The sequence below is a fragment of the Agromyces flavus genome, from assembly GCF_900104685.1.
Classification (GTDB): domain Bacteria; phylum Actinomycetota; class Actinomycetes; order Actinomycetales; family Microbacteriaceae; genus Agromyces; species Agromyces flavus.
This window is the reverse complement of record NZ_LT629755.1, coordinates 2,553,729-2,609,706: the sequence shown is the minus strand read 5'-3', so window position 1 is coordinate 2,609,706 and position 55,978 is coordinate 2,553,729. Positions and strand designations below refer to the sequence as shown.

Annotated in this window: 54 protein-coding genes and 1 tRNA gene (2 of these 55 only partly in view); 28 read left to right on the top strand and 27 right to left on the bottom strand. The window is 72.2% G+C overall.

All coding sequences use genetic code 11. The features are described from left to right. The 4 genes from BLT99_RS12365 to BLT99_RS12350 form a co-directional block, all read left to right on the top strand. A protein-coding gene (locus BLT99_RS12365) for a universal stress protein (protein ID WP_166670872.1) crosses the window boundary here: on the top strand, positions 1-671 show its 3' portion. Its footprint begins 151 nt before the window's first position; only the last 671 of its 822 coding nucleotides appear in the window; its start codon lies beyond the left edge, outside the window; its stop codon occupies positions 669-671. Continuing rightward, entirely contained in the window at positions 671-3,031 is a 2,361-nt protein-coding gene (locus BLT99_RS12360) for a phosphoketolase family protein (RefSeq protein WP_092672900.1), read from the top strand. Before BLT99_RS12365 ends, BLT99_RS12360 begins: the two co-directional genes overlap by 1 nt. A 132-nt stretch (positions 3,032-3,163) precedes the next feature. Beyond that, positions 3,164-3,757 (top strand): hypothetical protein, encoded by a 594-nt coding sequence (locus tag BLT99_RS12355; RefSeq protein WP_133988411.1) that lies wholly within the window; start codon positions 3,164-3,166, stop codon positions 3,755-3,757. A gap of 374 nt (positions 3,758-4,131) precedes the next feature. Further along, entirely contained in the window at positions 4,132-5,079 is a 948-nt protein-coding gene (locus BLT99_RS12350) for a phosphodiesterase (RefSeq protein ID WP_092672894.1), read from the top strand. 38 nt (positions 5,080-5,117) lie between these two features. Here BLT99_RS12350 and BLT99_RS12345 read toward each other — a convergent pair whose 3' ends face one another. Then, the gene (locus tag BLT99_RS12345) at positions 5,118-6,761 is read right to left on the bottom strand and encodes a stealth family protein (protein WP_229724446.1); all 1,644 of its coding nucleotides are present in this window, start codon (positions 6,759-6,761) and stop codon (positions 5,118-5,120) included. Positions 6,762-7,052: 291 nt separating this feature from the next. On the opposite strand from BLT99_RS12345, the gene BLT99_RS12340 reads away from it, so the two are divergent. Together BLT99_RS12340 and BLT99_RS12335 are read left to right on the top strand one after the other, a co-directional pair. Next, a complete protein-coding gene (locus BLT99_RS12340; RefSeq protein WP_092672891.1) occupies positions 7,053-8,369 on the top strand; it encodes an aminotransferase class V-fold PLP-dependent enzyme in 1,317 nt (438 codons plus the stop codon). A gap of 100 nt (positions 8,370-8,469) precedes the next feature. Then, a complete protein-coding gene (locus BLT99_RS12335; RefSeq protein WP_092672888.1) occupies positions 8,470-8,964 on the top strand; it encodes an FBP domain-containing protein in 495 nt (164 codons plus the stop codon). Positions 8,965-8,994: 30 nt separating this feature from the next. Here BLT99_RS12335 and BLT99_RS12330 read toward each other — a convergent pair whose 3' ends face one another. The 3 genes from BLT99_RS12330 to BLT99_RS12320 all read right to left on the bottom strand — a co-directional run bounded on the left by BLT99_RS12330 (position 8,995) and on the right by BLT99_RS12320 (position 11,699). After that, entirely contained in the window at positions 8,995-9,777 is a 783-nt protein-coding gene (locus tag BLT99_RS12330) for an SGNH/GDSL hydrolase family protein (protein ID WP_092672885.1), read from the bottom strand. Between the two features lie 87 nt (positions 9,778-9,864). Then, positions 9,865-10,053: a DUF1918 domain-containing protein gene (locus BLT99_RS12325; protein ID WP_092672882.1), complete on the bottom strand. Its 189-nt coding sequence runs from the start codon at positions 10,051-10,053 to the stop codon at positions 9,865-9,867. A gap of 95 nt (positions 10,054-10,148) precedes the next feature. Continuing rightward, positions 10,149-11,699 (bottom strand): PucR family transcriptional regulator, encoded by a 1,551-nt coding sequence (locus BLT99_RS12320; protein ID WP_092672879.1) that lies wholly within the window; start codon positions 11,697-11,699, stop codon positions 10,149-10,151. Positions 11,700-11,840: 141 nt separating this feature from the next. Between BLT99_RS12320 and gabT the strand changes: the two genes are divergently transcribed. From gabT to BLT99_RS12290, 6 genes are all read left to right on the top strand, one after another. After that, positions 11,841-13,202, top strand: coding sequence for a 4-aminobutyrate--2-oxoglutarate transaminase (gene gabT / locus BLT99_RS12315; protein WP_092672876.1), 1,362 nt, complete (start codon positions 11,841-11,843; stop codon positions 13,200-13,202). Further along, a complete protein-coding gene (locus tag BLT99_RS12310; protein ID WP_371874201.1) occupies positions 13,199-14,500 on the top strand; it encodes a Glu/Leu/Phe/Val family dehydrogenase in 1,302 nt (433 codons plus the stop codon). The genes gabT and BLT99_RS12310 overlap by 4 nt, the downstream gene beginning before the upstream one ends. Before the next feature lie 38 nt (positions 14,501-14,538). Then, positions 14,539-16,005 (top strand): NAD-dependent succinate-semialdehyde dehydrogenase, encoded by a 1,467-nt coding sequence (locus tag BLT99_RS12305; RefSeq protein ID WP_092672873.1) that lies wholly within the window; start codon positions 14,539-14,541, stop codon positions 16,003-16,005. A 98-nt stretch (positions 16,006-16,103) separates the two neighbouring features. Then, positions 16,104-17,504, top strand: a complete 1,401-nt coding sequence (locus BLT99_RS12300) for a flavin monoamine oxidase family protein (RefSeq protein WP_092672870.1) — start codon at positions 16,104-16,106, stop codon at positions 17,502-17,504. Then, positions 17,501-18,388 (top strand): universal stress protein, encoded by an 888-nt coding sequence (locus BLT99_RS12295; RefSeq protein WP_092672867.1) that lies wholly within the window; start codon positions 17,501-17,503, stop codon positions 18,386-18,388. Before BLT99_RS12300 ends, BLT99_RS12295 begins: the two co-directional genes overlap by 4 nt. Next, positions 18,385-19,944 (top strand): APC family permease, encoded by a 1,560-nt coding sequence (locus BLT99_RS12290; protein WP_092672864.1) that lies wholly within the window; start codon positions 18,385-18,387, stop codon positions 19,942-19,944. Before BLT99_RS12295 ends, BLT99_RS12290 begins: the two co-directional genes overlap by 4 nt. A 115-nt stretch (positions 19,945-20,059) precedes the next feature. Here BLT99_RS12290 and BLT99_RS12285 read toward each other — a convergent pair whose 3' ends face one another. Continuing rightward, positions 20,060-20,713 carry an SRPBCC family protein gene (locus BLT99_RS12285; RefSeq protein ID WP_092672861.1) on the bottom strand — a complete coding sequence of 218 codons (654 nt, stop codon included), beginning with the start codon at positions 20,711-20,713 and terminating at the stop codon, positions 20,060-20,062. Between the two features lies 1 nt (position 20,714). Further along, positions 20,715-21,074 (bottom strand): ArsR/SmtB family transcription factor, encoded by a 360-nt coding sequence (locus tag BLT99_RS12280; protein WP_092672858.1) that lies wholly within the window; start codon positions 21,072-21,074, stop codon positions 20,715-20,717. Positions 21,075-21,434: 360 nt separating this feature from the next. On the opposite strand from BLT99_RS12280, the gene BLT99_RS12275 reads away from it, so the two are divergent. Genes BLT99_RS12275 through BLT99_RS12260 form a run of 4 tightly spaced genes read left to right on the top strand, consistent with a single transcriptional unit; the run spans position 21,435 to position 24,185 of the window. After that, positions 21,435-22,022 carry a DUF937 domain-containing protein gene (locus tag BLT99_RS12275; protein ID WP_092672855.1) on the top strand — a complete coding sequence of 196 codons (588 nt, stop codon included), beginning with the start codon at positions 21,435-21,437 and terminating at the stop codon, positions 22,020-22,022. Between the two features lie 33 nt (positions 22,023-22,055). Then, complete coding sequence (locus BLT99_RS12270; RefSeq protein WP_092672852.1) at positions 22,056-22,502, top strand: FAS1-like dehydratase domain-containing protein; 447 nt, start codon at positions 22,056-22,058, stop codon at positions 22,500-22,502. After that, positions 22,502-22,945: a MaoC family dehydratase gene (locus BLT99_RS12265; RefSeq protein ID WP_092672849.1), complete on the top strand. Its 444-nt coding sequence runs from the start codon at positions 22,502-22,504 to the stop codon at positions 22,943-22,945. Before BLT99_RS12270 ends, BLT99_RS12265 begins: the two co-directional genes overlap by 1 nt. Position 22,946: 1 nt before the next feature. Continuing rightward, positions 22,947-24,185, top strand: coding sequence for a UDP-N-acetylmuramate dehydrogenase (locus BLT99_RS12260; RefSeq protein ID WP_092672846.1), 1,239 nt, complete (start codon positions 22,947-22,949; stop codon positions 24,183-24,185). Here BLT99_RS12260 and BLT99_RS12255 read toward each other — a convergent pair. The 9 genes from BLT99_RS12255 to BLT99_RS12210 form a co-directional block, all read right to left on the bottom strand. Next, positions 24,182-25,792: a phosphatase PAP2 family protein gene (locus BLT99_RS12255; protein ID WP_092672843.1), complete on the bottom strand. Its 1,611-nt coding sequence runs from the start codon at positions 25,790-25,792 to the stop codon at positions 24,182-24,184. The two genes, BLT99_RS12260 and BLT99_RS12255, sit on opposite strands and share 4 nt — an antisense overlap. 33 nt (positions 25,793-25,825) lie before the next feature. Beyond that, positions 25,826-26,485 carry a response regulator gene (locus BLT99_RS12250; RefSeq protein ID WP_092672840.1) on the bottom strand — a complete coding sequence of 220 codons (660 nt, stop codon included), beginning with the start codon at positions 26,483-26,485 and terminating at the stop codon, positions 25,826-25,828. Next, a complete protein-coding gene (locus BLT99_RS12245; protein WP_092672837.1) occupies positions 26,482-27,720 on the bottom strand; it encodes a sensor histidine kinase in 1,239 nt (412 codons plus the stop codon). The genes BLT99_RS12250 and BLT99_RS12245 overlap by 4 nt, the downstream gene beginning before the upstream one ends. A gap of 36 nt (positions 27,721-27,756) precedes the next feature. Then, the gene (locus tag BLT99_RS12240; protein ID WP_092672834.1) at positions 27,757-28,644 is read right to left on the bottom strand and encodes an ABC transporter permease; all 888 of its coding nucleotides are present in this window, start codon (positions 28,642-28,644) and stop codon (positions 27,757-27,759) included. Further along, a complete protein-coding gene (locus BLT99_RS12235) occupies positions 28,641-29,540 on the bottom strand; it encodes an ABC transporter ATP-binding protein (protein ID WP_172802976.1) in 900 nt (299 codons plus the stop codon). The genes BLT99_RS12240 and BLT99_RS12235 overlap by 4 nt, the downstream gene beginning before the upstream one ends. A gap of 93 nt (positions 29,541-29,633) precedes the next feature. Then, the gene (locus BLT99_RS12230) at positions 29,634-30,968 is read right to left on the bottom strand and encodes an RNA polymerase sigma factor (protein ID WP_092676270.1); all 1,335 of its coding nucleotides are present in this window, start codon (positions 30,966-30,968) and stop codon (positions 29,634-29,636) included. Positions 30,969-30,970: 2 nt separating this feature from the next. Further along, positions 30,971-31,807: a YciI family protein gene (locus BLT99_RS18265; protein WP_308208988.1), complete on the bottom strand. Its 837-nt coding sequence runs from the start codon at positions 31,805-31,807 to the stop codon at positions 30,971-30,973. 299 nt (positions 31,808-32,106) lie between these two features. After that, complete coding sequence (locus BLT99_RS12215; RefSeq protein ID WP_092672831.1) at positions 32,107-33,111, bottom strand: isopenicillin N synthase family dioxygenase; 1,005 nt, start codon at positions 33,109-33,111, stop codon at positions 32,107-32,109. Positions 33,112-33,425: 314 nt separating this feature from the next. After that, positions 33,426-34,166: a LysE/ArgO family amino acid transporter gene (locus tag BLT99_RS12210; protein ID WP_092672828.1), complete on the bottom strand. Its 741-nt coding sequence runs from the start codon at positions 34,164-34,166 to the stop codon at positions 33,426-33,428. Positions 34,167-34,236: 70 nt separating this feature from the next. Here BLT99_RS12210 and BLT99_RS12205 point away from each other — a divergent pair, with 70 nt between their 5' ends. After that, complete coding sequence (locus BLT99_RS12205; protein ID WP_092672824.1) at positions 34,237-35,136, top strand: LysR family transcriptional regulator ArgP; 900 nt, start codon at positions 34,237-34,239, stop codon at positions 35,134-35,136. Here BLT99_RS12205 and BLT99_RS12200 read toward each other — a convergent pair. From BLT99_RS12200 to BLT99_RS12190, 3 genes are all read right to left on the bottom strand, one after another. Further along, entirely contained in the window at positions 35,133-36,644 is a 1,512-nt protein-coding gene (locus BLT99_RS12200) for a deoxyguanosinetriphosphate triphosphohydrolase family protein (RefSeq protein WP_092672821.1), read from the bottom strand. The genes BLT99_RS12205 and BLT99_RS12200 overlap by 4 nt on opposite strands. A 14-nt stretch (positions 36,645-36,658) precedes the next feature. Beyond that, positions 36,659-37,876, bottom strand: a complete 1,218-nt coding sequence (locus tag BLT99_RS12195) for a pyridoxal phosphate-dependent aminotransferase (RefSeq protein WP_371874200.1) — start codon at positions 37,874-37,876, stop codon at positions 36,659-36,661. 204 nt (positions 37,877-38,080) lie between these two features. Continuing rightward, entirely contained in the window at positions 38,081-38,494 is a 414-nt protein-coding gene (locus BLT99_RS12190; protein WP_092672815.1) for a DUF7144 family membrane protein, read from the bottom strand. A gap of 173 nt (positions 38,495-38,667) precedes the next feature. On the opposite strand from BLT99_RS12190, the gene BLT99_RS12185 reads away from it, so the two are divergent. From BLT99_RS12185 to rplA, 6 genes are all read left to right on the top strand, one after another. After that, positions 38,668-41,787 carry a hypothetical protein gene (locus tag BLT99_RS12185; RefSeq protein WP_229724444.1) on the top strand — a complete coding sequence of 1,040 codons (3,120 nt, stop codon included), beginning with the start codon at positions 38,668-38,670 and terminating at the stop codon, positions 41,785-41,787. Between the two features lie 64 nt (positions 41,788-41,851). After that, positions 41,852-41,924: transfer RNA gene (locus BLT99_RS12180), tRNA-Trp, on the top strand. Positions 41,925-41,965: 41 nt separating this feature from the next. Further along, positions 41,966-42,241 (top strand): preprotein translocase subunit SecE, encoded by a 276-nt coding sequence (gene secE / locus BLT99_RS12175; RefSeq protein ID WP_092676262.1) that lies wholly within the window; start codon positions 41,966-41,968, stop codon positions 42,239-42,241. Positions 42,242-42,307: 66 nt separating this feature from the next. After that, positions 42,308-43,231, top strand: coding sequence for a transcription termination/antitermination protein NusG (gene nusG / locus BLT99_RS12170; RefSeq protein ID WP_092672812.1), 924 nt, complete (start codon positions 42,308-42,310; stop codon positions 43,229-43,231). A 170-nt stretch (positions 43,232-43,401) separates the two neighbouring features. Then, complete coding sequence (gene rplK / locus BLT99_RS12165; RefSeq protein ID WP_092672809.1) at positions 43,402-43,830, top strand: 50S ribosomal protein L11; 429 nt, start codon at positions 43,402-43,404, stop codon at positions 43,828-43,830. 97 nt (positions 43,831-43,927) lie between these two features. Next, positions 43,928-44,617 carry a 50S ribosomal protein L1 gene (gene rplA / locus BLT99_RS12160; protein WP_092672806.1) on the top strand — a complete coding sequence of 230 codons (690 nt, stop codon included), beginning with the start codon at positions 43,928-43,930 and terminating at the stop codon, positions 44,615-44,617. A 90-nt stretch (positions 44,618-44,707) separates the two neighbouring features. On the opposite strand, the gene BLT99_RS12155 is transcribed toward rplA, so the two are convergent. The 4 genes from BLT99_RS12155 to BLT99_RS12140 all read right to left on the bottom strand — a co-directional run bounded on the left by BLT99_RS12155 (position 44,708) and on the right by BLT99_RS12140 (position 45,930). After that, positions 44,708-44,941, bottom strand: coding sequence for a hypothetical protein (locus BLT99_RS12155; RefSeq protein ID WP_092672803.1), 234 nt, complete (start codon positions 44,939-44,941; stop codon positions 44,708-44,710). Continuing rightward, the gene (locus tag BLT99_RS12150; protein ID WP_092672800.1) at positions 44,938-45,270 is read right to left on the bottom strand and encodes a DUF2188 domain-containing protein; all 333 of its coding nucleotides are present in this window, start codon (positions 45,268-45,270) and stop codon (positions 44,938-44,940) included. Before BLT99_RS12150 ends, BLT99_RS12155 begins: the two co-directional genes overlap by 4 nt. Positions 45,271-45,387: 117 nt before the next feature. After that, complete coding sequence (locus BLT99_RS12145) at positions 45,388-45,603, bottom strand: hypothetical protein (protein WP_092672797.1); 216 nt, start codon at positions 45,601-45,603, stop codon at positions 45,388-45,390. 57 nt (positions 45,604-45,660) lie between these two features. Beyond that, on the bottom strand, positions 45,661-45,930 hold the full coding sequence (locus tag BLT99_RS12140) for an acylphosphatase (RefSeq protein WP_092672794.1): 270 nt from the start codon (positions 45,928-45,930) through the stop codon (positions 45,661-45,663). 85 nt (positions 45,931-46,015) lie between these two features. Between BLT99_RS12140 and BLT99_RS12135 the strand changes: the two genes are divergently transcribed. The 4 genes from BLT99_RS12135 (at position 46,016) to BLT99_RS12120 (ending at position 50,188) form a co-directional block, all read left to right on the top strand. Continuing rightward, complete coding sequence (locus tag BLT99_RS12135; protein WP_092676259.1) at positions 46,016-46,372, top strand: iron chaperone; 357 nt, start codon at positions 46,016-46,018, stop codon at positions 46,370-46,372. A 23-nt stretch (positions 46,373-46,395) separates the two neighbouring features. Further along, on the top strand, positions 46,396-48,024 hold the full coding sequence (locus BLT99_RS12130; protein WP_092672791.1) for a helix-turn-helix transcriptional regulator: 1,629 nt from the start codon (positions 46,396-46,398) through the stop codon (positions 48,022-48,024). Positions 48,025-48,073: 49 nt separating this feature from the next. Beyond that, entirely contained in the window at positions 48,074-49,699 is a 1,626-nt protein-coding gene (locus BLT99_RS12125; protein WP_092672788.1) for a helix-turn-helix transcriptional regulator, read from the top strand. Positions 49,700-49,816: 117 nt separating this feature from the next. Beyond that, the gene (locus BLT99_RS12120) at positions 49,817-50,188 is read left to right on the top strand and encodes a hypothetical protein (RefSeq protein ID WP_188434355.1); all 372 of its coding nucleotides are present in this window, start codon (positions 49,817-49,819) and stop codon (positions 50,186-50,188) included. Here BLT99_RS12120 and BLT99_RS12115 read toward each other — a convergent pair. The 4 genes from BLT99_RS12115 to BLT99_RS12100 form a co-directional block, all read right to left on the bottom strand. Next, positions 50,185-51,705 (bottom strand): APC family permease, encoded by a 1,521-nt coding sequence (locus BLT99_RS12115; RefSeq protein WP_092672785.1) that lies wholly within the window; start codon positions 51,703-51,705, stop codon positions 50,185-50,187. The two genes, BLT99_RS12120 and BLT99_RS12115, sit on opposite strands and share 4 nt — an antisense overlap. A gap of 177 nt (positions 51,706-51,882) precedes the next feature. Beyond that, positions 51,883-53,247 carry an NAD-dependent succinate-semialdehyde dehydrogenase gene (locus BLT99_RS12110; protein ID WP_092672782.1) on the bottom strand — a complete coding sequence of 455 codons (1,365 nt, stop codon included), beginning with the start codon at positions 53,245-53,247 and terminating at the stop codon, positions 51,883-51,885. A 107-nt stretch (positions 53,248-53,354) separates the two neighbouring features. After that, on the bottom strand, positions 53,355-54,101 hold the full coding sequence (locus tag BLT99_RS12105) for a PDC sensor domain-containing protein (protein ID WP_133988413.1): 747 nt from the start codon (positions 54,099-54,101) through the stop codon (positions 53,355-53,357). Beyond that, complete coding sequence (locus BLT99_RS12100; protein WP_092672776.1) at positions 54,082-54,852, bottom strand: GntR family transcriptional regulator; 771 nt, start codon at positions 54,850-54,852, stop codon at positions 54,082-54,084. Before BLT99_RS12100 ends, BLT99_RS12105 begins: the two co-directional genes overlap by 20 nt. Positions 54,853-55,048: 196 nt before the next feature. Between BLT99_RS12100 and BLT99_RS12095 the strand changes: the two genes are divergently transcribed. Further along, the gene (locus BLT99_RS12095; RefSeq protein ID WP_092672773.1) at positions 55,049-55,696 is read left to right on the top strand and encodes a GNAT family N-acetyltransferase; all 648 of its coding nucleotides are present in this window, start codon (positions 55,049-55,051) and stop codon (positions 55,694-55,696) included. Between the two features lie 68 nt (positions 55,697-55,764). Here the strand turns inward: BLT99_RS12095 and BLT99_RS12090 are convergent, their stop codons facing one another. After that, positions 55,765-55,978: the 3' portion of a hypothetical protein gene (locus BLT99_RS12090; RefSeq protein ID WP_092672770.1), read on the bottom strand. The gene runs 116 nt beyond the window's last position; 214 of the gene's 330 nt are visible here — the last part of the coding sequence; its start codon lies beyond the right edge, outside the window; it ends in the stop codon at positions 55,765-55,767.

The following is a 55,978-nucleotide window of genomic DNA, read 5'->3' as shown; positions in this document are numbered from 1 at the left end:
AGCTCAAGCGCACCACCGAGGAGCGCGCCGGGCGCGAGTTGGAGTTCGCCCGCAAGCTCGCGGCCGGCGTCGACGTCCGCGGAGCCCTCGCGCTCGGCAGCCCCATGCTCGCGCTGGCCGAGGCCGGCCGCGACGCCGACCTGATTGCGGTCGGCACGCACAAGGTCGGCTACTTCCACGGCCATGCGCTGGGTTCGCGCAGCCTGCAGCTGGCGGCGGTCTCCGGAGTGCCGAGCGCCGTGGTGCCGGTGACGTCGTGGCGGGGCCGGAGCGGCGTGGCCGTCGGCGTGGCCGACGGGGTCGACAGCGACGACGCCGTGCGTTTCGCGGCCCAGGAGGCGAGGCGGCTGGGGGAACCGCTCGTCCTGCTCCGGGCGGCCGGGGGCGAACCCGACGCCTCGAGCGCGGGCGACCGCGCCGCCTCGCTCGCGGCGGCCGTGCATCCCGGCATCCAGATCGAGGTGCGCTCGACGGCCGACCCCGCGTCCGGCGCACTCATCGGGGTGTCGCGGCGCGCCGTCCTCACCGTCACCGGCCGCCGCGTGCCGAGCCGCGGGTTCCTGCCGCTCGGCCGCACCAACACCGACCTGCTCATGAACCTGGCCGGCCCCGTCGTCGTGGTGCCGCACACCTCGGTCGAGGCAGTGGTCGTGGGGTGGACCGCCGCGTAATGCCCGAGCTCGTCGCGGTCGATCGGTGGTGGCGCGCGGCGAACTACCTCAGCGCCGGCCAGATCTACCTGCGCGACAACGCGCTGCTGCGCCATCCGCTCGCCCCCGAGCACATCAAGCCTCGCCTGCTGGGCCACTGGGGTACCTCGCCGGCGCTGAACCTCGTGTGGGCGCACCTGAACCGGGTGATCTGCGAGCGCGCGCTGCAGGCGCTCTACATCGCGGGGCCCGGGCACGGCGGGCCGGCCATGCTCGCGAACGCGTGGCTCGAAGGCGGCTACAGCGAGCGCTACCCCCGCGTGTCGCTCGACGAACGCGGCGTCACCGAGTTATTCCGGCAGTTCTCGACACCCGGGGGCGTGCCTTCGCACGCCGCCCCGCAGACCCCTGGGTCGATCCACGAAGGCGGCGAGCTCGGCTACTCGCTCGCCCATGCGTTCGGGGCTGCGCTCGACGCGCCGGGCCGACTCGTCGCGTGCGTCGTCGGCGACGGCGAGGCCGAGACCGGGACGCTCGCAGCGAGCTGGCACCTCAACGCCTTCCTCAACCCCGCGACGGATGGCACGGTGCTGCCGATCCTCAACCTCAACGGCTGGAAGATCGCCAACCCGACCGTGCTCGCGCGCCTGCCCGAGTCGCAGCTGGTCGAGCTGTTCCGCGGATACGGCTACGCGCCGGTGATCGTCGGCGGCGACGTCGGGGTCGATCCGATGACGGTGCACGAGGCGTTCGCGAGCGCGCTCGACGACGCGCTGGACCGCATCGAGGGGATCCGGGCCGAACATGCCGGCGATCCCGATGCCGCGCAACCGGCCTGGCCCATGATCGTGCTGCGGACGCCCAAGGGGTGGACCGGGCCGCGCGAAGTGGACGGCGAGCCGGTCGAGGGCACGTGGCGCTCGCACCAGGTGCCGCTCGCCGGCGTCCGTGACGATCCGGCGCACCTCCGCGCGCTCGAGGAGTGGCTGCGTTCGTACCGGCCCGAGGAGCTGTTCACCGAGGCGGGCGCTCCCATGCCCGAGCTCGACCTGATCCGGCCACGCGGCGAGGCCCGCATGAGCGCGACGCCGGCGGCGAACGGCGGCGAGCTGCTCCGCGACCTGCTACTGCCGGATGCCGCGGCGCACCGCGTCACGCCCGGCACCACCGCCGAGTCGACGCGGCGACTCGGCGGATGGCTCGCAGAGGTGATCCGCGACAACCCCCACGACTTCCGGTTGTTCGGACCCGACGAGACCGCGTCGAACCGCCTCGACGCCGTGTTCGAGGTGACGTCGAAGCAGTGGATGGCGGGACGGCTGCCGGTCGACGCCCACCTCGCCCGCAGCGGGCGCGTGATCGAGGTGCTCAGCGAGAACCTGCTGCAGGGGCTCCTCGAGGGGTACGTGCTCACGGGCCGCCACGGACTGCTCGCGTCCTACGAGGCCTTCATCCACATCGTCGACTCGATGTTCAACCAGCACGCGAAGTGGCTCGAGGTCGCCGACGAGGTGCCGTGGCGGCGGTCGGTCGCCTCCCTGAACTACCTGCTGAGCTCGCACGTGTGGAGGCAGGACCACAACGGCTTCTCGCATCAGGACCCCGGCTTCCTCAACCTCGTGGTGAACAAGGGGCCGGGCGTGGTGCGCGTCTACCTGCCGCCCGACGCGAACACGCTGCTCGTGACCGCCGAGCACTGCCTCGCCTCGCGCGACCACGTCAACGTGATCGTGGCGGGCAAGCAGCCTGAGCCGACCTACCTGTCGTACGAGGCGGCGATCGCGCACGGCGAGCGAGGCCTCGGCGTGTGGGACTGGGCGGGCACCGAGGTCGACGGCAGTGAGCCCGATGCCGTCGTGGCGGCCGCCGGCGACGTGCCCACGCTCGAGGCGCTCGCGGCCGTGCAGCTGCTCCGCGAGGCGGTGCCCGACCTGCGCCTCCGGTTCGTCAACGTCGTCGACCTCATGCGGCTGCGTGCGCTCGACGAACACCCGCACGGGCTCGCTGCCGCCGAGTTCTCGGCGGTGTTCACGGATGCCGCGCCCGTCGTGTTCGCGTTCCACGGATATCCGTCGCTCATCCACCAGCTCGCCTACCGCCAGCCGAACCACGGAGGCTTCCACGTGCACGGCTTCGCCGAGCGCGGCACCACGACGACGCCGTTCGACATGCTGCGGATGAATGGACTGGACCGGTACACGCTGGCGCTCGCGGTGCTCCGTCACGTGCCCGGCGCCGAGCTGCGGCATCCGCACGCCGTCGCCCACCTCGCGGCGACGCGCGAGCGCATGCGGGTGCACGCGCACGAGTTCGGGGACGACAGCCCCGAGGTCACGTCGACGGCGTGGCTCGACCGGCTCATCGCCGCGGCGCGCGACTGACCGCACCGACCGGCTCTGCTCGGCGAGGGGTCCGCTGCCGTCGGATGTCAAGCCCCTGCCGCCGTCCCCCGTTCGGGAGGCGCAATCGGGAAGCGGCAGGTAGGCTACTCCGGCGAACGGACGAGCGAGATGGTGAACGACATGGTAAACGCGGGAGCGGAGGGAACGGTCAAGCGGCGAGGCCGCCGCGCTGCGGACCCCGTCGGGCCCGTCGGACCGCTCGAGACCGCGACCGCGGCCGTCGCCTCGGCCCTCACCGTCAGCCGTGCCGGACTCGTGACCGCCCGACGTCGAGGCGGCGAGGCGCTCGCCGCGTTCCGGGCCGGACCCGTGCTGCCGTGGGTGTCGGCGCACCGCGTGCTCGTCCTCATCGGCGGTGCCCTCGTGGTGTCCGCGCTGGCGATCGGCGGTGCCGTCGCCATGATCGGCCAGGTGCCTCGGCCGGCGGCCGGAGGCGAGGTCGCCGGTGACGGACCCGCTCGCCCCCAGCCCGGTTCGGACTTCACGATGCCCTCGCCGGTTCCGTCGTCGGCCGCCCCCACGCCGACGCCCACGCCGACGCCGACGCCCACGCCTGCGCCGGGTCCGACCACGGAGCCGCAGGCGCCGATCGTCGATCCCGAGCCCACGACCGAGCCGGAGCCGACGACCGAGCCTCCGACCGACACCAACGGACGGCCGGATCCGCCCGGCGCGACCAACCGCCCCGACAAGCCCAAGGGCTGAGGACGCTCGATCCGACCCGGCACCGCCCGGTCTCGGGCGAACGGTTCCGCCCGCCGGGGGACCGGGTGCACGTTCCCGGCCCAGGGGGACTCATCCGGCGGGCGAACGGCAGGCCGGCCGGAGAAGACTCCCGGGGGACGGGAACGGTCTTCGGCTCTCCCGACCGGCCTGCCACGAGGTGACGAACACCTCGTAAGTGAGTCTCGGGGGTCGGTGTTTCTCGCGGGAGGGCCTTGACAGCGACCCTCGAACGTGGGTCACGTCGACACGTTCAGCTTCGTCACACCCCGCATTCACTGCACGTTCGGTTGCGACTGCTGCGCTAGGTTCGTCACACCCGGACGACCCGCAGAGTCGACGAGACGGAGCATTTCGTGAATATCCGGAGGGCCGAGTATCCGCGGCCGTCGCACTTCCTCCTGCACATCAGCGACACGCACCTGCTGGGAGGCGGACGCCGACTCTACGACCGGGTCGCCTCCGATGCGCATCTCCGCGACCTGTTCGCGCAGTTCGAGGCATCCGGTGCCCGCCCCGAGGCGATCGTCTTCACGGGCGACCTGGCCGATCGCGGCGAGCCCGAGGCGTACGAGCTGCTCCGCGAGATCGTCGAGCCCGCCGCTGCCCGGCTCGGCGCGCAGGTGGTCTGGGTCATGGGCAACCACGACGATCGCGATGCGTTCCGGCGCGGGCTGCTCGGCGACGTCGCGGGCGGACACCGGCCCGTGGACCGCGTCTACGACGTCGGCGGTCTCCGCGTGATCACCATCGACACGTCGGTTCCGGGTCACCACCACGGCGAGCTCACGGGCGACCAGCTCGACTGGCTGGCCGAGGAGCTGTCGATCCCCGCGCCCGACGGCACGATCCTCGCGATGCACCATCCGCCCGTGCCGAGCGTGCTCGACCTCGCGGTGTCGGTCGAGCTGCGCGACCAGGCCGGACTCGCCGAGGTCGTCGCGGGCAGCGACATCCGCTCGATCATCGGCGGGCACCTGCACTACTCGTCGACGGCGATGTTCGCGGGCGTGCCCGTGTCGGTCGCCTCGGCGAGCTGCTACACGCAGGACCTCACTGTGCCGGTCGGCGGCACGCGCGGACGCGACGGCGCCCGGGCGTTCAACCTCGTGCACGTCTACCCCGACACGGTGCTGCATTCGGTCGTGCCGCTCGGCGAGCACCCCGCGCTCGACTGGATCGACGCCGACGAGTCCGCGCGACGGCTCTCCGCCGGCGGTGTGGTGATCCCGGATGCCACGGCACCGGCGATCCTGCGGACGGCCGAACCGCCGTTCACCGAGCCGATCCCGGTGCTCGCCTAGCGCCTCGCCTGGAGCAGCGGCGGCTCGGGGCCGCGGCGTCAGGCCGAGAGGTCGCCGGCGGCGCGACGCAGCTCGTCGAGCGAGGGCACGTCGCCCGTCGCCGACACGGCGGGCGCGGCATCCGCCGCGTCCTTCTCCCATGGCGCCGGGAACGGGAAGTACCGGTCGAGGAAGTCGATGACGGCGCTCGTGCGCTCCTCGATCGAGATCTCGGGGAAGCTGCCGTCGTTGAGGCAGAACATGTCCATGTCGCGACGTTTGAGCAGGCGCTTCATGGCGGGCAGGGCACGCCGCAGCGTGGTTTCGACGTACTTGACCCTCGCATCGGTCTGCACGACCGCGCGGCCCGTGAGCAGCGCGTAGTAGTGGTACAGCGAGTTGGTCACCGAGATGTCCGTCGCCGACCGGAACCGGCTCGCCGCGGTCCGGCGGAACTCGTCGGGGAAGGCGGCCTGGAGCTCGGCCATCACGCTCTTGCGCAGCGGCGCCGCGCAGTGCTCGAGGTGGCGGGTCGTGACCTTGCCGAAGCGCTCGCGGAGGAGGGCACGGTTCACGCGGGCCGCGTTCTCGAAGCCCGATCGGCTCGGATCGGTCTCGCCGAGCCCGATGCGGGTCGTCGCCTCGACGAACTTCGTGACCCCGCCGGGCGAGAAGAACAGGTCGGGCGAGACCGGGCGACCGAAGAACATGTCGTCGTTGGAGTACAGGAAGTGCTCGGCGAGCCCCTCGATGCGGTGCAGCTGGCTCTCGACCGCGTGCGAGTTGTAGGTCGGCAGCACCGAGAGGTCGGCGAACATCTCCTCGCTGCGCACGATGGTGACCTTCGGGTGCTTGGCCAGCCACTTCGGCGCGGGCGAGTCGGTGCAGATGAAGATTCGGCGCACCCACGGTGCGAAGAGGTGCACCGATCGCAGCGCGTACTTCAACTCGTCGATCTGGCGGTAGCGCGCCTCGGACTCGTCGCCCTCGCCGACCACGTAGGTCTGCATCCGGCGCGCCCGCTCGCGCAGGAAGTCGGTGTCGGAGCCGTCGACCCATGAGAACACCATGTCGATCTCGAAGTCGATGTCGCTGGCGAGCGGCGCCCACATGTGCTCGATCGTGCGCCAGTCGCGCCCGTGCAGGTGCACGGTGTCCTCGATCGCCTCGGAGCGCGGGAGGGTGCGCCGCATGAGGGCGTTCTCGCACGGCGCCTCGATGATCTCCTCGCCGAACCGCCAGAACTCCAGTTGCACCGCGGACTCCGCGCCGTACCGCAGGCGGCCGACCGGCTCGATGCGCGGTCGGTACAGCCGGATGGCGCGCGGCTTGCGGTGCGATGACAGCATTCCGTCGGCGACGAGCACGTGCGGGACGTCGGCCGCTTTCTCGGGAACGATCGTCGCGGAGTAGAACGGCTCGTCGGCGAAGGCGCGGGTGAGTGCGCGCACGACCCGCTTGCGCTCGGCGCGGTCGACGGCGATCACGGGCCGGCCGCCATCGCGGCGCACGAGCAGGTACTCGATGCCGGCGTCGTCGAGGGCGGATGCCACGGCGAGCAGGTCCTCGACCATCGACTCGTCGGGCGTCGCGTGCCCGTTCGCGAGCGCGTACTGCCCCTTGCGGACGACCAGGTCGTCACGGTCGAACCGGGCGTGCGGGGTGTTCGGGGAGACGAGGACCAGCTCGGGGACGTCGCTCAGCTGCAGCCCGCGACCCGGATCGGGCACGGGCCGGCGGAAGGCGTCTCCGTTCGCGGCCGTGCGGTCGTCGGGGAACTGGTCGGTCTCGTGGGTCGTCACGTCGTGGGGTGCTCCGGGGTAGGGGGAATCGGCGACGGGTGCCGGGTGCTCCAATCGTACGGCCGGTCCGGATGGCGCGAACGGGGTTGCATGTTGCGCCCCGTTTCCCGACGTGACGCACGGTGACGCCCATGGTTGAGGCGGCCGAGGCGGCGTCCGTAGCCTCGTGCGAACCACGTCCGAGGAGGCGCCATGTCCGGTTCTGCGACCGCCGTGTCGGTCGGCGCCCCGACCCGCGACATCGGACCGCTCGCGGTGCTCGACGACGCCGGCCTCGAGGTGCCCGTGCTCGGCGGGCGGCGCGTGCGGCACGTCAACCTCGACGTCGCGGCATCCGCCCCGGCCCTCTCGGCGGTGAGCGCGCACGTCGCGAGCGTGCTGCCGTACTACTCGAGCGTGCATCGCGGCACGGGCTATCCGTCGCAGGCGTCGACCGCGCTGGTCGACGACGCGCGTGCGGTGGTCGCCCGCCACGTCGGGGCGCGCCTCGACGACGTCGTCGTGTTCACGCGCAACACGACCGAGGCGCTGAACCTGCTGGCGGGTGTCGTCCCCGGCGAGACCGTCGTGCTCGACCTGGAGCACCACGCCAATCTCCTGCCGTGGGAGCGCCGCGGGCGTCGCGTCGTCGTGGCCTCGCCGACCATCGCGGCGACGCTCGGCGCGCTCGCCGCGGAGTTGCGTCGCAGGCCGGCTGCCCTGGTCTCGGTGACCGGCGCGTCCAACGTCACCGGCGAGGTGCTGCCCGTCGCCGCGATCGCCGCCCTTGCGCACGAGCACGGCGCGCGCCTGGCGGTGGATGCCGCGCAGCTGCTGCCGCACCGTCGCGTCGACATCGCGGCATCCGGCATCGACTACCTCGCCTTCTCGGGGCACAAGGCCTACGCGCCGTACGGGGCGGGAGCGCTCGTCGGCCGGGCGGACTGGCTCGACGACGGGCCCGCCCACCTGCAGGGCGGCGGCGCCGTCGAGTCGGTGCGCGTGGACGGCGCGACGTGGAAGACCGGCGCCGAGCGGCACGAGGCGGGCACGCCCAACGTGCTCGGCATCGCGGCGCTCGCGCGGGCCCTCGTCGAGCTGGAGCGCCTGGGGGAGCGGGCCCGCCGCGACCACGAGGACGCCCTCACGTCGCAGCTGCATTCGGGTCTGGCCCGAATCGCCGGCGTGCGCGTCATCCGCGGCTTCGACGACGCCGACGACCGCCTCGGCATCGCCACCATCGAGCTCGAGCGCGGGTCGGTCGGTCTCGTGGCCGCGGCACTGGCGGCCGAGCACGGCGTGTCGGTGCGAGCCGGACGGTTCTGCGCCCACCCCTTCTTCGACCGTGTCGCGAGTCGGGCGAACGGGCTGCGCGCCTCGCTCGGCGCCGGGTCCTCCGCCGACGACGTCGAGCGCTTCGTCGACGCGCTCAAGCGGCTGGTCGCGAACGGCCCGTCGCACGAGTACGACCGCACGCCCGCGGGCTGGTGTCCGCGCGTCGACGACCGCCCGCGTCCGAGCTTCGCCTGAGCGCGGAGGAGGGACGACGGACGGCGGCCGCCGACCGCGGCCCGTGCGGTGGCGCTCGCGGTCGACCCGCCTACACTGGTTCGGGTCGAAAGGGGGTCGGATGCGTCCCATCAGCGAAGACGAGCTCCGGTCGTCGTTCGTGAATGCGACCGATCGCGAGCTCGAGGAGCTCGAGCTGCCGCTGGAGTACCTGCTCGTCGAGTGGGATCGGGTCGACGCGCTCGCGTGGCGCGACCGCAAGGCGAGTCGCCGGGGCTACCTCGTCACGCTCATCGACGACGAGCCGGTCGGCGTGGTGCTGCGCGCGGCCGACCCTCCCGCCTCGCGGTTCCGCGCCGGCATGTGCAACCTCTGCCACACGCAGCAGCCCGCGAACCAGGTCACCATGTTCTCTGCGCGCCGCGCGGGCGAGGCCGGTCGCAACGGCAACACCATCGGCACCTATCTCTGCAGCGACCTGTCGTGCCAGGAGAACGTGCGCCTGCACGCACCGCTCGCGCCCGCCGAGGTGCGCAGCGGCTCGCACGCGTGGTCGCGCATCGACGGCCTCGCCCGACGCACGCGTGCGTTCGTCGAGGGCGTGCTCGCCGACTGACGCGATCCGCCCCAGTGCGCGGCTGCGCCGCTACTCGCCGACCGGCGCGTCGAGCGCGACGGGCTCGAGCGCGGGGCGCTTCGCCGTGCGTCCGTCCCCCGACGAGCGGCCGGTGAGGCGGCGACCCACCCACGGCAGCACGTACTCGCGGTAGTAGGTGGCGGTGTTGCGGCTGCGCGGACCCGCGGGAGCGGCCGCGACCTCGGCGACGCCCCATTCGTCGGGCACCGGCACGCCGAGCGCGGTGAGCACGTTCGACGCGACCTTGGCGTGGCCGAGCGAGTTGAGGTGCAGCTTGTCGGGCGACCAGTAGCGGATGTCGCGGAGCGTCCGGTCGCCGAAGTTGTCGACGAACGTCACGCCGTCGAGCTGCGCGAGGTCGCGGAGCTGGTGCGTCAGCCGCCCACCGCGCGCGTCGAACACCCTGCCGAGCGGGAGGTGGTCGGTCGGGTTCGCGCCGCTCAGCATGAGCACGTGGATGCCCTCGTCGCGGATGCGGTGGATCGCCTGGCGGAAACGCTCGGCCACGACCTCTTCGGGCATGCGGGGGCGGAGCATGTCGTTGCCGCCGCCGTTGAAGCTGATGACCTCGGGCCCGAGGGCGATCGCCGCCTCGAGCTGCTCGTCGATGATGGGGCCGAGCTTGCGGCCCCGGATCGCGAGGTTCGCGTAGCGCACCGGGTCGGGTGCGGCCGCCCGCGCCAGCCCGAGCGCCACGAAGTCGGCCCACCCGCGGGTACTGCCGTCGGGCAGTTCGTCGCCCACGCCCTCGGTGAAGCTGTCGCCGATCGCCGCGTACGAGTGGAAGAGCATGCGTTCCACGCTATCGTGCGCGCCTGAGCGGCATCCCGCCTTGACCGACATGCGCTCGTCGTGCCGCGGCGGACCTCTCGGTGAGCCTCAGTGCGCCGCGTGCTCCAGTTCGCAGTCGCTGCCCGGGTACAGCAGCGCCTCGTGCCCGTCGTCGAAGCGCACGAGGTACGGCGGGCTGCCGTCCGCACCGCGCACCTCGAGGACCTCGCCGTGCCGTTCCGCATTGCCCACGGCCTTGCCGTGGATGACCAGCCGATCGCCGACCGTCGCCTGCATCGGGTACCCCCTCGTCGCGAGAACCGTCCCTCGTCCCACCGTACGCCCGCGATCGGCGCGCTGGGAAGGGAGGAGATCGCGCGAAGGGGAGGCCCCTACTCCGTGGCGAGCAGGGCCGCCCACAGGTCGGCGCGCGCGTGGAAGCCCGAGAGGTCGCGGCCGAGCAGCTTCTCGGCGAGCGCGATGCGGCTGCGCACGGTGTGCCGGTGCACGCCGAGCTCCTGCGCGGTCGCGTCGAATTGGCCGCCGTGCTCGAGCCAGGTGCGCGTGGTCTCCAGCAGGCCGGTACCGTTGGCGCGGTCGTAGTCGATGAGCGGCTCGAGCGTCGCACGGGCGACGGCACGGGCGTCGGTGCGGGCGAGGAACGCGAGCACGCCCTGCCGGCTGATGTCGTCGAACCAGGTGACGCCGGTCCCGGTCTCGCGCGACCGTTCGAGGGCCCGCGTCGCCTGCTCGTGCAGGCGCGCCAGGTCGGCGACGGATGCCGCGTCCGAGACGCCCACCGGCACGTCGAACTCGGTCGCGAGCTCGCCGGCGACGCCCTGGTCGGCGTCCTCGGCGATGACGACGACCTGCTCGCCGGCGCGCCCGAAGAACAGCCGGCCCTGCTTCTCGTCGGCGCGGAGCTCGAGGAACTCGGCCATCCGGTCGTCGTGCTCGGCCGGCAGGTCGGAGATCGCGACGCGCACCGGGTCCTGCGGCAACGGGCCCCACATCTCGGCGGAGACGCCGGCGGCCAGTTCGAGGTCGCCCGCGAGCATGGAGCGCAGCAGTCCGGATCGCAGGTGCCCGCGCGCCCGGTCGAGGTCGCGGTTCTGCTCGAGCGCGAGGCCCGCGAGCGCGATCACCGCCGTGACGACCTCGCGTCCCGCCGCGTCGAGCTCGGCGGAGTCGCCGATGACCAGCACGCCGCGCAGCGCGCCGCCCGCCCCGAGCGTCTGCAGCGTCATCCGCTGCGACCGCCCGACCGACGTGCCGGCCTCGAGCGTGCGGCTCGCGCGCTGGCCGCGTCGCAGCATGGACCGCGCCTCGCCGACCACCTCGCCGAGGGCCGGTTGCCCGAGGCCGCCCACCGGGGCCTCGCGGTCGAGCGCGCCCGCCGCGTCGACGAGCCCGACCCACGTGTCGAGCCGTCGGCTCAGCTCGGTGAGCGTCGCACCGAGCCCGTCGGGCCGGAGCGCCGCGAGCGAGATCGCACGCTGCGCCTGCAATGCCCACGCCTGCCGCGCGTTCGCGTCGGCCGCGTTGAGGTCGGCGATCGTGCGCGCGACGCGGATGAAGGGCACGCGATACGGCACCTCGAGCAGAGGGAGTCCGTGCCGCGCGCACGCCTCGACGAGGAGCTCGGGCGTGGCCCGGACGACCTCGGTGCCGAAGCCGAGCGCGGCGATGCCGGCCTCGCGGAGCCGGGCGACGTACGCGTCGAACGCCGCGGGATCGTCGCGGCCGGCATCGGTGCCGAACTGGGTGCCCGTAGTGAGGAGCACCTGCCCGCGCTCGAGGAACGGCGCCGGATCGTCGAGGTCGGAGCTGTGCACCCACGGCACCGCGGTGTCGAGCGCTCCGTCGGGCAGCGACGCCGCGTCCGTCCGCAGGGTGAGTGCGAGGTCGTCCCGGTCGAGCAGGGTCCGCACGGTGGGCTTCACGGGATCTCCAGATGTACGCGGCGTCGAGCAGAGGTGCCACGAGTGTACATCGGGGAGGGGGTGGCATTCGCTCGACCGTGCCTACCATCGCCTCGGAGGTCACGCCTCCCCGCCACCGCCGTCATTGCATCGGAGCAACCCATGACCCTCGTCGAATCCCCGGCCACCGCCGCCGTCGGCGGCCCCGCCCTCCCGCAGGAGCGCCGCCTCGTCACCAGCATCCCCGGCCCGCGCTCACAGGAGCTCATGGCTCGGAAGGCGCAGGCCGTCGCCAAGGGCGTCGGCACCACCATCCCCGTCGCGGTCGTCGCGGCCGGGGGCGGCGTCATCATCGACGCCGACGGCAACTCGATCATCGACCTGGGGTCGGGCATCGCCGTCACCGGCGTCGGCAACGCGAACCCGCGCGTCGTCGACGCGGTCACCGCGCAGGTGAACGCCTTCACGCACACGTGCTTCACGGTCGCGCCCTACGAGTCGTACGTCGCCGTCGCCGAGAAGCTCAACGAGCTCACCCCCGGCGACCACGAGAAGCGCTCGGCGCTGTTCAACTCGGGCGCCGAGGCCGTCGAGAACGCGATCAAGATCGCGCGCCACCACACCAGGAAGCAGGCGGTCGTCGCGTTCGACCACGCCTACCACGGTCGCACCAACCTCACCATGGGGCTCACGGCGAAGAACATCCCGTACAAGCACGGCTTCGGTCCGTTCGCGCCCGAGGTGTACCGCGCGCCGCTCAGCTACCCCTTCCGCGACGGCGGCCTGTCGGGCGCCGAGGCGGCGGCCCGCGCCATCCTGCAGATCGAGAAGCAGATCGGCGCCGAGAACCTCGCCGCCATCATCATCGAGCCCATCCAGGGCGAGGGCGGCTTCATCGTCCCGGCTCCGGGCTTCCTGCCCGCGCTCGTGAAGTGGGCGAACGAGAACGACGTGGTCTTCATCGCCGACGAGGTCCAGACCGGCTTCGGCCGCACGGGCGCCTGGTTCGCGAGCGAGCACGAGGGCATCGTGCCCGACGTCATCGTCACCGCCAAGGGGATCGCAGGCGGCCTGCCGCTCTCGGCCGTCACCGGACGGGCCGAGATCATGGACTCCGCCATGGCCGGCGGCCTCGGCGGCACGTACGCCGGCAGCCCGATCGCGTGCGTCGCGGCCCTCGCCGCGATCGAGTCGTATGAAGAGGACGGGCTCATCGAGCGCGCGCGCGAGATCGGCTCGGTGCTCATCGGCCGTCTCAACGCGCTCCGCACCGCCGACGCGCGCATCGGCGACGTCCGCGGCCGCGGCGCCATGGTCGCGATCGAACTCGTCGACCCCGAGACCGGCGCGCCCGACGCGACGCTCACCGGCAAGCTCGCCGCGTACGCCGCCGACCACGGCGTGCTGGTGCTCACGTGCGGCACGTACGGCAACGTCATCCGGTTCCTCCCGCCGCTGACCATCGGCGACGACCTGCTCGTCGAGGCGCTCGACGTCCTCGCCGAGGGGCTGAAGCAGGCATGAACCCCGTGACGGCGCCGACGATGTCGCCGACGGATGCCGCGGCATCCGTCACGCTCGAACCGACCCCGCTCGCCGACGCGCGCGCCCAGCTCGCCGAGGCGGTCGACCTGCTGGGCCTGGGCGACGGACTCCACCAGATGCTCGCGACCCCGCGCCGCGAGATGGCCGTGGCCGTGCCGCTCCGACTCGACTCCGGCGAGAGCCGGCTCTACCTCGGCTACCGCGTGCAGCACAACTTCTCGCGCGGTCCCGCCAAGGGCGGCCTCCGCTACGCGCCCAACGTGAACCTCGACGAGGTCCGCGCGCTCGCGATGTGGATGACGTGGAAGTGCGCCCTGCTCGACGTGCCGTACGGCGGCGCGAAGGGCGGGCTCGCGATCGATCCGCGCGAGCACTCGGTCGCCGAGCTCGAGCGCGTGACCCGTCGGTACACGAGCGAGATCCTGCCGATCATCGGCCCGGAGCGCGACATCCCGGCGCCCGACATCGGGACCGACGAGCGCACCATGGCGTGGATCATGGACACCTATTCGGTGAACTCCGGCTACACGGTGCCCGGCATCGTGACCGGCAAGCCGATCTCGCTCGGCGGCTCGCTCGGCCGCGCGTCGGCGACCAGCCGCGGCGTCACGCACATCGCGCTCGCGGCGCTGCGCCACGCGGGCCTCGAGCCGGCCCGCTCGTCCGCGGCCGTGCAGGGCTTCGGCAAGGTCGGTGCGGATGCCGCACGGTTCCTCGCCGAGGCGGGAGTTAAGGTCAAGGCCGTCAGCGACCAGTACGGCGCCATCCGCAACGACCGCGGGCTCGACATCGAGGTGCTCTCCGACCACGTGCGGGCGACCGGCTCGGTCGTCGGCTTCGCCGGTGCCGACGAGCTCGACCGCGACGAACTGCTCACGCAGGACGTCGACCTGCTCGTGCCGGCCGCCGTCGAAGGCGTGCTCAACCAGGCCAACGCCGGGGCCGTGAAGGCCAGCGTCGTGGTCGAGGGCGCCAACGGCCCGACGACGCCCGCGGCCGACGCGATCCTGCGCGAGCGCGGCGTGCTCGTGGTGCCCGACATCCTCGCCAACGCGGGCGGCGTCATCGTCTCGTACTTCGAATGGGTCCAGGCCAACCAGGCGTACTGGTGGCGGGCCGACGAGGTCGAGAGCAGACTGGAGGAGCGGATGCTGAACGCGTGGCGTCACGTGCTCGGCTACGCCGAGGCCCGCGACCTCTCGCTCCGCACCGCCGCCACGGCGCTCGCCGTCGAACGCGTCGCCGAGGCGCACCGCCTCCGCGGCCTCTACCCCTGATCGCGCGAGACCCGCGCACGACACGGAACGGACATCCCATGACCACTGCAACGCAGGAATCCGCCCTCCTCGACCGCGTCGCCGACGGCCTGTTCATCGGCGGCGAGTGGGTCGCCGCCGAGGGCGGCACGACCTTCGAGGTGCGCGACCCGTCCACGGGCGAGGTGCTCAAGGAGATCGCCGACGCGTCGGCGGCCGACGGCATCCGCGCCCTCGACGCGGCCGTGGCCGCGCAGGACGCGTGGGCCAAGACCGCTCCGCGCGAGCGCGGCGAGATCCTCCGGCGCGCGTTCGATCTCCTCATGGAGCGTCGCGAGGACTTCGCGCTGCTCATGACGCTCGAGATGGGCAAGCCGCTCGCCGAGGCGCGCGGCGAGGTGAACTACGGCGGCGAGTTCCTCCGCTGGTTCAGCGAGGAGGCCGTGCGCATCACCGGCCGCTACGGCTGGAACCCCGAGGGCACCGGCCGCATCGTCGTCGCGCAGCGCCCGGTCGGCCCGTCGTACTTCATCACGCCGTGGAACTTCCCGCTCGCGATGGCCACCCGCAAGATCGCGCCGGCGCTCGCCGCGGGCTGCACGGTGGTCGTCAAGCCCGCCGCGCTCACGCCGCTCACGACCGTCGCGTTCGTGCAGCTGCTCGAAGAGGTCGGCCTGCCGAAGGGCGTCGTGAACGTGGTCACCACCACGAGCTCGTCGAAGGTCTCGGGTCCGATCATCGCCGATCCGCGCCTCCGCAAGCTGTCGTTCACCGGTTCGACCGAGGTCGGCCGCAAGCTCATCGAGCAGTCCGCCCAGGGCATCCTGCGCACCTCGATGGAGCTCGGCGGCAACGCGCCGTTCGTCGTCTTCGAGGACGCCGATCTCGACAAGGCCGTGGAGGGCGCGCTCGTCGCGAAGTTCCGCAACATCGGCCAGGCGTGCACGGCCGCGAACCGGTTCATCGTGCACGAGTCGGTCGCCGGCGAGTTCGCCCGCCGCGTGACCGAGCGCGTCTCGGGTATGCGCGTCGGGCGCGGAACCGAGGACGGCGTCGCGATCGGCCCGCTCATCGACGACGACGCCGTCGCCTCGACCGACGAGCTCGTGCAGGACGCGGTCTCGAAGGGCGCCACGGTGCTCGCCGGCGGCTCGCCGATCGACGGCACCGGCTCGTTCTACGCGCCGACCGTGCTCGGCGACGTGTCGGCCGACGCGCGCCTGCTGCGCGAGGAGATCTTCGGACCGGTGCTCGGGATCACGACGTTCGGCGACGAGGACGAGGCGGTGCGGCTGGCGAACGCCACCGAGTACGGCCTCATCTCCTACGTGTTCACGCAGGACCTCGCGCGCGGCCACCGCATGATCGACCGCCTCGACACCGGCATGATGGGCCTCAACACCGGCCTCGTGTCGAACGCGGCCGCCCCCTTCGGCGGCGTCAAGCAGTCGGGCATCGGCCGCGAGGGCGGCTTCGAGGGCATCCACGAGTTCCTCGACACGAAGTACACCCTGATCCCGGCGTAGGCCGGGTCGAGCGGATGTCGCGGCACCGCGTCCCCGCGTCGCTTGCCGCGACATCCGCTCGCCATCACACGCATCACCACACGAAAGCCTGATTCACCATGCAACGGATCGACACCGATGTCGTCATCGTCGGCGCCGGCGCCGCGGGCCTGACCGCGGCCACCGAACTCGTCAAGGCCGGGCGCGACGTCGTCGTGCTCGAGGCGCGCGACCGCGTCGGCGGCCGCCTCTGGACCGGCGACGTGGACGGCGCGATGCTCGAGATCGGCGGCCAGTGGGTCTCTCCCGACCAGGACGCGCTCATCGAGACCCTCGACGAGCTCGGCCTCGAGACCTACCCTCGCTACCGCGACGGCGTGAACGTCTACATCGGACCGGGCGGAGAGCTGAAGAAGTTCGAGGGCGACATCTTCCCGGTGCCGCCGGCGACCGAGCAGGAGATCGTCACGCTCATCGAGAAGCTCGACGCGCTCGTCGCCGAGATCGACCCCGAGGAGCCGTGGGCGCACCCGCAGGCGAAGGACCTCGACGAGATCTCATTCGCACGCTGGCTCGAGACGCAGACCGACGACGACGAGGCGCGCGAGAACGTCGGCATGTTCATCGCCGGCGCGATGCTCACCAAGCCCGCGCACGCCTTCTCGGCGCTGCAGGCGCTGCTCATGGCGGCCTCGGCGGGTTCGTTCTCGAACCTCGTCGACGCCGACTTCATCCTCGACCGCCGCGTGGTCGGCGGCCTGCAGCTCGTGCCGCTCGGACTCGCCGAGCGCCTCGGCGACCGGGTCCGCCTCGGCCAGCCGGTGCGCACGCTCCGCTGGTCGATCGAGCCGACGGATGGCGCCGACGGCGCTTCCGCGGTCGTCGCGGTCACCGACGAGCTCGAGGTCCACGCGCGGCAGGCGATCCTCGCCATCCCGCCGGTGCTCGTCAACCGCATCTCGTACGAGCCGCCGCTCCCGCGCCGCCAGCACCAGCTGCACCAGCACCTCTCGATGGGCTTCGTGATCAAGGTGCACGCCGTCTACGACACGCCGTTCTGGCGCGAGCAGGGCCTGTCGGGCACCGCGTTCAGCCCGTGGGAGCTCGTGCACGAGGCGTACGACAACTCGAACCACGGCGACCCGCGCGGCACGCTCGTGGGCTTCGTCGCCGACGAGGCCGCCGACGGCGTGTTCCAGCTCTCGGCCGAGGAGCGCAAGGCCGCGATCCTCGAGTCGATGTCGCACTACTACGGCGAGCAGGCCAAGCACCCGGTCGTGTACTACGAGAGCGACTGGGGCTCCGAGGAGTGGACCCGCGGCGCGTACGCGGCGAGCTTCGACATGGGCGGCCTCGCGCGCTACGGCGCCGACCTGCGCACGCCGGTCGGTCCCATCCGATTCGCGTGCTCCGACATGGCCGGCAAGGGCTACCAGCACGTCGACGGCGCCATCCGGATGGGTCGACTCGTCGCCGCGCAGATCCTCGAGGCCGAGCCGGTCGAGGCGACCGCGCGATGAGCGACCTCCGGATCGTCGTCGGCTACACGGCCAACGAGTCCGGCGCCGACGCCCTCGCCCTCGCGAACCGCGTGGCGAGCGCCGCCGAGGGCGTCCTCGAGGTCGTCATGGTGCTGCCCTCCGAGGCGCACAACGCGCGCGTGCCCGTCGACCAGGGCTACCTCCGCTACCTGCGCGAGCAGTCGCGCGAGTGGCTCACCGAGGCGTCCACGCACCTGGGGGCGGATGTCGCGTCGAAGCTGCACATCCGCTACGCGGAGTCGTTCGCCGAGGGCCTGATCGACGCCGCGCACGAGTTCGACGCGAACCTCATCGTCGTCGGTGCGGCCGGCGGCGGACGCCGCGCGCACGCGCGCGTCGGCTCGGTCGCGAACGAGCTGCTGCACTCGTCCGACGTTCCCGTCGCGCTCGCTCCGCCGGGTGCCCGCGAGATCACGGCCGGCCTGGGCGTCACCCGCATCACCGCGTGCATCGGCACGCGGCCGGGTGCCGACGAGCAGCTCGAGGCGGCGACCGCGCTCGCCCGCGCGACGCGCGCACCTCTGCGCCTGCTCTCGCTCGTGCCCATCGATCTGCCCGCCGGCCTCGACACCCACCTCGCCGAGCTCACGAGCTCCACCCACGCCGAACAGGTGCTGCACGACGCGCACCGCGCGCTGCCCGACGGCATCGAGGCGACCGTCGAGATCGCCCGCGGGTCCACCATCGAGGACGCCGTGCACGCCCTCGACTGGCACGACGGCGAGCTCGTGCTCGTCGGCTCGAGCCGGCTCGCGGCGCCCCGCCGACTCTTCCTCGGCTCGACCGCGGCGAAGGTGCTGCGCGAGCTCCCGGTACCCATGATCGTGGTACCGCGCACCACCCACGGAAAGACATCGCAATGACGCACGAACCGCAGCAGTCCCAGTCCGGCGCGCCCCTCACCGAGGCGACGCGCGCGGTCGACGCGCCCCAGGGCGGTATCACCCGCAAAGGCCTCTCGGCCGGGTCGGTCGGCCTCATCGGCGCGATCGTCATCGGCATCTCGTGCATCGCACCGGCCTACACGCTCACGGCGGCCCTCGGCCCGACCGTGTCCGAGGTCGGCACGCAGGTGCCGGCGATCATCCTGCTCGGCTTCATCCCCATGCTGCTCGTCGCGTTCGGCTATCGCGAGCTCAACCGCCGCATGCCCGACTCGGGCACGTCGTTCACATGGGCGAGCCGTGCGTTCGGACCGTGGATCGGGTGGCTCGCGGGCTGGGGGCTCATCGCGGCCACCATCCTCGTGCTCTCGAACCTCGCCGGAATCGCGGTGGACTTCCTGTTCCTGCTCATCTCGCAGGTCGCCGCCAATCCCGAGATCGCCGACCTCGCGGCGAACCCGTTCATCAACGTCGTCGTGTGCCTCCTCTTCATGCTCGGCGCCACGTGGATCTCGTACCGCGACATGCAGACCACGCAGAAGGTGCAGTACTGGCTGGTCGGCTTCCAGGTCGTCGTGCTGGTGCTGTTCTCGGTCGCGGCGCTGGTGGGCGTCGCCAACGGCACCGCGTTCGACGCGACGCCGATCGAGCTCAGCTGGTTCAACCCGTTCGCGGTGAGCGACTTCAGCGCGCTCGCGGCCGGCCTGTCGCTGTCGATCTTCATCTTCTGGGGCTGGGATGTCACGCTCACGATGAACGAGGAGACGAAGGGCGCCGAGACGACGCCCGGTCGCGCCGCGACGCTCACGGTCGTCATCATCGTGGCGCTCTACCTGCTCATCTCGGTGTCGCTCATCGCGTTCGCCGGCGTCGGGACGGGCGAGTTCGGGCTCGGCAACCCCGACATCCAGGACAACGTCTTCTTCGCGCTCGCCGGCCCGGTCCTCGGCCCGCTCGCCGTGCTCGTCTCGATCGCGGTGCTGTCCTCGTCGGCAGCGTCGCTGCAGTCGACCTTCGTCTCGCCCGCGCGCACCCTGCTCGCGATGGGGCACTACGGCGCGCTGCCCGAGAAGTTCGCGAAGGTGAGCCCCCGGTTCTTCACGCCCGGGTACGCGACCATCGTGTCGGCGGTCGTGGCATCCGTCTTCTACACCGTCATGCGCTTCGTCAGCGAGAACGTGCTCTGGGACACCATCACCACGCTCGGCATGATGATCTGCTTCTACTACGGACTGACCGCCTTCGCGGCGGTGTGGTACTTCCGGAAGACCTGGTTCCGCTCGGTGCGCGAGTTCTTCTTCACGCTGCTGTTCCCGCTCGTCGGCGGCGTCATCCTCGCCGTGCTGTTCTTCACGACGCTCATCGACAGCATGGACCCCGACTACGGCTCGGGCTCGCACCTGTTCGGGCTCGGACTCGTGTTCATCCTCGGCATGGTGGTGCTGCTCACCGGCATCGTCATCATGATCTGGCAGGCCATCAAGCGGCCCGCCTTCTTCCGCGGCGAGACGCTCTCGCGCGCCTCGGCCGACTGAGACCGCACTCGGGTTCGCCGCGTACGGCGGGACCGAGCGCGCACCCCGATCCGCCCCGCCGGCGACACCCGGCGGGGCGGTTCGTCGTGTGCCACCGGGCGGTCGAGACGCGCGGTCAGTCGGCGGCCGCGGCCGGCTCGGCGCCCGTGTAGGCGGCGAACGTCGTGTCGGCCGCGCGGCGAGCGGTCGCGGCATCCGCCCCACTCTCGATGTGCGCGTCGGCCCAGCGATCGGCGCTGAGGCGCGTGAAGCGCACGCCCTCATCGGACTGCAGCCACTCGGCGGAGTTGTCGGGCCGGACCTCGCCCGTCGTGAAGTGCTGCGCGAGCCCGAGCATCGCGCCGTCCCAGCCGACGCCGGTCGCGCCGGGCCCGAACTGCTCCCACATCTCGGCCCCGATCTCGTCGGCGAGCGCCACGTGCTCGAGCTCGACGCGCGTGTGCTCGGCGTCGACCTCGTCGAGGCGCACCGTGACCCATGTCACGCCGCCGCCGTACTCCCAGGTCACGCCGAACGACCGGGGCGCGTCGCACGACTCGACCGTGCCGCTCGCGTTGCCCTCGATCGCGTAGCGGCCGCCCAGGCGCAGGTCGCCGCTCACGGGCAGGAACCAGCGCGGGATGCGCTCGACCGACGTGAACGCGTCCCACACGTCGTCGATCGGGGCGCGGTAGGTCTGGGCGATCGTCTGCACGTGGGTGCCGGCGCCGTCGCGCTCACCCGAGGTGAGGGTGCGGTCGACCGCGTCGATCTGTGCCTCGATGTCCATGTCAGTGCTCCTTCGCGGGTGAATCGGATGTCGCGAGCCGGCGCGCGCGCGCCGACCTCGCGAGTTCGGTGCCGAGTGCGTCGAGGTGCGGGCGCCAGAACCGCTCGAACGGCGTGAACCATTCGGCGGCCGCGTGGATGGGCTCGGGATCGAGCGCGTACAGCCGCCGCGTGCCCGCGGCGCGCACCGTGGCGAACCCGGACTCGCGCAGCACGCGGAGATGCTGCGACACGGCCGGCTGGCTGATGCCGAACTCGGCCTGCACGACGCGACCGACCTCGCCCGCAGCCTGCTCGCCGTCGGCGAGGAGTTCCACGATCCGCCGCCGGACGGGGTCGCCGAGGATGTCGAGCGCGTGCATGCGGCTATTCTTCATCTCAGACTTATATAAGTCAAGCCTAAATCTATGACCATCCATGATTCCGACAATCGAGACGTCGCTGATGGCGACCGGGACGCACCATCCGCGACCTTTCGCGTCGGGAGGCGCGGCTGAGCACGGGGATCCTCGAATCGAGAGGTCGAGGATGGCGAGCGGAACGCGCCATCCGCGACCGCTCGACCTGCGAGGCGGGTGAGTGCGTGGGTGGGGGCGGCCGCCTGCGCGAGGACGAGTGACGCCTCCGACGGTCACGCGCAACGCCCTCGACCGCCGGACCATCGCGCCGGTAGCGTGATCCGTGGCGCCCGACGGCGGGCGGCGCGAAGGGGGAACATCCGCATGACCTCGTACGACGACATCATCGCCAACATCCCGATCTCCGACCTGGCCGCGCGGCTCGGGGTCGACGAGGCGACCGCGCGGTCGGCCGTCGACCAGGCGCTGCCCGCGCTGCTCGGCGGCATGGGCGCCAATGCGCAGGACCCGGCGGGCGCCGCCTCGCTCGAGCGCGCGGTCGAGCACCACTCGCCGCAGTTGTTCGAGGGCGGCGTGAACCTCGACGAGGTCGACCAGGGCGACGGCGACAAGATCGTCCACAACGTCTTCGGCTCGAACACCGACCAGGTCGTGCAGAAGCTCGGCGACTCCGGCGGCGGCGGCCAAGGGCTCATCCAGAAGCTGCTCCCGATCCTCGCGCCGATCGTGCTGAGCTTCCTCGCGGCCCAGTTCTCGAAGCGGCAGCAGGGCGGTGGCACCGCGCAGGCGGATGCCTCGGGCGGCGGCAGCGGCGGAGGCGGCGGCATCGGCGACATCCTCGGCGGCCTGCTCGGCGGCGGGGGCGGCGGCTCGACCGGCGGTGGAACCGGCGGCATGCTCGGCGGCCTCGGCGACCTGCTCGGCGGGCTGCTCGGCGGCGGCAAGCGCTGAGGCGTCGCGCCGGCCGCTGCGTAGACTGGCACGGTGCCAGTGAACCCCGAGCTGCAGGGCCGCGTGTTCGCGCCCACCGAGCCGTACCTCGTGGGTCGTGAGAAGGTGCGCGAGTTCGCGCGCGCGGTGTTCGCGACCGACCCGATCAACCTCGACGTCGACGCCGCACGCGCGGCCGGCCACGCCGACATCGTCGCGCCGCCGACCTTCGCGGTCGTCATCCAGGAGCGCACGCTCGCGCAGCTCCTCGCCGAGCCCGATGCCGGAATCGACTTCTCGCGGGTCGTGCACGGCGACCAGCGCTTCACGTCGTCGCGCGCCATCGTCGCGGGCGACGAGCTCACCGCGACCCTGACCGTCTCGAGCGTGAAGACGCTCGGCGCGCACGCGATGGTCACCGCCGAGTCGGTCGTCACCGACGCCGCGGGCGAGCACGTCGTGACCGCCATCTCCACGCTCGTCGTACGAGGAGACGACTGATGCCCGAGACGACCGCCACCGCCGCTCCCGACTTCGACTCGCTCGCCGTGGGCGACGTCGTCGCCGAGCGCGACGTCCACCTCACGCGCGACTCGCTCGTGCGCTACGCCGGCGCCTCGGGCGACTTCAACCCGATCCACTACCGCGACGACGCCGCCGCGTCGGTCGGCCTGCCGGGCGTGCTCGCGCACGGCATGCTCACGATGGGCCTCGCCGTGCAGCCGGTCGTCGACTGGGCGGGCGACCCGGCCCGGGTCGTCGACTACCAGACGAAGTTCACGCGACCCGTCGTCGTCGACCCCGAGGCCGGGGCGGATGTCTCGGTCACCGCGAAGGTCGGCCAGCTCGACGCCGAGGCGCGTGCGGCCCGCATCGACCTCACCGTCACCTTCGAGGGCGCGACCGTGCTCGGCAAGGCGCAGGTGCGGGTGGTGCTCGCCTGAGATGACCGAGTCCGGAACGCCCGAGACGACGCACGCGGCCGAGGAGCGCGAGGCACGCGCCATCCGCTTCGCCGATCTCACGACATTGCGCGTGGGCGGCCCTGTCGCTCGCCTCGTCACCGCGACGACGCCCGACGAGCTCGTCGAGCTCGTGCACGAGGCCGAGGCGTCGGGCGAGCCGTGGATGGTGCTCGGCGGCGGGTCGAACGTGCTCGTCGGCGACGACGGCTTCGACGGCACCGTGATCCGCATCGCGACGCGCGGCATCGACGTGCGACCCGGTGACGAGGACGGCACGGTGCACCTGCGGGTGCAGGCGGGCGAGAACTGGGACGAGCTCGTGGCCTTCACGGTCGAGCGCGGGTTCGCCGGCCTCGAGGCGCTCGCGGGCATCCCGGGTTCGGTCGGCGCGTCGCCCGTGCAGAACATCGGCGCCTACGGGCAGGAGCTCTCGAGCGCGCTGCTCGGCATCGAGTTCCTCGGCGAGGGCGAGTCCGAGCCCCGCGTCATGTCGGCCGACGAGCTCGAGCTCGGCTACCGCACCTCGGTGCTCAAACAGGGGCTCCGCGGTGTCGTCGTCTCGGTCGACCTCGTCCTGCACGACACGACCGCCGAGCGCGAGGTGCTCGGCGAGGCGCTCGGCACGCCGGTCGCGTACGCACAGCTGGCGAACGCCCTCGGCGTGCAGCTGGGCGACCGGGTGCCGCTCGCACGCGTCCGCGAGGCCGTCCTCGCCCTGCGCGCCGGCAAGGGCATGGTGCTCGATCCCGACGACGTCGACTCGGTCAGCGCCGGGTCGTTCTTCACCAACCCGATCGTGCCCGAGCGCGTGGCGCGGACGCTCCCCGGGGACGCGCCGCGCTGGTACGTCGAGCCCGAGGAGCCCGACGAGGTCACGCCGCTCGCCGAGCTCGCCGCCGAGTCGCCGCTCGACGCGTTCCTCGCCCACCAGGCCGAGCTCGAGCAGGTCGAGGAGCATGCGTCGGATGGCGCGTCGACGCCGCCGCTCGTGAAGCTCTCGGCGGCCTGGCTCATCGAGCGCAGCGGCATCCACCGCGGGTTCGCCCTGCCGGGCTCTCGCGCCGGGATCTCGACGAAGCACACGCTCGCGCTCACGAACCGCGGCGGCGCCTCGGCTGAAGAGGTGGCACAGCTCGCGCGCTTCGTGCAGCAGCGCGTCCAGGCCGAGTTCGGCATCGTGCTGCATCCCGAGCCAACGGTCGTGGGCGTCGAACTCTAGTCCGACGCGGGTCGGCCCTCGTCGGTCGTGGCCGGGCGGTACACGTCGAGCGCACCGGGCAGGATCCGGATCCGCGTGCGGTAGCCGGGGGCCGACAGGTGAGCGGATGCCGCGGCCGGTTCGTCGAGCGCGACCTCGCCGTCGTGGGCGAAACCGGGCGGCTGACCGCCACGCGGTCGCACGTCGACCGTGAGTTTCGTCGTCGTGAACGCCTCGACGCGTTCGGGGACGAGTCGGAGCGCTCGCACCACCGCCGCGGTCCGGCGTCCGAACGCGAGTGACGCGATCGCACCCGCGCGCGAGCCGGCGTGCAGCGCGCGGACGTCGAGCAGTCCATCGTCGAGCGTGCGTCGCTGCAGCGGCGCGGGCAGGTCGCGCTCGTTGCGCCCGACGCCCACGAACAGCGTCCAGACCTCGGCGCGGCGCCCGTCGACCACGACCGTGACCGGATCCGACCGGCGCAGCACGCGAGCGGCGGCGACCACCGCCGCCAGCCACTTGTTCCCGACGCGCCGCTGCACCTGTTCGCGCTCGGCGACGAAGTCGGGATAGACGCCGACCGACGCGACGTTCGTCACGGTGATCGGCTCGTGCGCGCCGAAGGTCAGCTCGGCGAGGTCGACGCGCACGCCCTCGCCGCGCTGCACCGCGTCGACGGCGGCGTCCACCGATGCGAGGCCGGCCGTGCGCGCGAAGTGGTTGAACGTGCCGGCCGGGATGATGAGCAGCGGCACGCCGGCTCGCCGGGCCTCGTCGGCGACGCACGCGACCGAGCCGTCGCCGCCGCAGATCCCGACGATCCGGGGCGGCACCGGGCGTGCGAGCGCCGCGGCGATCGCCCGGCCGGGATCCTCGTCGGACTCGAGCACCTGCAGCTCGGCGCGAGGGAGGCGTTCGGCGAGCACGTCGATGGGGTCGGCGCGCACGACGCTCGTGCCCGCCGAGCGGTTCACGGCGATGAACACGCCCTCGCCGTCGGGGGCGGCGGGCAGCGTCCGGTCGGCTCCGGGCGGCACGGGCGGCGGGGGAGGGCCGGGCCGCGGACGCACGATCGCCGCACCCGCGGCGGCGACGCCGACGCCGATCGCGAGGCCGCCGATCACGTCGGACAACCAGTGCACGCCCGTGTGCAGCCGCGAGTAGGCGACGCCCAGGGCGACCGGCGCGAGTGCGGCGCCGACGCGCGGCGACTCGAGCGCGACGCCCGCGGTGAACGCCGCCGCGCTCGCCGAGTGCCCCGACGGGAACGTGCGACTGGACGGCTGGATCGGCAGCCGACGTCCGATGGGCACGTCCTCGAGTGCGGGCCGATCGCCGCCGAACACGCGCTTCGCGATGAGGTTCGTGACGGCGCTCGCCGTGATGAGCGACAGGAGTCCCCGGGCCGCCGCGCGCCGGTGCCCGACGACGGCGAGCACGCCGGCCGCGGTGAACCACAGCACGCCCTTGTCGGCGAAGCCCGTGAACCGCCACCAGAACTGGTCGACGTGCGGATGCGAGTGCCATCCGTTGATCCGGCGCGTGGCCGCGGCATCCGCTCGCTTGACCCACGGCGGGAGCAGGCGCGCGCGACGTGCCGCGACGCGTACCCCGGCGACGACACCCATCCGCCCAGCGTACGGTGCGGCGGCCGCCTGGGGTCAGAGGAGCCCGAGCTCCATCGCGCGTGTCACGGCGCGCGTGCGATCGCCGACCTCGAGCTTCTCGAACACGTGGATGAGGTGCGTCTTCACGGTCGCCTCGCCGATGTGCAGCATGCGCGCGATCTCGGGGTTGGACCGGCCGTCGGCGACCAGGCGCAGCACCTCGAGCTCGCGTGGCGAAAGCGACGGAGCGACCGGTGCCGTCGCTTCGGCACGCACGCGGCGCACGAGTTTCGCGGCGATCGACGGCGCGAGCACCGTCTCGCCTGCGGCGACCGATCGGATGCCCGCGAGGATCTCCTCCTGCGGGGCGGCCTTCAGCAGGTAGCCGCTCGCACCCGCCTCGATCGCCGCGAGGATGTGGTCGTCGGTCTCGTAGGTCGTGAGCACGAGCACGCGCGGGCCGCCCGCCCCGCCCGCCGAGCCACCCCCGGCGGCCAGGATGCGCTCGGTCGCCTCCGCGCCGTCCAGCACGGGCATGCGCAGGTCCATGAGCACGAGGTCGGGCCGCAGCTCCGCGGCGAGCGCGACGGCCTCGGCGCCGTCGACCGCCTCGCCGACCACCTCGATTCCGGGCTCCGCATCGAGCAGCCCGACGATGCCGGCGCGCACGATCGGGTGGTCGTCGGCGACCACCACGCGGATGGGTCCACTCATGCGTCGCTCGCTTCCGTCTCCGTCGTGGCGCTGGTCCCGCCATCCGCTCGGGCTGCGGCATCCGCTCGGGCTGCGGCATCCGCTCGCGTCGCCGGCACGATCACGCGCAGCGCGGCGCCGGCGGGTTCGCCGGGGCCGAACTCGAGCCGTCCGCCGACGAGCGCCACGCGATCGCGCATTCCGGCCAAGCCGAACCCGCCGTCGCCGGGCGCGGCGTCTCCCGGCCCGACCCCGTCGTCGCGGACCTCGAGCACGACCTCGTCACCGGTCGCCGACACCGAGACCGTCGCCGCCGAGGCGCGCGCGTGCTTGCGCACGTTCGCGAGCGCCTCCTGCGCGCAGCGCAGCAGCACCACCTCGAGCTCGCGGTCGAGCCCTGCTGCGTCGGCGTCGACCGACACGCGCACGCCGGTCTCGCGTTCGAACCCGGTCGCAAGCCGCTGCAGCGCGTCGGCGAGTCCCGCCGACGCGTCGACCGGCGCGAGCGAGGCCACGAGGCCGCGTGCCTCGGTGAGCGCCTCGCGCGCCATCTGCTCCATGAGCTCGACATCGCCCCGAGCGGATGCCGCAGCCTCGCCCTCGACCGAGGCGAGTCGCCGGCCCGTGCGCTGGGCCACCATCACGAGCCCGGTCAGGCTCTGCGCGATGGTGTCGTGGATCTCGCGCGCGAGCCGGCCGCGCTCGGCGGCGACGCCGGCGTCGCGATGCATCGCCGCGAGCTGCCCCTGCGCGGCCTGGAGGTCGGCGAGCAGCCTCGCGCGTTCCTCGCCGTACTCGGCGATGCGCGTGATCCAGAGGCCCAGCGCGATGCTGAACACGACCGACAGGGCGGCCACGGCCGCGCCGGTGGCGAGCCCCTCCCAGCCGAAGCGCACGGTGTAGCCGACCACGATGGCGACCGCGACGAGCACGTTGGCGACGATCGCGCTGCGCACCGACGGGGCGGTCGACCACACGAACGGGTAGAGGAATGCCTGGAGGATCGAGAACGTCGGATCGATCGACGTCCCGACCGCGAGCAGCACCGCGTACGCGACCGAGATCGCCAGGTGCTGCCCCGGGGGGACCACGGGCACGCACCGGCGGCCCCAGAGCAGGTGCACGAGCAGGAACACGCCGGCGACGATCCACGCGCCGACGTCGCGCGGCCCGTACGGGGGCTCGATGAGCGAGAGCGCGACGATCACGGCCGAGACCGTGATCGCCGCGGCATCCCACCACCGCACGTTCTGCATGGTGTCAGGCTCCCACAGCGCCCGCCCCGACGGCGCTCACGCGTCGCGCCGGATCCAGCGGAACGTGAGCCGGCTGACGACGAGCCCGATGACGAGCCACGCGATCAGCACGACCGCGACCCAGCCGAGGTTCCACGCCTCGTGCTGCTCGAGCACCGCGAAGTCCTCGGGCAGGAACACCGAGCGCATGCCCTGCGCCATCCATTTCAGGGGGAAGAGGCTCGCGATGTTCTGCATCCAGTCGGGCAGCGCGTAGAACTGCAGGTACACGCCCGAGATGAACTGCAGCACGAGCATGATCGGCACGACCACGGCGCTCGCCGACTTGCCCGAGCGCGGCACCGACGACAGCGCGATGCCGAGCAGCGCGGAGGTGCCGATGCCGAGGACGAACACCCACGCGAAGGTCATCCAGGCCTCGGGCTCGGTCGGCAGGGCGATGCCGAACACGGTGCCGGCCGCGAGCAGCAGGAGCGCCGCCTGGAACGTGCCCGTGACGAACACCTGCCCGATCTTGCCGAGGAAGTACGACACCGGTGAGAGCGGCGTGCCGCCCAGGCGCTTGAGCGTGCCGTCCGACTTCTCGCCGGCGATGTCGACGGCGAGGTTCTGCACGCCCGAGAGCAGCATGCCCGCGGCGAGCATGCCCGGCAGGTAGTAGGCGCCGACCGAGATCGACTCCGTTCCCGGTCCGGCCGAGATCTCGCCGGCTGCGCTGAACGCGGCGGTGAAGATGCCCAGCATGATGAGCGGGAAGAGGAACGTGAAGAACACGGTGTCGGCCGAGCGGAAGTAGCCGCGCACCTCGTGTCCGATGCGGGCGAGTCCCACGGCGAGGCGGCCGGGCCGGGCGGCGCCCGCTCCGGTGCGGGGCGAGCGGATGTCGCGTCGCGCGCTCGCGGCGGTAGTCGTCGTGGTGCTCATGCGAGCGCCTCCTTCTCGTCGGGGGCGACGGCTCCGGCCGCGCCCACCAGGTCCAGGTAGATGTCCTCGAGGCTCGGGCGGATGACCTCGAGCCCGTCCGGTTCGCCGCCGAGGTCGCGGGCGACGGATGCCACGAACCCCGCGGGCCGTTCGGTGCGCGCCTCGCGCGGGGTGCCGTCGGCGTCGCGCCAGCGCACGAGCGGGATGCGCGCGTCGGCGCCGCCGAGCTCGTCGATCGGCGCCACGTCGACGAGGCGTCCGCCGACGATCACGCCCGCGCGGTCGCCGAGCTGCGCCGCCTCGTCGAGGTAGTGGGTCGTGAGAAGGATGGTGGTGCCCTCGTGCTTCAGCGAACGGATCAGGTGCCAGAACTCGCGCCGCGCCTCCGGGTCGAAGCCCGTCGTGGGCTCGTCGAGGAACAGCAGCTCCGGACGGCCGATGATGCCGAGCGCGACGTCCACCCGCCGGCGCTGGCCGCCCGACAGCTTGGCGATGCGCGTGCGTGCCTTGGACTCGAGGCCGACGGCCGCGATCACCTCGTCGACGCCGCGCGGATCCGGGTAGAACCGCGCGAAGTGCGCGAGCTGCTCCCGAACCGTGTACTGCCCGGGCTCGGACGCCGACTGCAGCACGATGCCGAGCCGCGCCTTCCAGTCGAGTCCGCCGCGTGCGGGATCGACGCCGAGTACCGTGACCTCGCCGCCGGTTCGCATCCGGTAGCCCTCTAGGATCTCGATCGCCGTCGACTTGCCCGCCCCGTTCGGGCCGAGCAGTGCGAAGGTCTCGCCGCGCTCGATGTCGAGGTCGATGTCGTCGACCGCGGCCGTGTCGCCGTAGTCCTTGCGGAGCCCGCGGATGCGGACCGCCGGCGCCGCGTCGGAAGTGATGTCGTCCATGCCACACAGCCTGCCCCTCGGCGAGCGCTCGCGGCAGCCGTGGTCCGGTCGATTTCCGCCTCCACCGATCGGTGGATGGCGCGGACGGTGCAGCTACCGGCCGGGCGGGGGCGCGAGCTCGGCGAGACGGCGCTCGAGGAAGCGGCGCTCGGGGGTGGTGGGCGCGAGCGCGATCGCCTTGCGGTAGCGGGCGGCCGCGGCATCCGTCTCGCCCAGCCGCCGGTGCAGGTCGGCCTGAGCGGCGGGCAGCAGGTGGTAGCCGTCGAGCCGGCCGGATGCCTCGACCAGCGCGAGCTCGTCGAGGCCGTGTCGCGGGCCGAAGGCCATGCCGTGCGCGATCGCGCGGTTCAGGGCGACGAACGGCGAGTCGGCGAGCATCGCGAGCGCGTCGTACCGCGCGGCGATCGCGGGCCAGTCGGTGTCGTCGGCGGTGCGGGCGCGGGCGTGGACGGCCTGGATCTCGGCCTGCAGGCGGTACGGGCCGGGCGGCTCGCCGCCGGGCTGAGCGCCGCCGCGTCGGTCGAGGAGGGCGAGCCCCTCGGCGACCTCGGCGGCATCCCACCGCGAGCGGTCCTGTTCCGGAAGCGGCACGAGGTCGCCCGACGCGTCGGCGCGGGCGGCTGAGCGCGCATGCTGCAGGAGCAGCATGGCGAGCAGCGCCCTCGCCTCGTCGGCGTCCGGGAGGAGCGCGACGACCAGGCGGGTCAGCCGGATCGCCTCGGCGGCGAGGTCGAGGCGCTGCAGCGTGTCGCCGCGCGACGCGAGGTACCCCTCGTTGGCGATGAGGTACAGCACGGCGAGCACGCCGTCGAGACGCTCGGGCAGCAGGTCGGGGGTCGGCACCCGGTAGGGGATGCCGGCGTGCCGGATCTTCCGCTTGGCCCGTGAGATGCGCTGCCCCATGGTCGCTTCCGGCACGAGGAACGCGCGCGCGATCTCGCCGGTGTCCAGCCCACCGACCGTGCGAAGCGTCAGGGCCACGCGCGACTCCAGGGGCAGCGCCGGGTGCGCGCATGTGAAGATCAGCCGGAGTCGATCATCGCGGTCGAGACCGTCCTCGGCGACCACGTCGGCCGGGTCCGAGGGACCGTGCGCCCGGCCGGAGACGTCCTCCATCGCCATCCACTCCCTGACCTTCTCGGCCTCGACGCCGCGGCGGCGCAGCCGATCGAGCGCGAGGTTGCGCGCGGCCGTCGTGAGCCAGGCGCCCGGATTGCGCGGCACGCCGTCGCGCGGCCACGTGTGCGCGGCTCGCTCGAACGCGGCGGCGGCGGCCTCCTCGGCGACGTCCCAGTCGCCCGTGACCCGGATGAGCGTCGCGACGACGCGCGCCCACTCGGACCGGTGCGACTCCCGGAGCGCGGCGGCGACCTCGGGCGCGAGCGGGGCCGACCCGCCCGCACCCGGCGTCGCGCCATCCCCGTCGATCGTCAGAGGGCGGCCCCAGCCAGTGCTTCGGCGGCCACCGGCTCGAGGCGGACGCCCCGGTCGGCCGACTCGCGCTCGGCTCGTGCCACCTGGTCCTCGTGCACGTCGAACGGCCAGAGCGGTCGCAGTTCGATCGCCCCGCCACGGGCCATCGGATGCTTCGCCGCGACCTCGATCGCCTCCGCGAGGTCCTCGACCTCGATGAGGTCGAACCCGGCGACCCACTCCTTGGCCTCGGCGAACCCGCCGTCGGTCACGAGCACCTCGCCGTGGCGCCGGCGGACGAACGTTGCGTCGCCCGGGCGGCGCAGCACCTCGCCGAACTGCCGGACGCCGCGACCGTCCATCTCCTGCACCCACGCCTCGGGATCGTCGTCCTCGGACGCTTCGGCCGCGGCCGGGGGACGCGCGCCCGCCGGTTCGGCGACGACGAGCATGAGGTACCGCCGCGCGCGCACCGGTCGCTCGGTGAAGTCCGCCGGCACGACCCGCGCGCCGGGCTCGGCGTCCGGCCACTGCACGAACGGCCGGATCTCGACGCGTCCGAACGAGGCCACCGGATGCCTCGACGCGATGTCGATGGCCTCGTCGAGGTCGCGCGCGTCGATGATGTCGAAGCCGCCGATCGCCTCCTTCGCCTCGGAGAAGGGCCCGTCGACGACGAGCACCTCGCCGCCGCGGACGCGGACGGTCGTGGCGTCCTGCTCGGGACGCAGCCGTTCGCCGTATTCGTAGACGCCACGAGCCTCGACGTCGTCGACCCAGTCGCCGATGTGGTCGTCGCCGGGCACGTAGGGGAGTGCGTCGTCGCCCTGCGCGTAGAACAGCACGTATTCCATGGGGAATCCTTCCTCTCGGTCACGCTACGCAGGTACGACGAACGGGGAAACCCGATTTCGACACTCGGAAGCCCGCATGTGATCGGGAGACGGAATCTCCTTCGCGAATCGGGTGGAAAGGAATCCGCCGGATACCTTTCCACCGGTTCTGCGACAGGATGCCGAGTCGAGACGGGTGAATGCCGCGGCGGTCGAGTGGCCACGAGGCAAAGTCGGGCGGTCGAGGGTCCGTGAGGTGGCGCGTCGAGACCTCATCCTTGTCTCAGTACGCGTCTGCGGCGCTCCTCGACCACCGATGCTCAGGCGCCGACGAGCAGGCGAGGGTGCTGCGCCTCGACGACGTTGGGGTGCGCGCGCAGCCGGCTCTTCAGCCAGTTCTCGCCGAAGACGGCGTGCAGCGGGTTCGCCGGATCCTGGGTGACGCCCGGTGCCTCGGCCGCGAGGGCCGGCGGCAGGTCGATGGTCGGGACCGTCGCGTCGAGCGCCGGACCATGGAAGTACGGGATCGAGATGCGCTCGGTGCCGGGGTCGGGGGAGACGACGCGGTGCAGCGTCGCCTTGAGGTACCCGTTCGTGGCGATCTCGAGCAGCTCGCCGATGTTCACGATGAACGCGCCCGAGGGCGCGACGACGTCGATCCACTCGCCGTCCTTCTCGACCTGCAGGCCGGCCTTGCCGTCTTCGACCGAGAGCAGCGTGAGCACGCCGAGGTCCTTGTGCGCGCCGACGCCCTGTGCGGGCTGCTCCGACGCGACCCCCGGGTATCGCACGATCTTCATGTACGGTGACGGCTCCGCGAACGCGGCGTCGAAGGTGTCGGATGGCGCGCCGAGCGCCTCGGCCCAGGCGCGAAGCAGGCGCGTGCCGACCTCGTCGAGGCGCGCGATCCACTCCTCGGCGACCTCGCGAAGCTCGGGCAGCGCCGCCGGCCACAGGTTCGGGCCCTGCAGGACCCAGTAGTCGGGGGTGCCGACGCCCATCGGCACGGCGGGGCGCTCGGCGCCGATGTCGATCTGCTCGCGGATGTCGACGCGGCCGAGCGTGCGCTCGCCGCCCATGCGCGTGTAGCCCCGGAAGTGCGGGCTCTTCACGTTCTCGATCGCGACCTTGTGCGACTCGGGCAGCGCGAAGAAGGCGCGGGCCGCCGCGTACGCGCGCTCGACGAGCTCGGCCGGGACGCCGTGGCCGATCAGCGAGAAGAAGCCCACCTCATGGGTCGCGCGCCGCAGGTCGTCGCGGAACTGCGCCTGCTGTTCGGCGGTGCCGTTGAGGAGGGAGAGGTCGAGGACGGGGATGCCGGACATGTGCTGGTCCTTTCGAGGGTGCCGGGATGGTGCGCCGACGGTGCGGCGGCCCCGGCATCCGTGAACGTCGGCTGCGTGCCATCCGATTCGACAGATGTCTCGATGCGGATGGTGCGGAGCTGACGCGGACGCGTCGGATGCGGCGTGAGCCAGGGGCTGCGGTCGGCGGCGCGTGAGGAATCGCGCCCTGGGATCGTCGGGGAGACGATCGCCTAGCGGCGACAGCAGCGACAGGTGATGGTGCTCACGATGACGCACACGCTAGCACGCGCGGGCGCGGCATCCGAAACCCCAGTTCGGGCGGCACCCTCGGGTCAGGCGGGCAGTACGAGCGAGACGGCGATCGCCACCATGACGACCGCGATGATGCCGTCGAGGACGCGCCACGCGCGGGGGCTCGCCAGCACGCCGCCGAGCAGCCGGGCGCCGTACGCCAGCGAGAAGAACCAGGCGACGCTCGCGAGCATCGCCCCCGCGGCGAAGACCCAGCGCTGGTCGCCGTGCGTGGCGCCGACCGACCCGAGCAGGATCACCGTGTCGAGGTACACGTGCGGGTTGAGCCACGTGAGCGCGAGGCAGGTGAGCACCACGGGAAGAAGTGCGGGTCGAGGAGCCGCGAAGCGGCGTCTCGAAACCCCATCGGTCGACGTCTCGAGCCGCGCCACGGATTCACCTCGACCCGCAGCGACCGGCACCGGGGTCTCGAGGCGCGCCTTCGGCGCTCCTCGACCGCCAGGCTCGTCGGCGTCGACTCGCAGGCCCGACTCGCCCCCTCGAACCGCACGCCGCGCCGCGAGCAGTCCGTATCCCACGAGGAACGCCGCGCCGGCCCAGCGCGCGACGCCGACCAGCCACGGCGCTGCCTGCAGCGCCGCGCCCATTCCGCCGACACCCGCGGCGATGAGCACCGCGTCGGAGACCGCGCAGATCGCCGCGACGACGAGCACATGCTCGCGCCGGATGCCCTGGCGCAGCACGAACACGTTCTGCGCGCCGATCGCGACGATCAGCGAGAAGCCGAGGCCGAGGCCGGCGACGAGCACGGTGAGGTCCATGCGATCGAGGCTAGGCAGCGCGGATCATGAATTCCAGCTCAGGATTCTTCATCGGCATTAGCATCACTTCATGAAGATCCCGCTCGACCTCGCCCGCACCCTTGCGGCGGTCGTCGACGCCGGCACGTTCGAGGCGGCGGCCGCCGACCTCAGCGTGACTCCCTCGGCGGTGTCGCAGCGCGTCAAGCAGCTCGAGCAGCGACTGGGCCGCGTCCTCGTGGTGCGGTCGAAGCCCGTCCGGGTCACGGAGGCGGGCGCGGCGGTAGTCCGGCTGGCGCGCCAGCTCGCGCTGCTCGAGCACGACGCGCTCGCCGCGTTCGGCGGCGGCGACGCGACATCCGCTCGCCCCACGACCGTGCCGCTCGCCGTCAACGCGGATTCGCTCGGCACGTGGTTCCTACCCGCGCTCGCCCGGATCACCGAGCGGCACCCGGTGGTGTTCGACCTGCACCGCCACGACCAGGACTTCACCGCCGAGCTGCTCGAGTCGGGCTCGGTCATGGGCGCCGTCACCTCGCAGGCGACGCCGGTCGCCGGTTGCCTCGTGCGCCCGCTCGGGGTGATGCGCTACACGGCGGTCGCGACGCCGGGCTGGGTCGCCCGCTGGTGTGCCGGCGGCGTAGACGTGGACGCGCTCGCGGTCGCGCCGCGCGTCGACTTCGACCGGCGCGACGACCTGCAGGCCGAATACCTCCGGCGTCTCGGCGTGGATGGCGCGGAGCCGCCGCGTCACTACGTCCCGGCGTCGAACGACTTCGCGACCGCCGTCAAGCTCGGGCTCGGCTGGGGACTCCTTCCCGGGTTCCAGTCCGACGCGGAGCTCGCGCGCGGCGAGCTGGTGCCGCTCGGCGGGCCACCGGTCGACGTGCCGCTCTACTGGCAGCAGTGGAACCTCGGCTCGCCACTGCTCGACGCGATCGCCGACGGCATCACGCGCGACGCGCGCTCGGCGCTCGCGCCGGCGGCCTAGAGATTCTGCCCGATGTCCCAGAGGCGGTCGGGGCGGCCGTCGATCGCCTCCGATACGGCGAGCGCCTGGTCGTCGGAGAGCGACGCGACGTAGTCGATCACGCCGCGACCCACGCCCAGCGCGCGCACCTCGTGCCGACCCGGCACCGGCACGCCGTCGGGAGCTTCTACGCGCAGCTGCTCGTACCCGGCACTCGCGATCTCGACGAGCTCCTTGAGGCGCTGCGGCACGCGGTCGCGGTCGTCCTCGTCGCGGATCCAGGCGGTCAGTCCCTTGACGGCGCGCGTCAGCACGCGGCTCAGGCCGCGCTGGTACATCACGATGTCGGAGCGATCGAGGATGAAGTGCCGGTGCACGAACTTGAGGATCTCGACCTCGTGCCAGGCGAGCCCGTCGAGCGTCACGAGTCCGGCACGGACGACCCCGTCGGGTGTCGGGACGACCGAGGACTGCAGGTGCGTGATCCACCGGTTCGTGAACGACGACAGTGCGCGCTCGGACGCGATCGAGCCGTCGAACGGGCTCGCGAGCAGGCCGTCGACCAGGTCGTCGGCGACCACGCCGACGGCCGCACGGAACGTCTCGTCGTCGGCCATCCACGGGTCGCTCGACGTGAGCTTGCGGCGGAGCGTCTCGAGCGCACTGCCGGGTGGCGCCGACCGCCCGATGAGCTCATCGGGCGCGAGCTCGCCGAGCTGCAGGCTCGACTCGATCCATCCGCGGAACTCGCGGGCGACCGCGCCCTGGCTGAGCAGGCCCGCGCGGTGGAAGTCGTCGACGTCGTGGATCGAGTAGGCGATGTCGTCCGCGATATCCATGACCGAGCACTCGAGCGACTGCCGCAGCGGCGGGTGACCGCGGCGCGCCTCCTCGAGGTCGGCCGCGTCGATGCCGTAGGCCGAGTACTTGGGCACCTCGATGCCCTCGGCCGTGCGGCGCAGTCCGCGGGGAAGGGGCCCGTCGCCGAGCGCGTCGATGTCGAGGTACCTCGTCCACGGGTACTTCGCCACCGCCGTGCGGACCGCCGCCGTGAGGTTGAGCCCGCGCGGCGCGGCCTCGCTGACGTCGAGCGCGGTGATGATCCGGTAGCTCTGCGCATTGCCCTCGAAGCCGTCGCTCAGGCCGAGGGTGTCGCGCGCGAGCCGGTCGAGCACGCGCTCGCCGAGATGCCCGAACGGCGGGTGGCCGAGGTCGTGCGCGCTCGCCGCCGCCTGCACGACCACCGCATCGCACCCGTTCCGGAGGGCGAACTCCCGGTGCGGCGACGCGGCATCGGTGAGCGACACGGCGATCGCGCGTGCGACCGCCGTGACCTTGATCGAGTGCGTCAGTCGATTGTGGATGAGCGGCCCCGCGCCGGGTTGCGCGATCACCTGCGTCACGGCCGACAACCGCGAGAAGTACGGCGAGAAGCGGATGCGCTCGAGGTCGAGGCGGAACTGCGAGTGCTCGCCGATGACGTCGGCGCTGCTGCGCGGCTCGTGCACCACGCGGGACGCGCGATCCATGCGCGGGCTCCCGATCAGGCGAACAGGCGCTGCAGGCGCTGGACACCCTCGAGCAGGGGCGCGTCGCCGAGCGCGTAGCTGAAGCGCAGGAACCCGCTCGGGCCGAACGCCTCGCCGGGCACCGCCGCGACCTCGGCCTGCTCGAGCATGAGGTCGGCGAGCTGGAGCGAGGTGGTCGGAGTGACGCCGCCCCACTCGCGACCGAGCAGCCCCGAGACATCCGGGTACACGTAGAAGGCGCCCTGCGGAACCGGAACCGACATGCCGTCGATCTTCGACAGCTCGGCGACGATCGTGCGACGGCGGCGGTCGAACGCCCGGCGCATCTCCTCGACGGCGTCCTGCGGTCCCGTGAGCGCGGCGATGCCGGCGCGCTGCGAGATGTTCGACACGTTCGACGAGAGGTGCGACTGCAGATTCGCGGCGCCCTTGATCACGTCGGCCGGGCCCACCATCCAGCCGAGGCGCCATCCGGTCATCGCGTAGGTCTTCGCGACGCCGTTGACGAGGATCGCCTGCTCGGCCAGCCCGGGCACCGCCTCGACGATCGACAGTGCGCGCGGCGGGGCGGCCGACTCGTCGTCGGCGTAGGTGAGGTTCTGGTAGATCTCGTCGGAGATCACCCAGATGCCGTGCTCGAGCGCCCATTCTCCGATCGCCTTCACCTGCTCGGGCGGATAGACCGCGCCCGTCGGGTTGGACGGCGAGACGAACAGCAGGGCCCGGGTGCGCTCGGTGCGTGCGGCCTCGAGCTGCTCGACGGTGACGAGGTAGCCCTGGTCGCTGCCCGCGAACACGTCGACCTGGCGACCGCCCGCGAGCTTGATCGCCTCGGGGTAGGTGGTCCAGTACGGCGTGGGCACGAGCACCTCGTCGCCGTCGTCGAGCAGCACCTGGAACGCCTGGTAGACGGCCTGCTTGCCGCCGTTCGTGACGACGACCTGGCCGGCGCCGACCTCGAGGCCGGAGTCGCGCAGCGTCTTCGCGGCGATCGCCTCGCGCAGCTCGGGCAGGCCGGCGGCCGGGGTGTAGCGGTGGTTCTTCGGGTCGCGGACCGCCTCGAGCGCTGCCTCGACGATGTGCTGCGGCGTGGGGAAGTCGGGCTCGCCCGCGGCGTACGAGATGACCGGCCGGCCCCCGGCCTGGAGGGACTTCGCCTTGGCATCGACCTTCAGGGTCGCGGACTCGGCGATGGCGGAGATGCGGGCGGAGAGACGGCGCTGATCGGTCACGGCCTCCAGCCTAGGACGCGGCATCCCAGCGTGTCAGTCGCGCGATTCGCGACATCGCTCGGAATCGTACGGATCGTCCGAGGTGCGATCGAGGGAGCCGACGGTGGCCGGGCACCCGGCGCGCGCTCGAAAGCACGGAAGGGCGCCGCGGCGGTTCCCCAGGCCGCGGCGCCGGCGCCCGCCCCCACGGGCGCGCCCTCGTCGTCAGGCGTCCCTGACTGCGAGCTCCTTGCCGTGCACCGTCAATGCATAGATGACGAGGATGTCGAGCGTGATGACGATGAGCGACCACCAGGGCTGCTCCGTCAGGAGGAAGAGATGGCTGACGGCATTGATGCCCGCGAGGATGACCGCCACCACGCGTGCCCACGTCGCACCCGTGAACAACGCGAGCGCGACCAGGATCAGCACGATGCCGAAGATCAGGTGCCACCATCCCCAGCCCGAGACGTCGAAGAGGAACAGGCCCTCCTCCGTCGCCACGAAGTACGCGCTCCCCGGCTGCAGGATCGCGATGAGGCCGTAGATCGCGTCGATGGCGCCGGCGATGATCAGGATGGTGCCGGCGAACCAGCCCCAGCCGACCCATCCGGTCACGCGGGGAGTCTCAGTCGTCATGTGGCGGTGCTCCTCTCTCTGCGGCGGCCGCTGCGGGGCGCGACGACCCTGCCGATGGCGCACACGGTACGCCTGGCGGAGAGCGCGGGGTGGGCCATACGTCCCGTGCATCCGACGCGCGGTGCCGCCCGAAGTGGGACGATCGTCCCACTCGTGTTACGCTGCGCCGCGTGATGACGCACCCCCGGCGACGGCCCCTGCGCGTCGGGGTCGCGATCCTGGTCCTGCTCGCGCTCGGCGCGGGCCTCGCCGTACTGCTCACCGATGCGCTCGGCATCCGGTCCGAATCCGCCGACGTCCCGGCCGAGACCGCGTCCGTCGCGGAGGTGGCGCCGACCGCCCTGCCGCCTCGGTTCACCGAAATCGATGCGCCCGAACTCCCGCGCGTGCACGCAGCGGTCGACGAACTGGAAGCGGCAGTCGCCGCCGCGTCCGGGACCGCGGGCAGTGCGACGCTCCGAGTCCGGTTGGCTCCTGAGCCGACGCCCTCCGACCCGGCCGATCCGACCGACGAGTCGTACGTGCTAAGGGGAACGCCCGACGCGCTGGAGATCCTCGCCGCGAGCGAGGCGGGCGCCGTGCGCGGCGTCTACGACCTCGCGGCCGCGGTGCGCGACGGCCGCCCGGTCGCCGAGCGACTCGGCGACACCGTCGAGTCGCGACTGCCCTTCCGCATGGCCGACCTCGGCGCGGTCGGGGTCGCCGTCGACGAGGCGGCCTGGGCGGCGGGCGACGACTACTCGCACAACTCGAAAGCGTTCGAGGACGTCATCCTGCCGGACGCGCCCTACATCGACGAGGGCGCGCTCGCGGTCGCACGCGACGAGTTCGACGCGTACGTCGCGCACCTGCTCGCCGAGGGCTACACCGCGGTCACCGTGCCGGGGCTGCTCGAGTACCTCACGTTCTCCGACGTCGGCGACGGCAGCGAGGTGTACGGGTCCGACGACGAGCACGTCGCCCGGGCGCTCGCGATGCGCGAGGCGTTCGGCCCGATGTGGGAGTCGGCGCACGACGCCGGTCTGCAGGTCTTCCTCCGCACCGACATGCTCGTGGTCACCACGCCGCTCGAGGAGTACCTCGAGGAGCGGTTCGGCGGTCTCGCCACAGACGACCCGGAGTTCTGGGGCGTCTACGCGGCCGGACTCGACGAGCTCTACCGCGAGATGCCCTACCTCGATGGCGTGCTCATCCGGATCGGCGAAGCCGGGCAGGTGTACGACCTGCCCGAATGGGACTACCGCAGCGAACTGGCCGTCACAACCGTCGACGCCGTGCGTGCGATGCTCACGACGCTGCTCGCCCAGGCCGAACGGGCCGATCGCGAGCTCATCTTCCGCACCTGGAGCGTGGGCGTCGGCGCCGTCGGCGACATGCACACGAACCCCGACTCCTACCGGGCGGTGCTCGACGGCATCGACTCCGACCGCCTCATCGTGTCGACCAAGTACTCGCTCGGCGATTTCTACAGCCACCTGCCGATCAACGACACGCTCGAGATCGGCGACCACCGCCGCATCATCGAGTTCCAGAGCCGTCGCGAGTTCGAGAACTTCGGCGCGTTCCCGAACGACCTCGGCCCGCTCTACGCGCACGCGTTCGACCGCCTGCTCGCGGCCAACCCACACATCGAAGGCATCTGGACCTGGACCCAGGACGGCGGGCCGTGGCGGGCCGGACCGCTCTCGCTCGAGCTCAAGGCGGGCCTCTGGCAGCTCGCCGAGCTCAACACCGAGCTCGCGGTCCGGCTCGCGCGCGATCCCTCACTGGACCCGGCGGCGATCACCGCCGACTGGGCCAGGCGCTGGTTCTCGGACGACCCGGACACCGTTCGCGCGATCTCGGCGGCCATGGCGTCGTCGCGCGAGGCGATCACGGACGGGCTCTACATCGGTCCGTTCGCCGACCGGCGCGTGTTCGCGATCGGCCTCGAGCCGCCGCCCATGATGTGGATCTTCGAGTGGGACATCCTCACGGGCGACAGCGCCTCGCTCGACGTGATCTACGAGATCTCGCGCGACGACCTCGACGAGGCGATCGCGGGCGGCGACCGCGCACTCGACGCGGTCGGCCGCATGCGCGAGGGCATCGCCGCGACGGATGCCGCGACCTGGCGGGATCCCGCACTGCACCGGGCCTTGCTCGACACGCTCGACTACGAGGCATCGACGCTCGGCATGCTCGCCGAGTACCGCGAGATGGTGCTGCGGAAGGCGCAGTGGCACGACACTCGCTCGCCCGAGGCGTTCGCCGCGTGGGATGCCGCGCGCGCGGCGTTCCTCGAGCGCGCCGAGTCTCACGAGGCGGCGTACGCGAACGACCCCTACCTGCCCGCCTACAACCTGACGGCCGCCCGGCTCGGGCTCGACCGCGCCGAGCGGGACCCCGGGATGGCGTGGGCCTCCGGGGCGCTGCTCGCCGTCGTGGTCGCATGGCTGGCCTTCGGCGCCACGGCGCGCGCCCCGCGGATCGCCCGCTGGCCGGGGGCTCGCGCGGCGCGGGCGCTGTGGATCGGCGGGACGCGTCCGTGGCGGGCGGCGGAGGTCGCCGTGTCGCTCCGGGCGAGCGACCGGGTGCTGCTCGTCGCGGTGCCTGCGCTCGCGCTCGTGCTGAGCCGTGCAATCCTGACCTGGTTCGCGGCACCGGCGCACCTGGTGGCCACGCTCGGGGCGTGGGTCGTGTTCGCCGTGGTGCTCGCGGTCGTGGCGGCGGTCGCGCGAGTGCCGTGGACGCCGCTCGCCGCTGCGGTCGGCGGGGCGGCGCTGCTGCGCGTCGCACTCCTCTCGGCGGTGCTCGTGCCGAGCGGTCCGGGCGGGTACTGGTTCGGCTTCTGGACCGATCCCGCGGCGCGGTCGGCCTACGTGACCGTGGCCTTCGCCCTGTTCGCGTGGGTGCTCGTGGCCGGTGCATGGGCGCTCGCCGCCCAGGTCGGCACGCGACGTGCCATCGGGGCGGTCGCCCTCGCCGCCGGCAGCGCGCTCGCGTCGATCGCGACCCTCGTCGGCGCCATCGGCCTCGAGCGCGCGCTGACCGCGTGGAACGACCAGATGGCGCTCCTGCCCTGGGGCCTGTCGCGCATCCTCGGCATCACGGTGTACCTCGACATTCCCGCGGATGCGCCGTGGTGGATCGCGGCGGCGGGCGCGATCGGCGCCCTCGGCGGCCTCGCGATGCTCCTCTTCCGCGGGCGTGCGCGGGGGAGCCGGCCCGGTTTGGCGCACCCCACGGCGTCGCATACACTTGGTGAGGTTGTTGAAGTCGACCAAGATCGATCGCGCCTTCCGGCGGGGTGAACCTCGCGGAACGGGCGTCCGGCAGGTGGCTTCGACCCTGTGATCCGGCGCCGCCGGGTCGCATAGGGCGGTGGCTCAATTGGTAGAGCAGCGGTCTCCAAAACCGCAGGTTGCAGGTTCGAGTCCTGTCCGCCCTGCGAGTCGGCCGGCGATGGCCGGCCCATGAAAGGTGTACGAGGTGGCCCGGAAAGTACTCGACGAGCCCAGCGAGGACGTCGTCGCCAATGCCAAGCGCGAGCGCGCGGCACGGCGCAACCCCTTCGCCAGGATCGCCCTGTTCATCCGGCAGGTCTTCGGCGAGCTGAAGAAGGTCGTCACGCCCACCCGCCGGGAGCTGTTCAGTTTCACCACGGTGGTCCTGGTCTTCGTCGTCATCATGATGGCGATCGTCTACGGCCTCGACCAGCTGTTCAGCCTCCTGGTCGTGTACGTCTTCGGTACGCCGGGGGTCTGATCGGGCCGTCGGCCCGCACCCGCCGCGCGAACCCGCGGCACGGCAGCAGAGAAGGATTGAGGAACAGTGACCAGGAACGAGCGCGAGGACGTCGACTGGGCCACCGCCGCTGAGCAGTCGTCCGAGGTCGAAGAGGCCCAGGAGGGCGGCACCCAGGAGCACGACGAGGACTCGGTCGAGCCGGCCGAGCACCGTGCGGTGCACGTCGTCGACGACGAGGGCAACGACATCGACCTCGACGCCGTACTCGACTCGCTCGCTGAGGCGACCGACCCCGAGGCCGACGCCGTCGTCGACGACGCCCTCGAGATCGACTCCGCCGAAGAGGCCGAGGCCGCCTTCGAGGCGGTCGTCGAAGAAGACGAGGAGCACGACCCGTACGACGCGTTCCGGAACGAGCTGCGGTTCCTCCCGGGCAAGTGGTACGTCGTCCACTCCTACGCCGGATTCGAGCGCCGCGTGAAGGCGAACATCGAGCAGCGTCGCGAGACCATGGCGATGGCCGACTTCATCCACCAGGTCGAGGTCCCCATGGAGGACGTCGTCGAGATCAAGAACGGCCAGCGCAAGATGGTCACGCGCGTGCGCGTGCCCGGCTACGTGCTCGTCCGCATGGACCTCAACGAGGAGAGCTGGTCGGTCATCCGCCACACTCCGGGCGTCACCGGCTTCGTTGGCAACGCCCACAACCCGACGCCGCTGCGCTTCGAAGAGGCCTTCAACATGCTGAAGAGCCTCGTCGACATCAAGGACGTCGCGCCCGCCAAGGGTGCGAAGGGCGCCGCCGCCGGCGGGGCCGCCCGCCAGATCCCCGCCGAGGTCGACTTCGAGATCGGCGAGACCATCACGATCAAGGACGGCTCGTTCGCGGGCCTGCCCGGCACGATCAACGAGATCAAGCCCGAGAGCGGCAAGCTCACCGTGCTGGTCTCGCTGTTCGAGCGCGAGACCCCGGTCGAGCTCAGCTTCGACCAGGTCACCAAGCTCTAAACCGCATACAGCCAGCGCGCAGCGACCCTCCGGTATCATCGGAGGGTTGTGCTGCGTCCAGGCAGTACTGGATCAACAGCACACAGACCACCGCAGCCCGGATCCGCCGGAACTGCGGGAGAGTGCCCCGGCCCATTCGACCGGGCGTTCGACACAGGAAGAGAGAAATCATGGCACCGAAGAAGAAGGTCACTGGTCTGATCAAGCTTCAGATCAAGGCCGGCGCCGCCAACCCCGCCCCGCCGATCGGTCCGGCGCTGGGTCAGCACGGCGTCAACATCATGGAGTTCTGCAAGGCGTACAACGCCGCGACCGAGGCCCAGCGCGGCAACGTCATCCCGGTCGAGATCACCGTCTACGAGGACCGCTCGTTCACGTTCGTCCTGAAGACCCCGCCCGCCGCCGAGCTCATCAAGAAGGCCGCCGGCGTCGCCAAGGGCTCGGGCGTCCCGCACACCACCAAGGTGGGCAAGATCACGCAGGCCCAGGTCCGCGAGATCGCCGAGTCCAAGATGGTCGACCTCAACGCCAACGACATCGACGCCGCGTCGAAGATCATCGCCGGCACCGCTCGCTCGATGGGCATCACGGTCGAATAAGGCCCGAGCGGATGCCGCGGCATCCGTCACCACAGAACTCTCATCCGTGGCAGCGCCCGCCAGGCGCGATGACCACACTCTCTCAAGGAGAACCAACATGGCACAGAAGTCCAAGGCCTACCGGGCCGCGGCCGAGAAGATCGAGGCCGGCAAGTACTACACCCCCACCGACGCGGTCGCCCTCGCGAAGCAGACCGGCTCGGCGAAGTTCGACTCGACCGTCGAGGTCGCGCTGAAGCTCGGCGTCGACCCCCGCAAGGCCGACCAGATGGTGCGCGGCACCGTCATCCTGCCGCACGGCACCGGCAAGACCGCGCGCGTCATCGTGTTCGCTACCGGCCCGGCCGCCGAGGCCGCGATCGCCGCGGGCGCTGACGAGGTCGGCGGCGCCGAGCTCATCGAGAAGGTCGCCGGCGGCTACACCGCGTTCGACGCGGCCGTCGCCACGCCCGAGCTGATGGGCCAGGTCGGTCGTCTCGGCAAGGTGCTCGGCCCGCGCGGCCTCATGCCGAACCCCAAGACCGGCACCGTGACCCCCAACCCGGCCAAGGCCGTGGAAGACATCAAGGGCGGCAAGATCGAGTTCCGCGTCGACAAGCACGCCAACGTGCACTTCGTCGTCGGCAAGGCGTCGTTCTCGCAGGAGCAGCTCGACGAGAACCTCAAGACCGCCCTCGAGGAGGTCGTGCGCCTCAAGCCGTCGAGCGCCAAGGGCCGCTACATTCAGAAGGGCGCCGTGTCGACCACGTTCGGCCCGGGCATCCCGCTGGACGTCAACTCCATCTGATCTCGGTCCACCGAGACCTGAAGGGCCCGCCGGTTCGCCGGCGGGCCCTTCGTCGTCCTGCTCGAGCCGACGGGCTCGCGCTCGTGAGCGTCAGCCCTCCCCTTCGGGCTCGTCGTCGAGGTCGACTTCCTCGCCGGCGAGGTCGTTCTCGGCGTAGACCGGCTCCTGCTCCCGCGGCATGCCGCCCGTCGGGCCGTCGTTGCCGTCGCCGGGCCCCGGAAGCACCGTCTCGCCGGCCACGGCGTCGTTGGTCACCGTCTGCTTCGCCTCGAGGTCACCCTCGATGACGTCGTCTCCCGTGAATGCGTCGCGTGCGTCGCTCATGCTCCCGCGTCCTCCGCTCGTGCCTCGATCGGGCCGTCTTGGGGTACCCCGGCGGCACGCTCCGGCCGGGTGCCGTCGCCCGGGTCGGCCGGGTCCACCGGCGACCCGGCGTCCTGGTCGATCTCGACCGCCTCGTCCTCGTCGGTGATGGCACCGGTCTCGTCGGCGTCGATGACGCGGTGGGCGGTGCCGTGCAGGGCTGCGAGCTCGCGGCCCGCGTCGATCGCCTCCTCCTTCGTCCGGTAGCTCTGCGAGCGCTCCGGCTCGCCCACCACTCGGTTCACCCACTGTCCCCGCTTGGAAATGGTCTCCACATCGCCGTCGGCCATCGGTCCGCACCGTCCTTCCCTCGGGCCCGCAGCGATCGCGCGCGACCCGAGAGGCCAGTCAACGCCGGTGCGGGGCTCGGCGACAGTCGTTGACAGCACGCCGTTCGGCGGTCAGGATCAGCGGTCGTCGTCGAGGACGTCGCCGAAGTCGTCCTCGTCGACCGTGTCCTCGTCCTCCTCGTCGACTTCGGAGAGCCCCTCGCGCTCGAGCGCGTCGAGGTCCAACTCCTCGTCGGTGAGCACGTGCTCGCCCGCAACCGCGTCGTTGACCACCTGCTCGCGCCACAGCTCCTCGTCCTCACCGGCGGGGTCGTCGCCCCAGGCGTCGCTCATGGGTGCTCCTTCCGTTGGTCGAGCCGCCGCGCGGCGCTCGGGCCGCCGCGCCATCCGTCATCCCGTCACGCGAAATCCACGCTCGCCCGTCGGCTCGAGATCGGTCGTGCTGATGGACGTGACGTCCGCCCCCGGCGGACCGTCGTCGAGCCATCCCAGCATGGCGTCGACCGAGGACTCGTCGCCCTCGATCTCGGCCTCGACCGCACCGTCGGACCGGTTGCGGATCCACCCGGCCACGCCGAGGCGCTTGGCCTCGAGGAGCGCGCTGTAGCGGAATCCGACCGCCTGCACGCGGCCGTGGACGATGACGCGCTGCCGGATCATGCGACCCCCTCGTGATGAGGGTAGACCGCATGCGGGGGCGGCGCACGGATGCCGCGGCGTGCCGCGCGCGCGTACCATGACGCGCATGGGGGAGATGACGGACTACATCGCGGGCCTCGACGAGCCCGACCGCTCGGCGATGGCCGAGGTGCAGCGTGCGGCGCTCGATCTCGTGCCCGAGGCGGTCGAGGGCGTGAGCTACGGGATGCCCGCCTTGCGCTACCGCGATCGACCGCTGCTCTCGGTGATGCAGGCCAAGGGCCACATCGGCCTCTACCCCTTCAGTCCCGCCGTCGTGGATGCCGTCTCCGGCGAGCTCGGCGGGTACTCCTTCTCGAAGGGCACCATCCGCTTCACCGCCGACCATCCCCTGCCCGATGGGCTCGTCGATCGGATCGTGGCCCTGCGCCGCGACGAGATCGACGCGGCATCCGCCCGCTGAAGAGGCCCGACCGGCGGAGCGAGATGATCCAGTCCAGCACCATCGAGTCGGGCCGCGCCGCCGCGACGGAGCTGCGCTGGGCGGAGGCGTACGAGCGACTGTCCATCGCCGACGCCGACGGCGGTCTCGCGCCGCCCGACCTCGAGGTGCTCGCGACCGCGGCCCTGCTCCGCGGCGAGGGCCACGCCGCGCTCGACGTGATGACGAGGGCCCACGAAGCGTACGTCGTGCACGGCGACGTCGAGAGCGGAGCCCGAGCGGCGGCGTGGATCGCCGTCTACCAGATCGAGCTCGGCGAGTTCTCGCACAGCTTCGAGTGGATCCCGAGGGCTCGCCGGCTCCTGACCTCGCTCGCCGAACCGTCGACGTCGGTCGTGGGTCTCGCGATGGTGCCCACCACGGTCGCATCGATCGCGAGCGGAGACCACCTCGGCGCCGAGCGTCAGGCCATCGAGATCGAGGAGATCGCCGAGCGGTTCCGGGACCTCGACCTCGCGGCCATGGGAGCCTTCCTGCGCGGCTACTGCGTGCTCGAACTCGGCGACGACGGCGCGGGCTTTGCGCACATGGACCGAGCGGTCGCCGCGGTCGAGCACCGCGCGACGTCCCCGGTCTTCTCCGGCTTCATCCTGTGCACCGCGGTGGGCATGGCGCATATCGGGTTCGACCTCGCGCGAGTCGTCGCATGGACCGCGGTCCTCGACGACTGGTGCCGGGGCCAGCCGGAGCTCGTGGCGTACGACGGGCAGCGGCATGCCCTGCGTTCCGCGCTCCTCCGGTTGCAGGGCGCGTGGGACGAGGCGTCGACCGAGGCGGAGCTCGGGATGTCGCGTTTCCGGGCGGGCGACTACCGCGCCATGTGGGGGGCGCCGTACTGGTACGGCGAGCTCCAGCGGCTCCGCGGCGCATTGCACTCGGCCGCGGAGTCGTTCCGGCGGGCGGGTGAAGCCGCCTGGGATCCGCATCCGGGTGCCGCCATGCTCCTGCTCACCGAGGGGAAGGTCGAGCGCGCGCAGGAGCAGATCCGGCGCAGCGCTGCCGACGCGGACCGCTTCATGCGGCGGTACCGGCTCCCCGCCATGGTCGAGATCGAGATCGCGGCCGGAGACCTCGAGGCGTCGCGTCGGGCGCTCGCCGAACTGCGCGTGCGGGCCGGCTCGACCCCGTCGCCGATGCTCGCGACCGTGATCGCGTTCGCGACGGCGCAAGTGCGGCTCGCCGAGGGCGATGCCGCCGAGGCGCTCGTCGCGGGGGGCGAGGCGGGCAGCGGATGGCGCGAACTCGGCGTGCCCTACGAACTGGCTCGGAGTCGCGTGCTCCTCGGGCGGGCCCTCCGGGCGCTCGGCGAGGCAGAACGGGCGCGCGCCGAGTTCGAAGCGGCGCGCGCGGGATTCACCGAGCTCGGCGCCGTGCCTGCGCTCGTCGAACTCGACCGGATCATGGGTTCCGGGCGGGGCAGCGGCGCCCTCACCGACCGGGAGTTGGAGGTGCTCCGCCTCGTGTCGACCGGTCTCACCAACCGGGCGATCGCCGAGCGCCTCTCGCTCAGCGAGAAGACCGTGGCACGGCATCTCAGCAACATCTTCGCCAAGCTCGGCTTGTCGAGCCGCGCCGGAGCGACGGCCTACGCCTACGAGAACGGCCTCGTGTGAGCGGCCGCATAGGGTGTCGCCCAGGCTCGCGCGACGGCGGCGGCCCGCGATGACGGCATCCGACGCGCTCGACACCGGCCGCGCCGCATTCGCCGAACGACGTTGGGCGGAGGCGCACGAACGGCTCGCAGAGGCGGATTCGGCGGGCGGGATCAGTCCCGCGGACCTCGAGCTCCTCGCGACGGCGGCGTTCCTCCGCGGACGGGGCGAGGAGTGCGTCTCGGTGCTCACGCGGGCCCACGCCGCCTTCGCCTCCGCGGACGACGCCGAAGGTGCCGCCCGCACGGCCGCCTGGCTGGCCCTCTACCAGATCGAGCTCGGCGACCTCTCGCACAACTTCGAGTGGGTGCCTCGCGGTCTCCGACTCGCCGCAGCCGTCCGCGATTCGAGCTCCGTGATCGGCCTCGTCCGGCTCCCGCCGGCGATCGCGCAGCTCGCCAGCGGCGATCCGGTCGGGGCCGAGGCGCGCTTCCGCGAGATCGGCGACATCGCCGATCGGACGCAGGATCCCGCCCTCGCCGCCCTGGCGCTCTTCGGTCGCGGCATGTGCCTGACCGAGATCGACGACGGCGAGGCGGAGGGAATGGCCTGCCTCGACGCGGCGGCGGCGGCCGTCTCCGACGGGAAGGTCTCGCCGGTCGGCTCGGGCATCATCCTCAGCACGGTCGTCTCGGTCGCCCACACCGCATTCGACCTGACGCGAGCCATCGGGTGGACGAAGGTGCTCGACGACTGGTGCCGAGACCAGCCCGAGCTCGTGGCGTACAGCGGCCAACGGCACGCGCTCCGGGCGGCGCTCCTGCTCCTGCAGGGGGCGTGGGCGGAGGCCGCCGCCGCCGCGGAGCTCGCGATGGCGCGCCTCCGAGCGGGCGACTACCGTGCGGCGTTCGGGGCGCCGTACTGGTTCGGGGAGGTCCAGCGCCTGCTCGGGGCGTTCCACTCGGCCGCGGAGTCGTATCGGCGAGCCGGCGCGACGGCGTGGGACCCGCAACCGGGCTCCGCCCTCCTCGACCTCGCCGAGGGGAGGGTGTCGCGTGCGCGCGACGAGATCCGGCGCACCGCCTCCGCGGTCGGCGACTTCGCCCGTCGACACCTGCTCCCGGCGGTCGTCGAGATCGAGGTGGCGGCGGGTGAGACCGGCGCGGCACGAGCTGCCCTCCGCGACCTGCTTCGACTGGGCGCCTCGGCGTCGACGCCCATGTTCGCCGCCGTTCGTAGCCACGCCGAAGCGCAGGTCCTGCTCGCAGAGGGCGACGGAACCGGAGCACTCGAGGCGGCGCGGGCGGCCGCCGACGCGTGGCGCCGCATCGGCGCCCCGCACGAGACGGCGCGCAGCCGAGTGCTCGCCGGCCGAGCGCTGCACGTGCTCGGAGAGCCGACGCGAGCCCGCGCCGAGTTCGACGCGGCCCGAGCCGTCTTCCTGGAGCTCGGCGCCGATCCCGCGCTCGCCGAGCTGTCGAGTGCCGCCGGCGAACGGAGGGGATCCCTGCTCACCGGCCGCGAGGTCGAGGTGCTGCGGCTCGTCTCGACCGGGCTCACCAATCGGGCGATCGGCGAGCGGCTCTCGCTCAGCGAGAAGACCGTGGCCCGGCATCTCAGCAACATCTTCGGCAAGCTCGGCCTGTCGACGCGCGCGGCCGCCACGGCGTACGCGTACGAGAACGGGCTCGTGTGACGGCTCCAGGTCGGGCCCCCTCGGGACCGTCTGCGTAGGATTACCCATGCCGCGCTCGGACCGAAGATGGGGCGTACGCCCGACGCGGCGCGCGGGCCGCGCTCCTACCTTGGGGTCATGGACATCCCGATGATCGCAGGAACGGTCGCGACCGTCGTGTTCGCGGTCAGCAACCTGCCGATGGTACGCAAGGCGCTGCACACGCGGGATGTCTCGTCGTACAGCGTCGCGAGCCTCGCGATGATCAACGCCGCGAACGGCCTGTACTCGCTCTACGTCTTCACCCTGCCGGTCGGTCCGATCTGGGCGCTCCACACGTTCTACGTCGTCTCGTGCGCGATCATGCTCGCCCTCTGCGTGGCGCAGCGGCGGGCCGCCGCACGCCGCGCGACCGAGCACCGTCCGATCGACGACTCGCCCCGCCGCGCACGGCGACGCCCCGGCACCCGTGGGCACCGGGGCGTCGCCGCGACCGGCGTCTCCGCCTAGCGGACCGCCGCCTCCTCCGCGCGCCGGCCATGGTGCGCCCGCAGCCGATCGGCGACCTCGATCGCGTCTCCGGCCGGGGCATCGGAGAGCCGGTCGGGCCGGGCGACCAGCAGGTAGACCAGGCCGGTGCCGAGCACCACGCCGAGTCCGATGAGCACGATCCAGTCGGCGACCGGCTCGCCCGAGGTGCCCGGCGTCGCGAGCAGGATCATCGCGAACACGCCGTACGCCAGTGCGGCGATGTTGACGACCATGCCCCAGCGGCCGAGCGAGAACGGACCGGCGGGCTTCCACCCGCGGAACCGCTGCCGGAGCGAGGCGAGCACGACCATCTGGAACGCGACGTAGATGCCGAGCACCGCGAAGGCGGTCACCGGGTACAGCAGGTCGGCGTTCAGCCACACCAGCACCGCGATGAGTGCGGGCACCGTGCAAGCGACGATGAGCGCGTTGGCGGGGACCTTGCTGCCCTCGGTGACCTTGGAGAGCCAGCGGTGGGCGGGGATCATGCCGTCGCGCGCGAACGAGAAGAGCAGTCGGCTCGCGGCCGCCTGGAGGCTCAGCACGCAGGAGAGGAACGCCGTGATGGCGACGACGAGGAACAGCTTCGCGCCGACCGGCCCGAGCGTGGACTCGAGGATGGCGGGGATCGGGTCTGCGTCCTCGCCCGCGACGATGGACTGCAGGTCGGGTGCGGCGAGCACGTACCCGCCGAACGAGAACAGCGCCGAGACACCGCCGACGAGGATCGTCAGCATCATTGCCCGCGGGATGCGGCGGGCCGGGTTCTCGACCTCTTCGGCGACGTCGCCGCACGCCTCGAAGCCGTAGAAGAGGAACAGGCCCGCGAGCGCCGCGCCCATGAAGGCCGTCAGGTAGCTCCCGTCGCCCTCGACGCCCATGGTGTCGAAGAACACGCTGAACTCCTGCTTGCGCTGGAAGATCAGCAGGTAGAGGCCGAGGCCGATGACGCCGATGAGCTCGGCGGCCAGGCCGATGCGCGCGACGCGGGCGAGCCACTTCGTGCCGGACAGGTTGATCACGAGGGCGATCAGCAGGAGCCCGAGCGTGATCCACAGCGTCGTGTCGGCGGTGTGCTCGACGCCGAACAGGCTCGCGGCGAACCCGGACCCGTATTCGGCGACCGCGGTGATCGTGACGATCATGGCCCAGATGTAGACCCAGGCCGCAATCCAGGCGTATCGGCGACCCCAGAGGCGCCGTGCCCACGGGTAGATGCCGCCGTGGATCGGGTACTGCGAGACCACCTCGCCGAACACGAGCGAGACCAGCAGCTGTCCGGCCCCGACGATGACGATCCACCAGATGGACGGCGGTCCGCCGACGGTGAGCGCGAGCGCGAACAGCGAGTACACCCCCACGAGCGGGGAGAGGTAGGTGAAGCCGAGGGCGAAGTTCGCCCAGAGGCTCATGGAGCGGTTGAACGAGTCCTCGTAGCCGAGGACCTGGAGGTGTTCGCCGTCGCCGAGTTCGGCCGGCTTCGCGGGTTCGGACATGTCTGCCTTTCGGGGGTGATCGTCGTTGATCGCGCCCTCCCACCCCGGGCGCCGGTCGCCAGCTTGCCATACCTTCGGCACTAAAGCTATAGCACCGGATGATTGATTTCCGCCCGCACCCCTGGCATGCGACGAGCCCCCGGACCGTACGGTCCGAGGGCTCGTGCGCTGCAGTCGTCAGCCGACGCGGATGAGCTTCTTGTTCACGAACTCGTCGGCGCCGAACCGGCCGAGCTCGCGGCCCGAGCCCGAGCGCTTCACGCCGCCGAAGGGCAGCTCCGCGCCATCCGCCAGCACGACGTTGACGAACACCATGCCGGCCTCGATGCCGTTCGCGACGCGGTCGGCCTGCTCGGGGTCGGTCGTGTAGACGTACGAGCCCAGGCCGAACGGGATGTCGTTGGCGATGCGCACCGCGTCGTCCTCGTCGGTGGCGCGGTAGACCTGCGCGACCGGGCCGAAGAACTCCTCCTTCGACGCGGGGTTGTCGGACGCGACATCCGTCAGCACCGTCGTCTGGAAGAACGCGCCGTCGCGCGTGCCGCCGTGCACGAGCTTGGCACCGTGCTCGACCGCGCGCTTGACCTGCTCCTCGAGGCCCTCGGCCGCCTTGAGCGAGGACAGCGGCCCGAGCGCCGAGTCGGACGAGGTCGGGTCGGATGCCTCGACCTCGGCGATCTTCGCCGTGAACTTCTCGAGGAACGGCTCGTACAGCTCGTCGACGACGATGAAGCGCTTGGCCGCGTTGCACGACTGGCCGCTGTTGTCGAGTCGCGCGTCGACCGCGTTCTGCACGGCGGTGTCGAGGTCGTCGGTCGAGAGCAGGATGAACGGGTCGGATCCGCCGAGCTCGAGCACGACCTTCTTGAGGTGACGGCCCGCGATCTCGGCGACCGCGGCGCCGGCACGCTCCGAGCCGGTGAGCGAGACGCCCTGCACGCGCGGGTCGGCGATGACGGTCTCGATCTGCGCGTGCGAGGCGTAGATGTTGACGTACGCGCCCTCGGGGAAACCGGCGTCGGCGAAGATCTTCGCGATGGCCGCGGCCGACTCGGGGCACTGCTCGGCGTGCTTGAGCAGGATGGTGTTGCCGATGATCAGGTTGGGACCGGCGAAGCGCGCCACCTGGTAGTACGGGAAGTTCCACGGCATGACGCCGAGGAGCACGCCGAGCGAGCTGCGGCGGATGACGGCGGAACCGTCGCCCGCGAGGAGGCTGACCGGCTCGTCCTTGAGGAAGTCGGCCGAGTGGTCGGCGTAGTACGTGTAGATGTCGCCCGCGAAATCGGCCTCGGCGAGGGCCTGCTCGATCGGCTTGCCCATCTCGCGCACGATGATCTCGGCGAGTTCCTGGCGCCGCTCGACGTGCAGCTCGCCGACGCGCCGGATGAGCGCCGCGCGCTCCTCGACGGTGGTCGACTTCGCCCAGGTGCGGTGCGCCTCGGCGGCCGAGGCGATCGCCGCCTGCAGCTCGTCGTCGGTGATCGTCGGGTAGGTCGTGAGGACCTCGCCCGTCGCAGGGTTGGTCACGGCATAGCTCATGGGGTTTCTCCTTCTCGGTGCACCGCGCCGTTGGCCACCCGGGCAGGTCGAAGGGTCGTCTGCCGCGGTGCATACGCTCGTCGTTCAAAGATATATCAGCGCATGATTTATTTCGAGGCGGATGCTGCGGGGCCTGTGAGCACGCGGAAGGGTGTCCCGGAGCACGGCTCGGCGGCCGCCCATTCGACGGCGATCTGTCCGACCTGGAGCGTCGGCTCGGTCGAGAGCACGACTCGGCCGTCCTCGTTCACGAGGGCGAGCGGCTCGGGAACGTCGAGGAACGCGGAGAGCAGCTCGTGCTCCAGGCGGCGCACCGCGACATCCGCCCCGACGACGCCCACCATGCGGACGTCATCGTCAGCGGCGCCGGCGCCGCGGGCGTGCACGGGCATCGTCAGCGTGAGGATGTAGTCGCACGTGCAGAGGTGGTCGACGTAGGGGCCGGTCACATGGGCGTGCCGCGTGGTGGCGGGGATGCGGTACCACTCGAGGGCGCGGAAGTCGCGGAGGTACTCGGTGTAGCCCCGCGTGGAGAGGTCGAGGCGCGTGGGCTCGGTCGTGGAGCCGAGCACGGGGTTGGCCTCGAGGGGTCCGAGCCACCACGCGAAGTGCACGTCGCGGCCGCGCACGATCTCGCCGTCGGCGATGACGCCTGCGCCGACGAGCAGCGGGTCGTCCTCGACGAGGTGCGGGAGCACGAGGTCGGCGACGGCCGAGTCGAGCTCGGCGGGGCGCATCTCGGGGGAGTGCGCGATCAGCTGCTCGATGGGCGTGCGCCACGCGGCGAGCTGGTCGAAGACGGTCGTGAACACGCGCGTCACCGCCGCGGCGACCTCAGGCGCCGAGCGGCTCATCGAGTGCACCCCCTCGCTCGATGCGCGCCTTGGCGGAGAGCAGCTGCTCGGACAGGCCGCGCACGAGCGCGCCCGCGGCCTCGCGGGCCCGCGCCGGACGGCGCGCGGCGATGGCCCGGACGATCGCGCGGTCGTGAGCGACCACCTCGGACCGGGCCGCGTCGTCGTCGAGGCCGAGGAGCAGGAGCGGACCGAATTCGGCCTGCAGCCGGATCTGCTCGCGCACGAGCCGCGCCGACTGGCTGAGCACGGCGACCTCGAGGAAGAACCCGCCCTGATTGGTGCGGGCGGATGCCGCGGTGCCGAAGTCGGCGGCGGCGAGCCAGGCGCCCAGGCGCTCGCCGTCGGCGTCCGCCGCACGCTCGGCGGCGCGTTCGGCCGACCCTGCGAGGATGGCGCCGAAGTACACGGCCATGTCGCTGAGCTCGACCTGCGCGAGCCCTCGCAGGCGTGCGGTGAGGAGCGAGCGGTGTCCGCCCTCGTCCTCGACGACGAAGCTGCCGCCGTCCCGCCCGCGCCGCGTCTCGACGAGACCGGACTCCCGCAGGATGCCGAGCCCCTCGCGCACGGTGATGAGCGCGACGCCGAAGCGTCGGGCGAGCTCGGGTTCGCTCGGCAGGCGCTCGCCGGCGTGGAGCACGCCGAGCACGATGCCGTCGGTGAGGCGCTGGGCGACCTGCTCGGCGCGGCCGGCGTCGGCGAGCTGGGCGAAGACGGCTTCGCGCGCCCCCGGACCCACCCTCGTCTCCATGCGACTCAGGCTAGTCGAGCGGATCGGGGCCGAACCGCGCCCCGCCGCAGAATCATTCGCTTTAGGAGGAATTCCTGCTTCCGCGAGAGTATGCCGAACGACGGGAACGGGCGCGGTACGGCGTGGTTCGGCATACCCTCGCCGCGGGGTGCGAGGCGGGCGCGTGAGCGGATGCTGCGGCCGATAGGGTCGTGCGATGGATCTCGAGGACGTCTGGCCGCTGTTCCGCCTCCGCCTGCGAACGCCCCGGCTCGAACTGCGGCTCGCGCGCGACGAGGACCTCGGACCCCTCGTCGACGCGGCGCTCGCCGGCATCCACGACCCGTCGGTCATGCCGTTCGCCGCGCCGTGGACCGATGCGGAGCCCGATGTGCAACGGCGCGGTCTCGCGCAGCACGTCTGGCGGCAGCGTGCGGCGCTCGAGCGCGACGAGTGGACCCTGCTCTTCGCGGTGCTGCACGACGGCGTGCCCGTCGGCCTGCAGGACGTGCGCGGCCACCGGTTCCCCGCACGGCGGACGATCTCCACCGGCTCATGGCTGACCGCCTCGAAGCAGGGACTCGGGCTCGGGAAGGAGATGCGCGCCGCCGTGCTGATCTGGGCGTTCGACCACCTCGGCGCCGAGGTCGCCGAGACGAGCGCGGCCGACTGGAACGGTGCCTCATTGGGCGTGACGAAGTCGCTCGGGTACCGCGAGAACGGCGTGAGCCGATTGGAGACCCGCCCCGGTGAGGTCTCGATCGACGTGCGATTCCGCCTCGAACCCGGGTGGCTCGTGCGACCTGACTGGACGCTCGAGGTCGACGGCGCCGGTGCGGCGCGGGACGAACTCGGACTCGAGTAGCGCCGAGCACGGACGCGAGAGGCCGGCACCCGCGACGGGTGCCGGCCTCTCGGTCGGAGCGCGGCGCGTCAGTTGACGCCGGGGATCACGACCCATCCGAGCGTCAGCACGAGCCAGATGGCCGTCAGCACGAGCGCGATGATCGTCAGCGTCCGGCCGGTGCGGCCGCCGGCGAACATCGCCACGGCGAGCACGATGAGCAGCGCGATGCCGAGCGCGAGCGAGCCGAACGGGATGCCGGGCAGGAACAGGGAGAGCAGGAACAAGGCCGCGACGACGATC

Bases quoted from the DNA above. Each gene is read 5' to 3' on its own strand.
- BLT99_RS12360 (WP_092672900.1), top strand. From the start codon at position 671: ATGCCCGAGCTCGTCGCGGTCGATCGGTGGTGGCGCGCGGCGAACTAC.
- BLT99_RS12340 (WP_092672891.1), top strand. From the start codon at position 7,053: ATGTCCGGTTCTGCGACCGCCGTGTCGGTCGGCGCCCCGACCCGCGAC.
- BLT99_RS12335 (WP_092672888.1), top strand. From the start codon at position 8,470: ATGCGTCCCATCAGCGAAGACGAGCTCCGGTCGTCGTTCGTGAATGCG.
- BLT99_RS12330 (WP_092672885.1), bottom strand. From the start codon at position 9,777: ATGCTCTTCCACTCGTACGCGGCGATCGGCGACAGCTTCACCGAGGGC.
- BLT99_RS12325 (WP_092672882.1), bottom strand. From the start codon at position 10,053: ATGCAGGCGACGGTCGGCGATCGGCTGGTCATCCACGGCAAGGCCGTG.
- gabT (WP_092672876.1), top strand. From the start codon at position 11,841: ATGACCCTCGTCGAATCCCCGGCCACCGCCGCCGTCGGCGGCCCCGCC.
- BLT99_RS12310 (WP_371874201.1), top strand. From the start codon at position 13,199: ATGAACCCCGTGACGGCGCCGACGATGTCGCCGACGGATGCCGCGGCA.
- BLT99_RS12305 (WP_092672873.1), top strand. From the start codon at position 14,539: ATGACCACTGCAACGCAGGAATCCGCCCTCCTCGACCGCGTCGCCGAC.
- BLT99_RS12300 (WP_092672870.1), top strand. From the start codon at position 16,104: ATGCAACGGATCGACACCGATGTCGTCATCGTCGGCGCCGGCGCCGCG.
- BLT99_RS12295 (WP_092672867.1), top strand. From the start codon at position 17,501: ATGAGCGACCTCCGGATCGTCGTCGGCTACACGGCCAACGAGTCCGGC.
- BLT99_RS12290 (WP_092672864.1), top strand. From the start codon at position 18,385: ATGACGCACGAACCGCAGCAGTCCCAGTCCGGCGCGCCCCTCACCGAG.
- BLT99_RS12285 (WP_092672861.1), bottom strand. From the start codon at position 20,713: ATGGACATCGAGGCACAGATCGACGCGGTCGACCGCACCCTCACCTCG.
- BLT99_RS12280 (WP_092672858.1), bottom strand. From the start codon at position 21,074: ATGCACGCGCTCGACATCCTCGGCGACCCCGTCCGGCGGCGGATCGTG.
- BLT99_RS12275 (WP_092672855.1), top strand. From the start codon at position 21,435: ATGACCTCGTACGACGACATCATCGCCAACATCCCGATCTCCGACCTG.
- BLT99_RS12265 (WP_092672849.1), top strand. From the start codon at position 22,502: ATGCCCGAGACGACCGCCACCGCCGCTCCCGACTTCGACTCGCTCGCC.
- BLT99_RS12260 (WP_092672846.1), top strand. From the start codon at position 22,947: ATGACCGAGTCCGGAACGCCCGAGACGACGCACGCGGCCGAGGAGCGC.
- BLT99_RS12255 (WP_092672843.1), bottom strand. From the start codon at position 25,792: ATGGGTGTCGTCGCCGGGGTACGCGTCGCGGCACGTCGCGCGCGCCTG.
- BLT99_RS12250 (WP_092672840.1), bottom strand. From the start codon at position 26,485: ATGAGTGGACCCATCCGCGTGGTGGTCGCCGACGACCACCCGATCGTG.
- BLT99_RS12245 (WP_092672837.1), bottom strand. From the start codon at position 27,720: ATGCAGAACGTGCGGTGGTGGGATGCCGCGGCGATCACGGTCTCGGCC.
- BLT99_RS12240 (WP_092672834.1), bottom strand. From the start codon at position 28,644: ATGAGCACCACGACGACTACCGCCGCGAGCGCGCGACGCGACATCCGC.
- BLT99_RS12235 (WP_172802976.1), bottom strand. From the start codon at position 29,540: ATGGACGACATCACTTCCGACGCGGCGCCGGCGGTCCGCATCCGCGGG.
- BLT99_RS18265 (WP_308208988.1), bottom strand. From the start codon at position 31,807: ATGGAATACGTGCTGTTCTACGCGCAGGGCGACGACGCACTCCCCTAC.
- BLT99_RS12215 (WP_092672831.1), bottom strand. From the start codon at position 33,111: ATGTCCGGCATCCCCGTCCTCGACCTCTCCCTCCTCAACGGCACCGCC.
- BLT99_RS12210 (WP_092672828.1), bottom strand. From the start codon at position 34,166: ATGGACCTCACCGTGCTCGTCGCCGGCCTCGGCCTCGGCTTCTCGCTG.
- BLT99_RS12205 (WP_092672824.1), top strand. From the start codon at position 34,237: ATGAAGATCCCGCTCGACCTCGCCCGCACCCTTGCGGCGGTCGTCGAC.
- BLT99_RS12200 (WP_092672821.1), bottom strand. From the start codon at position 36,644: ATGGATCGCGCGTCCCGCGTGGTGCACGAGCCGCGCAGCAGCGCCGAC.
- BLT99_RS12190 (WP_092672815.1), bottom strand. From the start codon at position 38,494: ATGACGACTGAGACTCCCCGCGTGACCGGATGGGTCGGCTGGGGCTGG.
- BLT99_RS12185 (WP_229724444.1), top strand. From the start codon at position 38,668: ATGACGCACCCCCGGCGACGGCCCCTGCGCGTCGGGGTCGCGATCCTG.
- rplK (WP_092672809.1), top strand. From the start codon at position 43,402: ATGGCACCGAAGAAGAAGGTCACTGGTCTGATCAAGCTTCAGATCAAG.
- rplA (WP_092672806.1), top strand. From the start codon at position 43,928: ATGGCACAGAAGTCCAAGGCCTACCGGGCCGCGGCCGAGAAGATCGAG.
- BLT99_RS12155 (WP_092672803.1), bottom strand. From the start codon at position 44,941: ATGAGCGACGCACGCGACGCATTCACGGGAGACGACGTCATCGAGGGT.
- BLT99_RS12150 (WP_092672800.1), bottom strand. From the start codon at position 45,270: ATGGCCGACGGCGATGTGGAGACCATTTCCAAGCGGGGACAGTGGGTG.
- BLT99_RS12145 (WP_092672797.1), bottom strand. From the start codon at position 45,603: ATGAGCGACGCCTGGGGCGACGACCCCGCCGGTGAGGACGAGGAGCTG.
- BLT99_RS12140 (WP_092672794.1), bottom strand. From the start codon at position 45,930: ATGATCCGGCAGCGCGTCATCGTCCACGGCCGCGTGCAGGCGGTCGGA.
- BLT99_RS12135 (WP_092676259.1), top strand. From the start codon at position 46,016: ATGGGGGAGATGACGGACTACATCGCGGGCCTCGACGAGCCCGACCGC.
- BLT99_RS12130 (WP_092672791.1), top strand. From the start codon at position 46,396: ATGATCCAGTCCAGCACCATCGAGTCGGGCCGCGCCGCCGCGACGGAG.
- BLT99_RS12125 (WP_092672788.1), top strand. From the start codon at position 48,074: ATGACGGCATCCGACGCGCTCGACACCGGCCGCGCCGCATTCGCCGAA.
- BLT99_RS12120 (WP_188434355.1), top strand. From the start codon at position 49,817: ATGGACATCCCGATGATCGCAGGAACGGTCGCGACCGTCGTGTTCGCG.
- BLT99_RS12115 (WP_092672785.1), bottom strand. From the start codon at position 51,705: ATGTCCGAACCCGCGAAGCCGGCCGAACTCGGCGACGGCGAACACCTC.
- BLT99_RS12110 (WP_092672782.1), bottom strand. From the start codon at position 53,247: ATGAGCTATGCCGTGACCAACCCTGCGACGGGCGAGGTCCTCACGACC.
- BLT99_RS12105 (WP_133988413.1), bottom strand. From the start codon at position 54,101: ATGAGCCGCTCGGCGCCTGAGGTCGCCGCGGCGGTGACGCGCGTGTTC.
- BLT99_RS12100 (WP_092672776.1), bottom strand. From the start codon at position 54,852: ATGGAGACGAGGGTGGGTCCGGGGGCGCGCGAAGCCGTCTTCGCCCAG.
- BLT99_RS12095 (WP_092672773.1), top strand. From the start codon at position 55,049: ATGGATCTCGAGGACGTCTGGCCGCTGTTCCGCCTCCGCCTGCGAACG.